This window comes from Streptomyces sp. UF-297 (assembly GCF_058245575.1).
Map to the genome: position 1 here is coordinate 1 of NZ_JBSIBZ010000039.1, position 57,671 is coordinate 57,671.

Consider the following 57,671-nt stretch of genomic DNA (forward strand, 5'->3'; position numbering starts at 1 on the left):
CCCCCCCCCCCCCCCCCCCCCGCGCGTGATCAAGCCGGTGTGCTGTCGGGGGCCGCGTGGCCGCGGGCCGTCGTCGCCCCCTGGACCTCACCGCCCGTTGAAAGCGTCCTTCAGCCGGGAGAACAGCCCCTGCTGCCCGGGCTGGAACTGCCCGGTGGGCCGCTCCTCACCGCGCAGCTTCGCCAGCCTCCGCAGCAGCTCCTCCTGCTCCGGGTCCAGCTTCGAGGGCGTCTGCACCTCGACGTGCACGATCAGGTCGCCGCGCCCGCCGCCGCGCAGATGTGTGACACCGCGCTGGTGCAGCGGAATGGACTGCCCCGACTGGGTGCCGGGCCGGATGTCGACCTCCTCCAGCCCGTCCAGCGTCTCCAGCGGGCACTTCGTGCCCAGCGCCGCCGCCGTCATCGGGATGGTGACCGTGCAGTGCAGGTCGTCGCCGCGCCGCTGGAAGACCGGGTGCGGCAGCTCGTGGATCTCGACGTAGAGGTCGCCCGCCGGGCCACCGCCCGGGCCGACCTCGCCCTCACCGGCGAGCTGGATGCGCGTCCCGTTGTCGACACCGGCCGGGATCTTGACCGTGAGCGTACGGCGGGAGCGCACCCGGCCGTCGCCCGCGCACTCCGGGCACGGGGTGGGGACCACGGTCCCGAAGCCCTGGCACTGCGGGCACGGGCGCGAGGTCATGACCTGGCCCAGGAAGGACCGCGTCACCTGCGAGACCTCACCGCGGCCGCGGCACATGTCACAGGTCTGCGCGGACGTACCGGGCGCGGCGCCCTCACCGCTGCAGGTCGTGCACACCACGGCGGTGTCGACCTGGATGTCCTTGGTCGTGCCGAAGGCGGCCTCGTCCAGCTCCACGTCCAGCCGGATCATGGCGTCCTGGCCGCGGCGCGTACGCGAGCGGGGCCCGCGCTGCGACGCCGTACCGAAGAACGCGTCCATGATGTCGGAGAAGTTGCCGAAGCCCGCGCCGAAGCCGCCCGCGCCACCGGCGCCGCCGGACTGCGAGAGCGGGTCCCCGCCGAGGTCGTAGACCTGCTTCTTCTGCGGGTCCGACAGCACCTCGTAAGCGGCGTTGATCTCCTTGAACCGCTCCTGGGTCTTCGGATCCGGATTCACGTCCGGGTGCAGCTCGCGCGCCAGCCGCCGGAAAGCCTTCTTGATCTCGTCCTGCGAGGCATCGCGGCGAACGCCCAGGACCGCGTAGTAATCCGTGGCCACTTACGACTCCGCCAGGATCTGTCCGACGTAACGTGCCACTGCGCGTACCGCTCCCATCGTTCCGGGGTAGTCCATGCGGGTCGGTCCGACCACGCCGAGTTTGGCGACTGCCTCGTCGCCCGAACCGTAGCCGACCGCGACGACCGATGTGGAAGTCAGGCCCTCGTGAGCGTTCTCGTGCCCGATGCGTACGGTCATGCCCGAGTCCTTGGCCTCCCCGAGCAGCTTGAGGAGCACCACCTGCTCTTCCAGCGCTTCCAGCACCGGCCGGATGGTCAGCGGGAAGTCGTGCCCGAAGCGCGTGAGATTGGCGGTACCGCCGATCATCAGCCGCTCCTCGGTCTCCTCCACCAAAGTCTCCAGCAAGACCGACAGCACTGTCGAGACCGTGCCGCGGTCCTCCTGCTCGAAGGAGTCGGGCAGGTCCTGCACCAGCTGCGGCACGTCCGTGAACCGCCGCCCCACGACACGGCTGTTGAGCCGCGCCCGCAGGTCCGCCAGCGAACTCTCGCCGAACGGCGCCGGGCAGTCGATCATGCGCTGCTCGACCCGCCCGGTGTCCGTGATCAGTACGAGCATCAGCCGGGCCGGGGCCAGCGACAAGAGCTCCACGTGCCGCACGGTGGACCGCGTCAACGACGGGTACTGCACCACCGCGACCTGCCGGGTCAGCTGCGCCAGCAGCCGGACCGTGCGCCCCACCACATCGTCGAGGTCGACCGCGCCGTCCAGGAAATTCTGGATGGCCCGCCGCTCCGGCGACGACAGGGGTTTGACGCCCGCCAGCTTGTCGACGAACAGGCGGTAGCCCTTGTCGGTCGGGATGCGCCCGGCGCTCGTATGAGGCTGGGCGATGAAGCCCTCGTCCTCCAGCGCCGCCATGTCGTTACGGACCGTGGCGGGTGAGACACCGAGGCGATGCCGCTCGGTCAGGGCCTTGGACCCGACCGGCTCCTCCGTCCCGACATAGTCCTGGACGATGGCGCGCAGCACTTCAAGCCTGCGTTCACTGAGCATCGCGCACACCTCCAGTCCGGCCGTTCTCCGGGTCGTTCTTCCTGGGCCGTCTTTGGCACTCACCATGTCCGAGTGCCAAGCCCTGAGCCAGTGTACGGCCGGGTCGCACAAGCAGGGCAAGGGCGGCCGTCACGTAACCGCCGATCCGGCGGGCAACGCTATCGCGACACGGCTAGCGTCTCGGTATGCACACGACTTGGGAAGAGGCCGGCTGGGAACGTCTCGGTGCGGGCGTGGGCCGCCGCCGCATGCCGGGCTGGGACGAGACGATCGGCGTGGTCGCGGGCTCGGCGGGCGTCCTGCTCGTCGACACCGGCGCCACGCTGCGCGACGGCGCCGAGCTGCGCTGCCAGGCGCGCGACATCCTGGGCCGGGAAGTGACGCATATCGCGCTGACGCACCCCCACTTCGACCATGTACTGGGCACCGCAGCCTTCGCGGGCGTGGAGGTCTTCGGCGCCGCGGGCGTGGACGACCTCCTGCTGCACGGCAAAGACGAGCTGCGCGCGGCCGCGGTGCACCACGGCGTCGACGCGGACGCCGCGGCGGAGGCCGCCGACCTCCTCGTACGCCCCCACCACCTGGTCTCCGGCGAGCGCACCCTGGACCTGGGCGACCGCCAGGTGCTGCTGGCCAACGTCGGCCCCGGCCACACCGCGCACGACCTGGCGGTGCTGGTCCCCGGCGGGCACGGCTCCCCCGAGATCGTCTTCTGCGGCGACCTCGTCGAGGAGTCCGGTACGCCCCAGGCCGGTTCGGACGCCATCCCCACCCAGTGGCCCGCCGCCCTGGACCGCCTGCTCGCCCTCGGCGGCGAAAACGCGCTCTACGTCCCGGGCCACGGCGCGGTGGTAGATGCCCGATTCGTCCGTGACCAGCGCGACCAGCTGGCCCGCCGCTTCGGCGTGTCGCCTTCCTGACCTGCGTCTCTTCCTTATCGTCCGTACGGTCCCAGCGTCGTCCGTACGGCCCGGCCGGTCTCCGTACGGCCCTGCCCCCACCCGTACGGACCGGCCACCGTCCCTGCGGTCCCGCCCGCGCAGAACCCCGCACAGATCAAGGCAGCAGCCGCCATGCAGAGCAAGCGCTACGACCTCACCCCTCCCTGGAAGAAGCAGCGCCCCGCGCCCGAGGTCCCGGCCGACCCCGATCTGGTCGTCGAGGAGCTCACCACCGGCTTCTGCGGCGCCGTGATCCGCTGCGAGAAGACGGCGGAGGGGCCGACGGTCACCCTGGAGGACCGCTTCGGCAAGCACCGCGTCTTCCCCATGACGCCGCGCGGTTTCCTCCTGGAGGGCCAGGTCGTCACCCTCGTACGGCCCCGGGCGCGGCCCGCCGCCCGCGGCCCGGCCCGTACCGCCTCCGGGTCGCTGGCCGTGCCCGGCGCCCGCGCCCGGGTGGCCAGGGCCGGCCGCATCTACGTCGAGGGGCGCCACGACGCGGAGCTGGTCGAACGCGTCTGGGGCGACGACCTGCGCATCGAGGGCGTGGTCGTCGAATACCTGGAAGGCATCGACGACCTGCCCGCCATCGTCGCGGACTTCTCCCCCGGCCCCGACGCGCGGCTGGGCGTCCTGGTGGACCACCTCGTCCCCGGCTCCAAGGAGTCCCGGATCGCGGCGCAGGTCACCGACGCCCACACCCTGGTCGTCGGGCACCCCTACATCGACGTCTGGGAAGCGGTGAAGCCGTCCTCGGTGGGCATCGCCGCCTGGCCGTCCGTGCCGCGCGGCCAGGACTGGAAGACCGGGGTGTGCCGCGCCCTGGGCTGGCCGGAGAACACCGGCGCCGCCTGGCAGCACATCCTCTCCTCGGTCCGCTCCTACAAGGACCTGGAGCCGCAACTCCTGGGCCGCGTCGAGGAGTTGATCGACTTCGTCACGGCGCCGCCCGAGTAGCGCCGGGGTCAGTCCACCAGGTCCCGGACCACCGCGTCGGCCAGCAGCCGCCCGCGCAGCGTCAGCACGGCCCGGCCCGCCTCGTAGGGGGCGGGCTCCAGCAGGCCGTCGGACAGGGCGCGCGCCGCCGCCCGCGCGCCCTGCGGCGCCAGGAGGGACAGCGGGCAGCCGTCCGCGAGGCGCAGTTCGAGCAGGATGCGCTCGACGCGGCGGTCCTCCTCGGCGAGCACCTCGCGGCCCGCGCCCGGCGAGCGCCCGTCCTGGAGCGCCTGGGCGTACGCCCCCGGGTGCTTGACGTTCCACCAGCGCACCCCGCCCACGTGGCTGTGCGCGCCGGGCCCGGCGCCCCACCAGTCGGCGCCGGTCCAGTACAGCTCGTTGTGGCGGCAGCGGCCGGCCTTGGAGGTCGCCCAGTTGGAGACCTCGTACCAGGAGAAACCGGCCGCGGTCAGCCGCTCCTCGGCGATCAGGTAGCGGTCGGCGTGCACATCGTCGTCCGTCATCGGGACCTCGCCGCGCCGGATGCGGCGCGCGAGCTGGGTGCCCTCCTCCACGATCAGCGCGTAGGCCGAGACGTGGTCGGGGCCCGCCGCGATCGCCGCGTCCAGCGAGGCCCGCCAGTCGTCGTCGCTCTCACCGGGGGTTCCGTAGATCAGATCGAGGTTGACGTGGTCGAAGCCGGCCGCGCGCGCCTCGGCGACACAGGCCTCGGGCCGCCCTGGCGTGTGCGTGCGGTCAAGGATCTTCAGGACGTGCTGCCGGGCGCTCTGCATACCGAAGGAGACCCGGTCGAAGCCGCCCGCCCGCAGCTCTTCGAGGTAGCGCGGGTCCACCGACTCCGGGTTGGCCTCGGTGGTGATCTCCGCGTCCGGCGCGAGGCCGAACTCGTCCCGGATCGCGGCCAGCATCCGGACCAGGTCCGCCGCGGGCAGCAGGGTGGGCGTACCGCCTCCGACGAAGACCGTCTCGACGGACCGCGGGTCCTCGCCCAGGACCTTGCGCGCCAGGCGCACCTCCTCGACGAGCGTGGCGGCGTAGTTGTCGCGCGAGGCCAGCGCGCCGCCGGAGCCGCGCAGCTCACCGGCGGTGTAGGTGTTGAAGTCGCAGTAGCCGCAGCGGGTGGCGCAGTACGGGACGTGCAGATAGAACCCGAGGGGACGCTCAGTGGCCCCGTCCAGGGCACGGCGGGGCAGCACCCCGTCGTCGGGCATGGGCTCACCATCGGGCAGTGCGGAAGGCATTCCCCCATTGTCCGCCATAAAGCCGCGGCCCCTTCCGTGCCCCGTTCAAGGGCGCGGGGCCGTGCCGATACGCGGCTCCGCCACGTGGGCGCGCCCAGCCACAACCGGCCCGCAGCCGACAGGCCTCAGGGCCTGTCGTCAACGTCCCGTCGTTCGCCCGGAGGGCGGGCCTGGCGGCGTCTGGCGCACTCCGCTCGCTTCGCGAGCTGCCTCTCGGCTCTTTGCGTCGTTCTACGGATGCCGAGCGCTCTCGCAAGGCGGAGGGGCGCCCCGGTACTGGTACCGGGGCGAGCCCGGCAACGCGGCGAGCGTGCGTGCCAGGCGTCGCCAGGCAGGCGGGACTGTGACGACGGGCCCTAGCGGAGCGCATGCAGCACCAGCAGCGCCAGATCGTCATCCGGCGGCGTCGGCCCGAAGGCGTGCACCGCCTCGCGGATCCGGCCCGCGACCCCGTCTGCCCCCAGCCCCGCGCACTGCGCCAGCGCCGCCGCCAGGCCGTCCTCGTCGTCGAAGAGCCGCGGGCCCGAGCGCCGCTCGGTCACCCCGTCGGTGACGCACAGCAGCGTCTCGCCCGGGGCCAGGTCGAAGGACTGGGAGACGTACGCGGACTCCTCCAGCACCCCCAGCAGCATCTGCGGGTCCGCCACGACCCGTACCGTGCCGTCCGCGCCCAGCACCAGCGGCAGCGGGTGCCCGGCGCTGGCGAGGGTGCAGCGCGCGCCGCCCGCCTCTTCGGGGTTCGGCACGATCTCGCCGTACAGGAGCGACAGGAAGCGCCCCTGCTCGCCCTCCTCCAGGAGCCCCTCGGCCGCGGGGAGGCCGTCGACGGGCCCGCCGCTCACTCCCCCGGCGGCCGCGACCGCCGCCGTCACCGCGATGACGGAGTCGGCGGCCTCCCGCGCGACGGTCTTGTTGAGCCGGTCCAGGACCTCGTCCACACCGAAGCCGTCGCGCGCCAGCATGCGCAGTACGGGCCGGGCCAGGCCGGTCACCGCGGCCGCCTCGGGTCCGCTGCCGCACACATCGCCGAGGGCGAAGCACCAGCGCCCGCCGCCGGCGTCGAACAGGTCCCAGAAGTCGCCGCCCGCCCAGGCGCCCTCGCGCGGCTCGTAGACCACCGCCGACTCCACCCCGGGCACCGGCGCCCGCCCGCGCGGCAGCAGCCTGCGCTGGAGGACCTGGCTGATCCGCGCCTGCCTGCCGTAGGCGCGGGCCGCCGCGATGGCGCGGCCCGCCCGGCGGGCCAGGTCCTCGATGAGGCCGACGACCTCGTCGGGGAAGCGCATCAGCCCGGCCCGCCCCAGCAGCAGCGTGCCGTACCTGCGGCCGCCCGCCACCAGGGGGCAGGCCAGCGCCGCGCCGACCGGCCCGCACCCGGTGCCTTCGCCGGGCCACAGCCAGGGGACCGCGCTCCCCGCGGTCCCGCGCGGGCCGCCGTACCCCGCCGCGAGGGGCGGGTCCTTCTCCAGGACCATGCGCAGGGCGTCGATCCGCGCCTCGCTGGAGTGCCAGACGCGGGCCAGCCGCGGCACCTCGTCCTCGCCGTCGGCCCGCAGGGAACCGTGGGCGCCGTAGCCGTCGTCGGGAGCCGGGCCCGCGCCGCCGCCTCCCGTACCGCCGTCGTGCACCCACACCGCGCACCAGTCGGCCAGCCGGGGTACGACCAGCTGGGCGGCGAGCGAGGCGATCTGGTCGACGTCCAGCTGTCCGGCCAGCAGGTCGGAGGCCTCGGCCAGGAAGGAGAGCGCGCCGTGGTGGATCCAGTCCGGTTCGGCCCGGCGCAGCCCGGACCGCTGGGGCGCGGGGGCCAGCAACTCCGCTGCTCGCAGCCCCCGTTGGAGGGCCACGTCGCCGTGCGAGAGGTCAGGGGACGGCCCGTAGCCCTCCCCCGGATCGCCGGTGAGCAGCCGGAACCAGACGGTCTTCAGGGCGCGCCGGTAGGTGATGCCCCAGGACTCGGCGACCGCGTTGACCAGTTGCAGGCCGTGGCCGCCGCTGTCGGACGGCGAGGTCTGCTGGCGCCCGCGCACGGCGCGCGCCGGGTGGTGGTCGGAGACCTCCACCACGACCGCGGCCCGGCACGGGGAGGCCGCCGCCCCCAGGGCCGCGCCCGCCGCGCCGCTGCCGGACCCGTGCGCCTCCGCGCCGCACGGGTCCAGCCGGCACAGCAGTTCCACGGTCGTTCCCGCGTGCACCACCGCGTTGGTGACCAACTCGCTGACCAGCAGCACCGCTTCGTCGGCGAGCCGGTCGGTGATGCCCTCGGCTCCCGGCAGCGCCTGGGCGGTCCAGTCGGCGAGGGCGGCGCGTACGAACTGCCGTGCGGCGGCAGCGGCGCGCGGGTTGCCCGGCAGGCTGCCCCGGTGGCACCGCGCGTGCTCCTGCGCACATCCCGTATCAGCACACTCGCCTGCCCCTACGGCCCCTCTGTCACCACCCGTGACCCCGGCGGCAGCCACGCCGACGGGCGCCGCAGCGCCCGGCCCGACGCCCTCGCCGCCGGCCCCGCGGGCCTCGGCACCAGGGCGGACGCCCTCGGAGCGGTCCGCCGCCCGCATCCGCACGACGTCCCTTTTTGATGAAGTTGGCGTCCTCATTGAGCAACTCCCGAGCAGTTCCGCAATAGCGCCAAACACGCCACCGCCAGAGTGACAGACTGAGCGCGCGTATAAGCACCGAGTTACTGAAGTGGACAGCCATGGCGGTCGATTCGGCAGGGCCCCGCGTTCCGGGGGATCCGGGGGAGAAAACTCCCCCGGACAGGCGCGGCTCCAAGGAGAACCCCCGTCGCACCGCCCGTGCGGCTCCCCGGCGGGCCGCAGGGGAGAAGGCGCCCCGCTCCGGCGCGGGCGCGGAGTATGTCCGCGCGGCCGATCTGCGCCCCCTCGTGACGGCCCTGACCACCATGTCGGCGGGCGACTTCCGCACCCGCCTCCCCGTGGCCCACGAGGGCGTACTGGCCGAACTGGCCGTTGCCTTCAACGACATCGCGGCCCGTAACCAGCACCTGTCCAACGAACTGCTGCGGCTGCGCAGCGAGGTCGTACGCCAGGGCCGGCTGGACGAGCGGATGTCGGCGAGCCCGGGCTCCGGCACCTGGGCGACCTCCGTCCAGGCCACCAACACCATCATCGACGCCCTGGTCATCCCGGCGTCCCAGGCCACCCAGGTGCTGGACGCGGTCGCGGGCGGCGACCTGTCCCAGCGGGTGGATCTGCACGACGGCAACCGCCCGCTGCGCGGCGACCGCCGCCGGCTGGGCCGCGCGGTCAACAGGATGGTCGACCAGCTCTCCCTGTTCACCGGCGAGGTCACCCGCGTCGCCCGCGAGTCCGGCACGGAAGGCCGCCTCGGCGGCCGCGCCAAGGTGGCGGGCCTGTCGGGGAGTTGGCGCGATGTGACCGAAGCCGTCAACACCATGGCGGCCCGCCTGACGGCCCAGGTGCGCGACATCGCCCTGGTGACCACCGCGGTGGCGCGCGGCGATCTGACGCGTCAGGTCACGGTCGAGGCGGCGGGCGAGCTGCTGGAGCTGAAGATGACCGTCAACACCATGGTCGACCAGCTCTCCGCCTTCGCCGACGAAGTCACCCGCGTCGCCCGCGAGGTCGGCACCGAAGGCCAGTTGGGCGGCCGCGCCCAGGTCCGCGGCGTGTCGGGGGTGTGGAAGGACCTGACCGACAACGTCAACTTCATGGCCTCCAACCTCACCTCCCAGGTCCGCAACATCGCCCAGGTCACCACCGCGGTGGCCAACGGCGATCTGAGCCAGAAGATCACCGTCGATGCGCGCGGCGAGATCCTCCAGCTGAAGCTGACCGTCAACACGATGGTCGACCAGCTCTCCGCCTTCGCCGACGAAGTCACCCGCGTCGCCCGCGAGGTCGGCACGGAGGGCCGGCTCGGCGGCCGGGCGCATGTGCGCGGCGTGTCGGGCGTCTGGAAGGACCTGACCGACAACGTCAACTTCATGGCCGACAACCTCACCTCCCAGGTGCGCAACATCGCCCTGGTGGCGACGGCCGTGGCGGAGGGCGACCTCGGGAAGAAGATCACGGTCGAGGCCAAGGGCGAGATCCTGGAGGTGAAGTCGACGATCAACACGATGGTCGACCAGCTCTCCGCCTTCGCCGACGAAGTCACCCGCGTCGCCCGCGAGGTCGGCACCGAAGGCAACCTCGGCGGTCAGGCCCAGGTCCGCGGCGCCTCCGGTGTCTGGAAGGACCTCACCGACAACGTCAACTTCATGGCCTCCAACCTCACCTCCCAGGTCCGCAACATCGCCCAGGTCACCACGGCCGTGGCCGACGGCGACCTCTCCAAGAAGATCACGGTCGATGCGCGCGGCGAGATCCTGGAGCTGAAGGACACCGTCAACTCCATGGTGGAGCAGCTGCGCGCGTTCGCCGACGAGGTCACCCGCGTCGCCCGCGAGGTCGGCACCGAAGGCAACCTCGGCGGCCGGGCCCAGGTCCGCGGCGCCTCCGGCGTCTGGAAGGACCTCACCGACAACGTCAACTTCATGGCCTCCAACCTCACCACCCAGGTCCGCAACATCGCCCTGGTGGCCACCGCGGTCGCCAAGGGAGACCTCTCCAAGAAGATCGACGTGGACGCCCGCGGCGAGATCCTGGAGCTGAAGACCACCCTGAACACCATGGTCGACACCCTCTCCTCCTTCGCCTCGGAGGTGACCCGGGTGGCCCGCGAGGTGGGCAGCGAGGGGCAGTTGGGCGGCCAGGCCCGGGTCGAGGGCGTCTACGGCACCTGGAAGCGCCTGACGACGAACGTGAACGAGCTCGCCTCCAACCTCACCACCCAGGTCCGCGCCATCGCCGAGGTCGCCTCCGCGGTGGCCGCCGGCGACATGACCCGTAACGTCACCGTAGAGACCCAGGGCGAGGTCGCCGAGCTGAAGGACAACATCAACCTGATGGTGTCCAACCTCCGCGAGACCACCCGCGCCAAGGACTGGCTGGAGTCCAACCTGGCCCGCCTGGCGGGTCTGATGCAGGGCCACCGCGACCTGGTGGAGGTCGCCGATCTGATCCTGCGCGAGCTGACCCCGCTGGTCAACGCCCAGTACGGCGCCTTCTTCCTGGCCGACACCAACGTCACCGACGTCACCGACCCGACCGACCCCAGCGGTCTGCATCTGGCGTTCATCGCGGGCTACGGCTCCGCGCAGGACACCAGCATCGACACACCGGGCTCGGTGGGCCACGGTCTGGTGCGCCAGGCCGCCCTGGAGAAGAAGCGCATCCTGGTCGAGGACGCCCCGCCCGACTACATCAAGGTCAACTCCGGTCTGGGCGAGGCCACTCCGGCCACCGTAGTGATCATCCCGGTCCTGTTCGAGGACCAGACCCTCGGCGTGATCGAGCTGGCGTCCTTCTCCCGCTTCTCCGATGTCCACCTGGCCTTCTTCGACCAGTTCGTGAACACCATCGGCGTCGCCATCAACACCATCGTCGCCAACTCCCGTACGGAATCCCTGCTCGGCGAGTCCCAGCGGCTGGCCCGCCAGCTCCAGGAGCGCACGGACGAGCTCCAGCGCCGGCAGGCCGAGCTGCAGCGCTCCAACGCCGAGCTGGAGGAGAAGGCGGCGCTGCTGGCCAGCTCCTCGCAGTACAAGTCCGAGTTCCTGGCCAATATGTCGCACGAGCTGCGCAACCCGCTCAACTCCCTGCTCATCCTGGCCCGGCTGCTCGCCGACAACCCCGACGCCCATCTCACCGAGCAGGAGGTGCAGTTCGCGGCGACCATCCACCGCTCGGGCTCGGACCTCCTCCAGCTGATCAACGACATCCTCGACCTGTCCAAGATCGAGGCAGGCCGGATGGACGTACGCCCCAAGCGCCTGCCGCTGATCAAGCTGCTCAACTACGTCCACGACACCTTCCGCCCCATGACCCTGGACCGCGGACTGGCCTTCGAGGTCTCGGTGAGCGAGGGCGTACCCAAAGAGCTCTTCTCCGACGAACAGCGCCTGCAGCAGGTGCTGCGCAACCTGCTGACCAACGCCGTCAAGTTCACCTCGGCCGGCAAGATCGACCTGCGGGTGGACCGCGCCCCCGACAACTCCATCGCCTTCACCGTCACCGACACCGGCATCGGCATCGCCCCGGAGAAACTCCCCGTCATCTTCGAGGCGTTCCAGCAGGCGGACGGCACGACCAACCGCAAATACGGCGGCACGGGCCTGGGCCTGTCCATCAGCCGGGAGATCGCCGGGCTGCTGGGCGGCAGGATCACCGCCAGCAGCGAGCCGGGCGTCGGCAGCATCTTCACCCTGTACGTCCCCGTCGAGTGCCCCGGCTTCGCCGATGTGCCCGACTCCGTCCCCGACCCCGGCCTGCTGCCCGCCTCCACCCAGTACCTCCCCCTGCCCGACAAACCGGGGCACCCCTCGCAGGCGGGCCGCCACCAGCCCCGTACCAGCCCTCCCATGCCCCGCGACGAACCGGCCTGGCCGACCACCACCCGCCTGGAGGACTGGGTGGCGGGACCGGCCGGCTCACTGCTCGCCGGCTGCGAGGTCCTGGTCGTGGACGACGACATCCGCAACGTCTTCGCCCTCACCAACGTCCTGAGCCGGGTCGGCATGCGCGTCATCTACGCCGAACACGGCCGGGAGGGCATCGAGATGCTCGGCAAGAACCCCGGCATCAGGCTCGTCCTGATGGACGTGATGATGCCGGAGATGGACGGCTACGAAACCATCCGCGCCATCCGCCGCACCCCCCGCTTCGCCGACCTGCCCGTCATCGTGCTGACCGCGAAAGCCATGCCCGGCGACCGCGAGAAGTCCCTGGAGAGCGGAGCCAACGAGTACGTCCCCAAGCCCGTGGACGTGGATCGCCTGCTGACCGTGACCGTGGATCTGCTGTCCCGGCACAGCGCCGCGCCTCCGTCCCCCGACGGCGACCACGACCCCCCCGGCTGCGGAACGATCGCCCCACAGATCGGCCCCGCCGTCATCGATCCCGAAGCAACCTCCTAGAGGCAAGGCTCAAGGCTCATCATGACTCCACCAAGCGGCACGACAACCGCCGAGGGCCAGGCAGGCATCCTGCTCGTCGACGACATGGAGGACAACCTCGCCGCTCTCGAAGCCGTCCTGGTCTCGCTCGGCGAGCCACTCGTCCGTGCCCGCTCCGGTGAGGAGGCGATGAAGGCGCTGCTGCGCCAGGACTTCGCGGTGGTCCTGCTGGACATCCTCATGCCCGGCATGGACGGCTTCGAGACCGCCACCAACATCAAACGTCTCGACCAGACCAAAGACATCCCGATCATTTTCCTGACCGGCACCGACAGCGACTCCGGCTTCGCCTTCCGCGGCTATTCCACCGGCGCCGCCGACTATCTGACCAAGCCCTTCGACCCCTGGGTGCTGCGCGCCAAGGTCAATGTCTTCCTCGACCTGCACCGCAAGAACCGCCAGCTCAGCCGCCTCCTGGCCCAGGACCGGGAAAGAATCGGAGAGTTGGCGGATCGTATCGGCGAGATCGAGAACCTCTTCGCCGGCAGCCCCGATCCGGCCGTCAGGGAACTGCGCGACAGCGTCAACCGGATGGAGGAGACGGTCCGAGCACTGCGCTGCGGCCACCGGTAGCCCTACCGGCGGCCGCAGCGCGGCGCCGCGCGCTAGGCCTCCCGCGCGCCCTGGTACATCTCCTCCAGCAGATCCTTGAAGGCCCGCTCCACCACCGGCCGCTTCACCTTGAGGCTGGGCGTCACCTCGCCGTGCTCGATGTCCAGGTCGCGCGGCAGCACCCGGAACTTACGGATCTGCTGCCAGCGCTGCAGCCCCTCGTTGACCCGCTCCACATAGCCGTCCATCAGCTCGCGCACCGCCTCGGAGCCCACGACCTCGGCGTAGCTCTTGCCCTCCAGCCCGTGGTCCTTGGCCCATGCCATGATCGTCGGCTCGTCGAGGGCGATCAGCGCGGTGCAGAAGTTCCGGTTGGCGCCGTGCACCAGCACGTTGGAGATGAAGGGGCAGACCGCCTTGAAGCGGCCCTCGACCTCGGCGGGCGCGATGTACTTCCCGCCCGAGGTCTTGATCAGGTCCTTCTTGCGGTCGGTGATGCGCAGATAGCCGTCCGCCGACAGCTCGCCGATGTCCCCGGTGTGGAACCAGCCGTCCGCCTCCAGCACTTCGGCGGTCTTCTCCGGCAGCCCGTGGTAGCCCTGCATGATGCCGGGGCTGCGCAGCAGGACCTCGCCGTCCTCGGCGATCCGCACCTCCGTGCCCGGCAGCGGCTTGCCGACCGTGCCCGTACGGTAGGCCTCGCCCGGGTTCACAAAGCTCGCCGCGCTGGACTCGGTGAGCCCGTAGCCCTCCAGGATGTGGATCCCGGCGCCGGCGAAGAAGTACCCGATCTCGGGCGCCAGCGCCGCCGATCCGGACACCGCGGCGCGCAGCTTCCCGCCGAAGGCCGCTCTGAGCTTGGCGAACACCAGCGCGTCGGCGACCTTGTGCTTGGCGCCGAGGGCGAAGGGCACCGAAGCGTTGCCCGTACGGCGGAAGTTGTCCTGCGAGACCTTGGCGTACTCGCGCGCGACACCGGCCGCCCACTGGAAGATCTTGTACTTGGCGGGCCCGCCCGCGCGCGCCTTGGACGCGACGCCGTTGTAGACCTTCTCGAAGATCCGCGGCACGGCCGCCATGTACGTGGGCTGCACGGCCGGCAGATTCTCGATGATCTTGTCGACCCGCCCGTCCACCGCGATGACGTGCCCCAGCGCGATCTGCCCCGTGGTCAGCACCTTCCCGAAGACATGCGCCAGCGGCAGCCACAGGTACTGCACATCGGACTCGAAGACCAGCCCGGTCGCCTCGATGGCCCGCGCCATGTAGGACCAGCTGTCGTGCGCGAGCCGTACGCCCTTGGGCTGCCCGGTGGTGCCCGAGGTGTAGATCAGCGTCGCCAACTGCTCGGCGCGCAGCGACTTGACGCGCTCCTCGACGCAGTCGGGGTTCTTCTCCAGCCGCGCCGCACCGCGCCGCTCCAGCTCGGCGAGCGAGAGCACCCAGCCCTCCGGGTCGCCCTCCGCCTCCTTGGCGTCCGCCTCCTCGATGACGATGACATGCGCCAGCTCAGGCAGAGCGGAGCGCTTCTCCCGCGCCTTGGCCAGCTGGGCCGCGTCCTCCGCGACCAGCACCCGGCTCTCGGAGTCGGCGAGGATGTACGCCGTCTCCTCGGCGTTGGTGCTGGGGTAGACGGTCGTGGTGGCCGCGCCCGCGCACATCACGCCGAGGTCGGCGAGCAGCCACTCGATACGGGTGTTGCAGGCCAGCGCCACCCGCTCCTCGGGCCGCAGCCCCAGATCGATCAGCCCCGCCGCGATCGCGTACACCCGCCGTGCGGACTGCGCCCAGGTCAGCGACTTCCAGTCGTCGGGCCCCTGGCCGGAAGCGGGCGGCACCGGATAGCGGAAGGCCTCGGTATCGGGGGTCGCCGCGACGCGCTCCAGGAAGAGGGTCGCCACCGAAGGTGGCCGGTTCTCGAGCAAGGTCTGGGTGTCCGTCACGGCATCCTCCGGGGCCCGCTTCTTTGCTGGTGACTCGCGAGTAACCTTCAAGCAGTGATCAGACTAGAACGCGTCGGGCCGCCATGTAAGAGGCTGGGACGGACCGGTTCAGGGATGTGACCAGTGCGGTAGGTGCGCGGTACATGCGTCGGGTCCGTGACGCCTGTGACGTCACGGACCCGGGGTAGGACAAGCGCCGGAATCAGCCAAGCGAGGCCAGGACGCTGGCAACGAGGTCGATGTCGACGTCAGCATCGGTGTCGAGGTTGACGCCGGCCGTGCTGACCTTGGTGTCCGCCTTGGAACCAAGGCCCGTGGTCTCGGACTTGGCGCCCGCGTCCAGCAGGCCGAGGATGTTGACGCCCGCCTGTTGCTTGGACTTCACCAGCGGACCGCCGTCAGCCGCGGCGGCTCCTGCCGCCCCGCCCACGAGCAGGAAAGCCGCGAGCACCGTACCGATCCACCGAAGAGCAGTGTGTGCGTTCATTGGATTTTGCCTCCTTCTTGCCTCGACAGGACCGGTATCCCGAATTCAATGGCCGCAATCCCCCGTTTTTCCACTGCCGAATAAAGCACCCGAAGAGAGCAACACGGAACGCAATTAATATTCAGAACACAACGCGGGCCCGGCGCAGAACGCCGGGCCCGCGAATCCCTTATGCCATCGCTCGATGAGACGGCACAGCGGGAGGCGAAGTGTTTCAGCCGATCGGCACGCCGGCCGGGAGACCACCGATCATCTGCGCCGGAGCCGGCATGCCGGCAGCCTTGGCGGCGTCGCCCACCTTGGTCTTGGCGTTGGTGGCGTTGTCCGTCTTCAGCTTGTCGGCAACCTTGTCCAAGGAGCCGACGACGGCCTTGACGTCGATGTCGTGAAGCGGGTTCTTCAGGTCCTGCTTGGTCTTGGTGTCCGAGTCGAGCAGCTGCTTCTCCTGCTCCTGCGCCGCCTGCGGGGCGTTGTCCACGTCGTCGGCGAAGGCGGGCGAGGCGACCCCCATGGCCATGACGGAACCGGCAACAACCGCAGCAGCCTTCGTGTACTTCACTTCAGCATCCCTTTCTGTAGCGGCGTTCTTCACGGTCACGACCGTCGTGCCGCCCGAGCGTCTTGCTGGCCGCTCGGAACGCCGCTGCCATCATTCGTAACGGGGACACCACCCTTGCGGAAACTCTCAACTTTCCACTTTTTTCCCGACCACCCGAATGCCGCACGACTATTGCAATTCTCATATCAACAAGCCGTCCGGGCACGATGAAGGGCGCCCGTCCGAACAGGGACGGGCGCCCTTCACTCTGCAGTCAACCCGCAATGGGAGAGCGGGAGTTGCGCAACGAACCGTTATCGCACCTGGGTGTTGTTGCCGACCTTGGTCTTGGCGCTGGTGTCGTTGTTCGTCTTCAGCTTGTCGGCCACCTTGTCCAGGGAGCCGAGCCACGCCACGACGTCGATGTTACCGAACGGGTTCTTCAGGTCCTGCTTGGTCTTGGTGTCCGAGTCCAGCAGCTTCTTCTCGGAGCCCTTGGCGGTGGCAGTCACGTCACCCGGCTTGTTGTCGGCGTCGGCGGCGAGCGCGGGGGCGGCGCCGCCCAGGGCCATGACACAACCGGCAACGACCGCAGCAGCCTTGGTGTACTTCACTTCAGCATCCCTTTCCGAAGCGGCGCAGTGTGCGGTCACGACCGTCGTGCCGCCCGAGCGTCTTGCTGGCCGCTCGGAACGCCGCTGCCGACACCCGTAACGCGGGCATCTGCCCCGGGGAAACCGCAAAGATGCGGATTACTTGGGCAACCACCTGTTTGCCGCAGCACGATTGCCGTCCATCGGATCTTCTCGGAGCCGAAAGAGGGGCGCCCGCCCTTTACGGACGGACGCCCCTCACAGCGGCCCAACTCGCCCTTTACGGGCGGGAGTCACCCGGGCGAAGTCACTTCTTGGACTTGCTCTCGCCGTCGGAGTCGGAGGACAGCACGGCGATGAAGGCCTCCTGCGGAACCTCCACGCTGCCGACCATCTTCATCCGCTTCTTGCCTTCCTTCTGCTTCTCCAGCAGCTTGCGCTTACGGGAGATGTCGCCGCCGTAGCACTTGGCGAGGACGTCCTTGCGGATGGCGCGGACGGTCTCACGGGCGATGACCCGGGAGCCGATGGCGGCCTGGATCGGCACCTCGAAGCCCTGCCGGGGGATCAGCTCGCGCAGCTTGGCCACCAGGCGCACGCCGTACGCGTACGCCTTGTCCTTGTGCGTGATCGCGGAGAACGCGTCGACCTTGTCGCCGTGCAGCAGGATGTCGACCTTGACCAGGTCGGAGATCTGCTCGCCGGTGGGCTCGTAGTCCAGCGAGGCATAGCCGCGGGTCTTGGACTTGAGCTGGTCGAAGAAGTCGAAGACGACCTCCGCGAGCGGGAGGGTGTAGCGGATCTCGACGCGGTCCTCGGAGAGGTAGTCCATGCCGAGCAGGGTGCCGCGGCGGGTCTGGCACAGCTCCATGATCGCGCCGATGAACTCGCTGGGCGCCAGGATCGTGGCCCGTACGACCGGCTCGTGCACCTCGTCGATCTTGCCGACCGGGAACTCGCTGGGGTTGGTGACCTCGTGCTCCGTACCGTCCTCCATGATCACGCGGTAGATCACGTTGGGGGCGGTGGCGATCAGGTCGAGGCCGAACTCGCGCTCCAGGCGCTCGCGGATGACCTCCAGGTGCAGCAGGCCCAGGAAGCCGACGCGGAAGCCGAAGCCGAGCGCGGCGGAGGTCTCCGGCTCGTACACCAGGGCGGCGTCGTTGAGCTGGAGCTTGTCCAGGGCCTCGCGCAGCTCGGGGTAGTCCGAGCCGTCCAGCGGATACAGGCCCGAGAAGACCATGGGCTTGGGGTCCTTGTAGCCGCCCAGCGGCTCCGTGGCGCCCTTGCTGAGCTGGGTGATGGTGTCACCCACCTTGGACTGGCGGACGTCCTTCACACCGGTGATCAGGTAGCCGACCTCACCGACGGAGAGACCGTCGGCGGGCGTCATCTCCGGGGAGTTCGTGCCGATCTCCAGCAGCTCGTGGGCCGCGCCGGTCGACATCATCTTGATGCGCTCGCGCTTGCTGAGCGTGCCGTCGACGACCTTCACGTACGTCACGACGCCGCGGTAGGAGTCGTAGACCGAGTCGAAGATCATCGCGCGGGCCGGGGCGTCCTTCGTGCCCACCGGGGGCGGGACCTCACGGACCACCTTGTCCAGCAGCTCGGGGACGCCCACGCCGGTCTTGGCGGAGACCCTCAGCACGTCGGACGGGTCACAGCCCACGAGGTTCGCCAGCTCCAGGGCGAACTTCTCGGGCTGGGCTGCCGGCAGATCGATCTTGTTGAGGACCGGGATGATCGTGAGGTCGTTCTCCATCGCCAGGTAGAGGTTGGCGAGGGTCTGGGCCTCGATGCCCTGGGCGGCGTCCACCAGGAGGATGCAGGCCTCGCACGCGGCCAGCGAGCGGGACACCTCGTAGGTGAAGTCGACGTGACCAGGGGTGTCGATCATGTTGAGGATGTGGGTCGGGCCACCGTCCTCGTCCGTACGGGCCCAGGGCAGTCGGACCGCCTGGGACTTGATCGTGATGCCGCGCTCGCGCTCGATGTCCATGCGGTCGAGGTACTGCGCGCGCATCTGCCGCTGGTCGACGACGCCGGTGATCTGGAGCATCCGGTCGGCGAGGGTCGACTTGCCGTGGTCGATGTGCGCGATGATGCAGAAGTTACGGATGAGAGCCGGGTCGGTACGGCTCGGCTCCGGCACGTTCGTAGGGGTCGCGGGCACGCAGGGTCCATTCAGTGAACGCGGGTCGGCGGGACTTGGTTGTGTATGTCTCCCCCCATGGTCCCACGAGCGGCGGCATCGGTCCGGTTTGGGAGGCCATAGACCCTGCTGGTAGCCTGGTCCACTGCGCTTCGTGCCCTCTCTGTACGAGGCGCATCTCGAAATCCAACGAACCTGAAAAGGCTCTTTCGTGGCGAACATCAAGTCCCAGATGAAGCGGATCAAGACCAACGAGAAGGCTCGTCAGCGCAACAAGGCTGTCAAGTCGGCTCTGAAGACCTCGATCCGTCGTACCCGTGAGGCCATCGAGGCCGGCGACGCGCAGAAGGCCACCGAGGCCTTCGCGGTTGCGGGCAAGAAGCTCGACAAGGCCGTCAGCAAGGGTGTCATCCACAAGAACGCCGCCGCCAACAAGAAGTCGGCGCTGGCCAAGAAGGTCTTCGCCCTCAAGGGCTGACCCTTCGATCCACCGCTGCCGGCGGGGACCCAGCGGACCCTCTCACCGCTCCCCACCAGTGCAGCACCACGCATGACATGCGTCACAGCGCCGCACGCGGCCTGCGTTCGCCACGCGGGTGCGGCGCCCCGGCCGAAATACGCCGGAACAGCGCGAATCGCGCGAACAGCTTGAAACAGAAGGCCTCGCGGCTTCCCTTCCCCAGGGGGCTGCGGGGTCTTTTGCGTTGTGGGGGGGGGTGGGTGGGGGCTGGGCGCGGGGTACGGGGCCCGGCCGCGGCTCGTAGGGCGGCCTTGTCGAAGCCCGGTGCGGCTCGGCCGCGTCCCAAAGGGGCGCGGGGAACTGCGCGACCGGCCACGACGCCCCCGCAGGCGACTCACCGCACATCCAGCGGAGCGCTCAGCCGCGCAAGCGGGCTCGTGGGCGTATCGGCGAGGGCGTGGGCGTACGGGCCGAGAACGCGGGCGTACGGGCGGGAGCGCGGGCGTACGGGCGGAAGCCACGGGCGTACGGGTGGGGGCGCGGCGGTTCCGGCCGGGGCGTGCCGTCCAGGGCGCACTGCTCGGGACGTAGCGCTCGGGGCGGGCGGCGGGGCCGTACCGTTCCGGGTGTGCGGCGGGTCAGCGGGAGCGGGCCGCGCGGGCGATGGTGACCACGGCCTTTTCCAGGGCGTACTCGGGGTCGTCGCCGCCGCCCTTGACGCCGGCGTCGGCCTCGGCGACGGCGCGCAGCGCCACCGCTACGCCGTCCGCCGACCAGCCGCGCATCTGCTGCCGTACCCGGTCGATCTTCCAGGGCGGCATGCCCAGCTCGCGAGCGAGATCACCGGGGCGGGCGCCGCGCGGGGCGGAGGCCAGCTTGCCGATGGCGCGGACGCCCTGGGCCAGCGCGCTGGTGATCATGACGGGTGCGACCCCGGTCGAGACGGCCCAGCGCAGCGCCTCCAGGGCCTCGGCGGCCCGGCCCTCCACGGCGCGGTCGGCGACGGTGAAGCTGGAGGCCTCGGCGCGGCCGGTGTAGTAGCGGGCGACCACGGCCTCGTCGATGGTGCCCTCGATGTCGGCGGCGAGCTGGGAGCAGGCCGAGGCCAGCTCGCGCAGATCGCTGCCGATGGAGTCGACGAGCGCCTGGCAGGCCTCCGGGGTGGCCGAGCGGCCGACGGAGCGGAACTCGGCGCGGACGAAGGCCAGGCGGTCCGCGGGCTTGGTCATCTTGGGGCAGGCGACCTCACGGGCACCGGCCTTGCGGGCGGCGTCCAGCAGGCCCTTGCCCTTGGCGCCGCCGGCGTGCAGGAGGACGAGCGTGATCTCTTCGGCGGGCATGCCGAGATAGCTCTTGACGTCCTTGATCGTGTCCGCGGACAGGTCCTGCGCATTGCGGACCACCACGACCTTGCGCTCGGAGAAGAGCGAAGGGCTGGTCAGCTCGGCGAGGGTGCCGGGCTGGAGCTGGTCGGGGGTGAGGTCCCGCACATCGGTGTCCGCGTCGGCGGCCCGGGCGGCCGCCGTCACCTGCTGCACGGCACGGTCGAGGAGCAGGTCCTCCTGCCCCACGGCGATCGTGACGGGGGCGAGCGGGTCGTCGTTTGCTGTCTTCCTGGCCATCGCGCTCCAGCATCCCATGCCCCACTGACAGCGGGGCGCCGGTCATGGGCCCGGACCCGTTACCGGTGACAGGCGTATCGGACAATGGCGCCGTGAGCGATGTTCGACATGTACTGGTGCTGCCCGACCGCGACGCGGCAGAGGAGGTCGCCGAGGCCCTGACGGAACGCTTCGGCGTCACACAGGAACCCCAGCTCGTACGCGACGCCCTGGCCGGCGAGGACGACGCCGAGGACGCCCAGTGGCTGGTCGTCCTCGAAGACCCCACCGCCTCCCAGGACCCCGCCGCACTCGACGAACTGGCAGCGGAGCACGAGGGCTGGCTGGAGGCCGAGTAACGGGCACGGCCGGGCAGCGGGCCAGGCGCGGTGCCGGGCCGGTGCAGTTCGGTGCCGGGCTGGTGCCGTTCGGTCCCGGGCCGGTGCAGTTCGGTGCCGGGCTGGTGCCGTTCGGTCCCGGGCCGGTGCAGTTCGGTGCCGTGCGGTGGGCCAGGCGCCGGTCGGAGCGGGGATACACCGGCCGGAGAGGACGTGCAGCGGTGGAGGGGGCGTACGGCGGAGAAGGCGTACAGCGGCCGGTGGGCAGGCGTCGGGCCGGTCTGCGGGGCCGGGTGCCGTGCAGCCGGTCAGATACGGGCCGAAGGGCAGGCAGCGGGCCGGGCTCGGCCTGATTCGGGTGCGCCGTATGCCGGCCGGAAACCAGCGGAAGCCGGTGGACCGGCCGGAGGACGAACTCCCGTCGGGTGCGGGCACCGGCAGAAGGGCTGGCGGCTGGCGGCTGGCGGGGTTGTCGGACGAGGGCTGCTGGGCAACCGCGGCGCGGACGTCGGTCGCAGGGCGGTGGAGGTCAGGTGGGGGTTGGGGTGTTGGCGAACCAGCGGCGGGTGCGGGTCACGGCTGACTGAGGGGTCTGGGCGACGATGTCGGCCACGGTCTGGGCGGCCAGTTCGCGGCGCCAGGCCAGTTCGGCGCGGCGCATGGCGGTGGAGATGCCGCAGGGGTGGCGGTACTCGCGCTCCGGGGCCTCGGCGCCGGCTCCCTTGCGGCGGATCTCGGCGCAGCGGAAGGCCTCGTCAGGGCCTTCGATGGCGGCGACGACGTCCATGAGCGTGATCTTCTCCGGGGGCCTGGCCAGCCGGAAACCGCCCCGGACGCCGGGAGTGGAGGAGAGGATTCCGGCGCGTACGAGGGACTGCAGCCGCTTGTTGAGGTAGGCCGGGGGCAGCTCGAAGGAGGCGGCCAGCCGCGCCGTCGGCACCGGCTTCTCGTCACCGAGCCAGGCCAGCGTCACACAACAGTGCAGGCCCCATTCGACACCCTCGCTCATCCTCATATTCCGGAGTCTACTGGTCCGGATTCATGGTCGGCCGGGACAGCCGCCGCCGCCCGAAGGGGACAGCGGATGAACCTCTGATGACGGGTCGCCGAAGCGGCGTTCGGAGCGCGGCCGGGTCTCTACATTGCAGGCATCCGTCTTTTCGATCTCCTGTGCGGGGGTGTCGTGGCGCTGCCGGATACCGAGACGATTCTGGCCGCGGCCGGACTCGTGGCGACGGCCGTGGTATGGGCCGTGGAGCGCTTTCTGCCGGGCCGTAAGCGCATCGGCTACCGGGTGCAGATGGACACGGCGATCGGGATGAACCCCCAAGACGCGCACACTCTCGTGCAGTTGAGGCTGCTGCGAGAGGAGCAGGAGGTCAGCGAGGCGACGCTGGTGCTGTTGCGGTTCGAGAACGACGGCGGCAAGGACATCGTGCGCCAGGACTACCAGGAGCCGCTGACGGTCGAGTTCGCGGAGCGTACGGTCGTCGGCGTCGAGGTCCCGGATGCCAACCCGCCCGATCTGGTGGGGATGCTGACGCGCAACGGCGGCGGGCTGCGGCACAGCGGCGGCCGCCTGGTCGTCCCGAAGGTCCCGTTGAACAAACGCGATCACTTCAAGCTGCTCGTGCTGCTCTCGGGGAGCGGCGCAGGCAGCGCGGGTGGCGGCTCCGCGGTGGCCGTCGGGGGGTTCGTCAGCGGCGGCCGGATCCGGCGCAATGCGCAGCGCTGGGGGCCGCGCAAACCCAGCCTCGCCCTGGGTGGGGTGTTCATCGTGCTGGTCGGACTGCTGGGCGGGCTGTTGCTGAGCGCCCAGGCGGCTCCCGCGCGCGGCGAGTGCGCCTCGGGGCGGCTGACCGTGGACGGGTCCACCGCCTTCGCGCCGCCGATGCGGGAGATCGCCCGGCAGTACGAGGCGCGCTGCCCGGGCGCCGAGATCGCCGTGTCCGAGAGCGGGAGCCTGGCGGGGCTGGGGCGGCTGAGCCGGGCCGGGCGGTCCGCGCCGTCGGGCGGGCCGGGGTTCATCGCCGTGTCGGACGTGGCGGCGCCGTCCATCTACCGGCGGCTGGAGGGACGGCGGATCGGTGTGGTGCTGCTCGGCCTGGTGGTCAACGAGAAGACCGGCGTCAACGACCTCACGCTCGCCCAGGTACGCGGGATCTACGACGGCACGTACACCAACTGGAAGCAGCTGCGCGGCCATGACCTGCCGATCCATCTCGTCGGCCGGGACGCGGCGTCCGGCACCCGCCGGGCGTTCGAGACGACCGTGCTGCGCGGCTCGGAGCCGGGGGTGGTCTCCTCCTTCGACTGCAGCGGCAAGGACCGCGACGAGAAGGCCCGCATCGTGCGCTGCGAGCTCAACAGCACCGCAGCGCTGCTCGACGCGGTCAACCGCGTGCCGGGCGCGATCGGTTACGCCGAGGTGTACGCGGCGGGCCGGCGCCCGCATCTGGTGAGTGTGCGGCTCAACGGGCACGAGCCCGACATCGAGTGGGGCAAGCAACGCGCCTATCCCTTCTGGACGGTGGAGTACCTCTACACGTACGGGCGGCCGGAAGACGGCACCCTGGCCGCGAAGTTCCTGTCGTTCATGAACTCCGACACCGCGAAGAACATCATGCGGATGTTCAAGCACGTGCCCTGCGCCGACCACGAGAGCGTGCCGGACTCCGTCTGCCGCCCCTGACGGCGGTGGCGAGCCGCGCCGAGGTGCCCAGCACCGCCAGCGCGCCGTCCGTATCCGTACGCAACACCGCGGCTCCGTGCGCGCGCAGGGCGGCGAGGGTGCCGGGGGCCGGGTGCCCGTACGGGTTGCCGGCGCCGCACGAGATCAGCGCCAGCCGCGGCGCCAGCCGCCGTATGAGCTGGGGGTCTTGGTAGGCGGAGCCGTGGTGCGCGACCTTGACGACATCGACGGGCCCCAGGGCGGGGTGAGTGCCCAACAGGGCCTGCTGGGAGGGTGGTTCGAGGTCGCCGAGGAGCAGCAGCGTCAGCCCGCCGGTGCGGACGAGGAGGGTGACGCTCGCGTCGTTGGGGCCTGAGGTGGCGACGTCGGGCGTGGCGCCGTTGGATGGGGCGCCGTTGGGTGGGACGCCGTTGGGTGGGGCGGGCCACAGCACTTCCCAGGTCAGGGGGCCGAGTCGGCGCCGCTCCCCCGGTGCGGCCTGGATCACGGGCACGCGGGCGGCCGCGGCCTGGCGGCGGACGAACTCCGCCTGGTCCCAAGGCTCTTGGAGGGTGGTCGTCTCGATGGCGCCTACGGAGCGGCCGCGCAGCGCGCCGGGGAGGCCGTCCACGTGGTCGGCGTGAAAGTGCGTGAGTACGAGCAAGGGGATGCGGTGGATGCCGAGGTCGGTGAGGCAGCGGTCCATGGCGCGTGGCTCGGGGCCGGTGTCCACGACCACGGCCGTACCGTCGCCCGCCGCCAGGACCAGGCCGTCTCCCTGGCCCACGTCGCAGACCACCGCTCGCCAGCCCGGAGGCGGCCAGCCGGTGAGGACGCGGGTGAGCGGAGCCGGGCGCAGCACGGCCAGCAGCAGGACGAGCGCCAGGAGAGCGGCGAGCCAGCGGCGGCGCAGGAATCTGCGGCCGAGGAGGGCGGCGGCGACAGTGGCGGCGGCCAGCAACAGGCCTCCCGTCCAGCCGCCGGGCCAGGCCAACTCCGCTCCGGGCAGCGCGGCGCCCGTACGGGCGACACCCGCGATCCACTCGGTGGGCCAGCCGGCGCACCACGCGAGGGCCCCGGCGACGGGCGGGGCGAGCGGGGCCGCGGCGAGGGCGGCGAAGCCCAGGACCGTCGCGGGGGCGACGGCGAGTTCGGCCAGCAGGTTGCAGGGGACGGCGACCAGGCCCACGCGGGCGGCGAGTACGGCGATGACCGGCGCGCAGACCGCCTGGGCCGCGGCCGCGGCGGCGAGCACCTCGGCGAGCCGGGGCCGTACGCCACGGCGCTGGAGCGCGGCGCTCCAGCGCGGGGCGAGGGTGAGCAGCGCGCCAGTGGCCAGGACGGAGAGCAGGAAGCCGTAACTGCGGGCCAGCCAGGGGTCGTAGAGGACCAGCAGGAGTACGGCGGCGGACAGCGCGGGAAGGAGGGAGCGGCGGCGGCCCGTGCCGATGGCGAGCAGGGTGATCAGCCCGCAGGCGGCGGCGCGCAGCACGCTGGGGTCGGGGCGGCACACGAGGACGAAGGCGAGCGCGACCGAGCCGCCGATGAGGGCGGTGGTGCGCAGGGAGAGCCCCAGGCGGGGCGCGAGACCGCGGCGCTCGGCGCGTACGGCCAGGTGGGGCGGGCCGATCAGCAGCACGAGCACGATCGTGAGGTTGCTTCCCGACACCGCCAGGAGGTGGGTCAGGTCGGTGGACCTGAAGGCCTCGTCCAGGTCGGGCGGGACGCGGGAGGTGTCCCCGACGACCAGGCCGGGGAGCAGGGCACGGGCATCGGGCGTGAGGCCGTCGGTGGCCTCCCTGAGCCCGGCCCGCAGGCCGCCCGCCATGCGCTGGAGGCCGTTCGGGGGCGCGGTGCGCCGCGGGCCGGTGTCAGTGGTGACCCGCAGTACGGCGGCGACCTTGTCGGCCGGGCCGAGCGGCGGGGCCGCGCGCGCCCGGACCAGAATCCGGGTGGAGGGCAGCAGGGCCCGCCAGGAACGCCCCTCCGGCGGCATCTTCCGTGGATGCACGACGACGAGGACGGGCGTACGGGCGGCCGTGACCGCGCCGTCAGGGGCGGTCACCCGGCGGGCCTCGGCGGTGAACACGACCGCCGCGGGCGTCCGCTGTGCCCCGCGCACCCGCGGCCGCGTCAGCCGCGGGTCGCCCGTCACCTCCACCTCCGCGGTGACGTGCGCGTATTGACGGGCGAGCGACGGGAGCGGGCCGCGCCGCAGGTCCGCTGCGTGCAACACGGCGGACATCGCCCCGGCCACCGCGCACAGCAGTACGGCAGCACAGGCGACCAGCGTGCCCGGGGTCCAGGCCGCCCGGCGGCGGTGGACGGGACCGGGACGCGCGGGCTCCTGCGTGCGCCGACGCGACGTATCCGCGGAGGCCGCGGACGGCATGGCATCACCGTCGGCAGATGGCACGGCGCCACCGTCGGCACTCCTACCGTCGGAAGAGCTGGAACCGGCCCTCAAACCACGGCCGATGCTGATGCCGCTACCGGCGCGAGCTCTCGTGCTGGGCCGCTGCTCGGCGGTGGCCGGGCGGGCTGTGTGCTGCGTAACGGCCGGGACAGGTCCGTAAGGTCCCGCCTCCCGCCCGAAGCGCGGACCGCGCGGCGCCTGACGTGGCGCATCACAAGACGGAGGGTCGCCCCGCGAGGCGCACCCAGGGGCGGTCTCGGCCGCACCGGGCTCAGGAGAGGCGTTCGGCCGGGCAGGGCCGGGGCCAGGATGGAATGAGGGCGGTCCAGGGGCGGGCTCGTCGGGTGTGGGGGCGGGGGCAGGCTCGGGGACAGGGACGGGGCCGGGGGCAGCGCCAGGGACGAGGCCGGAGCTGTGGCCAGGGCCAAGGCCGTGGACGTGGTCAGGGCCGTGGACAGGGTCAGGGCCGTGGACAGGGTCAGGGCCGTCGCCAGGGACGGAGCCGTGGCCAGGGCCAAGGCCGTCGCCAGGAACGGGGCCGGAGCCGTGGCCAGGTCCAGGGCCGTGGCCAAGACCGTGGCCAAGGCCGGAGCCAGGGACAGGGACAGGGCGGGAGTCGGAGCCGGGCTCGGGCTCGGGCTCGGGCTCGGGCTCGGGCTCGGGCTCGACGGAGTCTTGGGTGCGGTGGCGTAGGGACGCGTGGAGGGCGAGAGCGGCGAGGGCGGCTGCCAGGGTGCAGGTAATGGCCGCCTTGGTGGGTGAGGTGCCGAGGGCGAGGGCGGCCGCGCCCCATGCCGCGAGGGCGGGCAGCATCAGGCGGAGGTCGACCGGGCCTTCCTGGCGGGGCTCCGAGGCGCCGTACGGCGATGCCGCGGCGGCGTGCACCTCCCTGCGCTGCTCGGTCATGGCTGAACCAGGGGGCGCAGGTCGGCGAAGCGGCGATCGCCGATGCCGTTGACGTCGCGGAGCTGGTCCACGGAGGTGAACCCGCCGCGCTGAGTGCGGAATTCGATGATGTGCCGGGCCAGGACGGGGCCGACGCCGGGGAGGGTGTCGAGCTGCTCCGCGGTCGCGGAGTTGAGGCTCACCGGGCCGGCCGCCGCCCCGGCACCGCCTCCGGGCGCCGCGCCACCGCCCGTACCGCCCACGCCCGTTCCGGGCCCCGCGGCCTGACCCGCGCCCGGCGCACCGACCACGATCTGTTCCCCGTCGGCCAGCAGCCGGGCGCGGTTCAGCCCTTGGGTGTCCGCGCCGCGCAGGACGCCGCCCGCCGCCTCCAGGGCGTCGGTGACCCGCGACCCGGGCGGGAGGCGGTGGATGCCGGGGCGGCGCACCTTGCCCGCGACATCGACGACGATGCGCTTGCCGCCGACAGCCGCGGAGCCGGTCGTGTTCCGCGCCCCGTCCTGCGGCGCGTCCGGCTGTCCGCGCGGCGGGGCCGCCACGATGGGCGCGGGGGCGGGTGCGCGTACCGGCTGGGGACGCGCACTCCAGAAGTGGTGGGCCGCGAAGGCGATCGCCACGAGGAGGACGACGCCCAGCGCGGCGAGCGCCTTGGGGTCGATGCCGCACCTCAACTGCACCCATAGCGGCAGCCGTTCACGCAGCGCGAGCCGGGACCGGCTCCATCTACCGTTCTGTGAAGGGGAATCGGAGGAGGGAGGCGACGCCGCACCCGATGGGGCGGGCGGCGGAGAGTGGGGCGCGGGGACAGGGGCGGGAGGGGCAGGGGCGGGAGGAGCGGGGGTGGGAGGGGCAGGGCCGTTGACGCGAACGGAGGGCCCGTCGTCCCGCTCGGCCCGCCGCTCCCCCTCGGGCAGGCGGTCCGGGAAGAGAACTTCGGCGCGGGCCCGTACCGCTGCCGCGGTCTCGGCGCGGCGGGCGGCCGTGCGCCCCAGCCGCCCTCGGCGGGCCTCGCGGTGCGGGTGGCGGGAGCGGACGTCGGAGCCGGGGGCCCGCCCTGGCCCGGCGGTTGCGGAGAGTGATCGGTATCCCATGCCGATCGACGGTAGAGCCCGCCCGCCGATCGCGCTGAGTCACCTCAATTTCCGTGGATAACCGGCCAGTTGTGGAAAACTCCGTCACTCGAACGGCGAGTCGGACGGCGACACGGACCACGACTTGAGCAGCAGCTCAGACAGCGGCCCGGGCACCGGCTCACACCACCGCGGCCAGCAGACAGCCGCCCACCAGGAACACCCCACCCCCATCCCCACCTAGCGCGGCGAAACCACCACGCCCAGCAGCCCCGGCCCCGTATGCGCCCCGATCACCGCGCCCACCTCGCTGACGTGCAGTTCCTCCAGGCCGGGGACCCGCTCCCGCAGCCGCTGCGCCAGCGCCTGCGCCCGCTCCTCCGCCGCGAGATGGTGCACGGCGACATCCACCTGCGCCGCGCCCGCCCGCTCGGCGGCGATCTCCTCCAGCCGCGCGATCGCCTTGGAGGCCGTACGGACCTTCTCCAGGAGTTCGACGCGCCCGTCGGCCAGCTGCAGCAGCGGCTTGACCGCCAGCGCCGAGCCGAGCAGGGCCTGGGCGGCCCCTATCCGGCCGCCGCGCCGCAGGTAGTCCAGCGTGTCGACGTAGAAGTAGGCGGCGGTGCCCTCCGCGCGCTTCTGCGCCGCGGCGACCGCCTCGTCGATGTCCCCGCCGCCCTCCGCGGTCTCGGCGGCGGCCAGCGCGCAAAAGCCCAGCGCCATCGCGACCATGCCGGTGTCCACGACCCTTACGGGGACGGGTGCCTCGCGGGCCGCCAGCACCGCAGCGTCGTAGGTCCCGGAGATCTCCGAGGACAGGTGCAGCGAGACGATGCCCTCGGCGCCCGCCTCGGCGACCGACCGGTACGTGGCGGCGAAGGTCTCCGGACTGGGCCGTGAGGTCGTCACGGGCCTGCGTTTGTGCAGGGCCTGTGCCACCGATCTGGCCGAGATCTCGGTGCCCTCTTCCAGGGCCTCGTCCCCCAGGACGACGGTCAGCGGCACCACGGTGATGTGGTGGCGAGCCAGTGCCGCCCGCGGCAGGTAGGCCGTTGAATCGGTGACGATCGTGACATGGCGGGACATGACTTGGAGGTTATCCGGGGATCCCGGCGCCCGACAGTGCGGGCCCGCATCAAGATCCTCCAGGAATCACCAAGCTTGCGCCAAGCGCCCCGGCGCACCCCGCCGCACGGCCAAGGAGTCCGCCCGCGCCCTCAGGTCGTACCTTCCTTGCGCGGCGCCTTCTGCCAGGGGTAACCGGCCTGTGCCCGCGGGTCCTTGGCGGTGATCGCGGCCGGCTCCTCGGCCACCGGACCCCACTCCCGCGCACCCGTCGAGCCCCCGGAAGACGCGGTACCGGAAGCCGCAGCGCCGGAAGACGCGCCCCCGGAAGCACCGGCACCAGAAGCCGCGGCCCCCGCCCCCGGCTCCGCTCCCGTCATCGGCCCCTGCGTCCAGTGCCGCAGCGCCCCGGTCTCCACATCGATCTGCTCGCCCAGCGCCGCCAGGTCGTCCTCGGCGAACTTGCGGGCCCGGTCCCGGGCCGCCCACCGCAGCGAGTCCGCGGAGTGCGTGATCTGCTCCGTACGCTCGCGCAGCTCGGGCATACGGGCGGCGATGGTCGCCCGGTCGGGCTCCCGCTCCAGCCGCTTGAGCTCGTCGTCCAGCTCGTGGCCGTGTGCGCTGAGCCGCTCGAAGAGGCCCAACGCCTCACTCAGGGAGGCGTCTTCGGACGCGCCGGCCCGCAGCGCCTCCTGGGTGGCCCGCATGCTCGTACGCAGCTTCACGCGCAGCTGCGCCAGCTCGCCGACCACACCGGGCTGGGCGAACTGCCGCGCCTTGAGGGTGGTGTCCTCGACGGTCCTGCGGGCCTGCGCGACCGTACGGTCCACGCCTCGCTTGGCCGCCTTGACGGCCTTGACCGTCACGAAGACCCCGGCCGCCACGAACAGCAGGAAGAGGAGCGCCACAATCACGGCGAAGGGTTCCACGGACTCTCCTCGGAGGTGTCAGGGCAGGTCACGACGGTCGGGACGGGCGGCGAACCCCATATGCACACAGAGTGGGCAGAGGGCCCGCACAAGGTACGGACAGTGCTCGCACAGCCCGTGACGGCGCCGTGCCCGCACCCTCCACGGTAAACGCCGAAGGCAGGCCGGGGGTTCCATCGGAACCCCCAACCTGCCCGTAGTGGACAACCCCTAGCCGCCTACGCAGGGACGATGTTCACCAGCTTCGGCGCGCGGACGATCACCTTGCGGATGCCCGCACCGCCCAGCGCCGCCACGACCGCCGGGTCGGCCAGCGCCGTGGCCTCCAGGTCGGCGTCCGAGATCGAAGGGGAGATCTCCAGGCGGGCCTTGACCTTGCCCTTGACCTGCACGACGCAGGTCACGGTCTCGTCCACGACGTACGCCGGGTCGGCCACCGGGAAGTCCTGGTGCACGACCGAGGCGGAGTGCCCCAGCTTGTGCCACAGCTCCTCCGCGATGTGCGGCGCCAGCGGCGCGACCAGCAGCACCAGCTGCTCGGCGACCGAGCGCGGCACGGCGCCGCCGGCCTTGGTCAGGTGGTTGTTCAGCTCCGTCACCTTGGCGATGGCGGTGTTGAAGCGCAGCCCCGTCATGTCGGAGGTGACGCCGTCGATCGCCTTGTGCAGCGCGCGCAGCGTGTCCTCGTCCGGCTCCGTGTCCACGACGGTGACCTCGCCGGTGGCCTCGTCGACCACGTTGCGCCACAGTCGCTGCAGCAGGCGGTACTGGCCCACTACGGCGCGGGTGTCCCAGGGGCGCGAGACGTCCAGCGGGCCCATCGCCATCTCGTACAGGCGCAGGGTGTCCGCGCCGTACTCCTGGCAGATCTCGTCGGGCGTGACGGCGTTCTTCAGGGACTTGCCCATCTTGCCCAGGACGCGGCTGACCTTCTCGCCCTCGTGGAAGAACGCGCCGTCGCGCTCCTCGACCTCGGCGGCCGGGACCGCGATACCGCGGCTGTCGCGGTAGACGAAGGCCTGGATCATGCCCTGGTTGTACAGCTTGTGGAACGGCTCGCGGGAGGAGATGTGCCCCAGGTCGTGCAGCACCTTGGACCAGAAACGGGCGTACAGCAGGTGCAGTACGGCGTGCTCCTGGCCGCCCACGTACAGGTCCACGCCGCCGTGCGGCTGGCCCTCGCGCGGCCCCATCCAGTACTCCTCGACGGCCGGGTCGACCAGCGCGGAGTCGTTGTTCGGGTCCAGGTAGCGCAGCTCGTACCAGCACGAACCGGCCCAGTTGGGCATGGTGTTGGTCTCGCGGCGGTAGCGCTTGACGCCGTTGCCGTCGCCCAGGTCCAGATCGACGTACACCCAGTCCTCGTTGCGGGACAGCGGGGTCTCGGGCTGGGTGTCGGCGTCGTCCGGGTCGAAGGTGCGCGGCGAGTAGTCGTCCACCTCCGGCAGTTCCAGCGGCAGCATCGACTCGGGCAGCGAGTGCGCGACGCCGTCCTCGTCGTAGACGATCGGGAAGGGCTCGCCCCAGTAGCGCTGGCGGCTGAACAGCCAGTCGCGCAGCCGGAAGTTGACGGTGCCCTCGCCGATGCCGCGCTCGCTCAGCCACTCGGTGATCTTCGCCTTGGCGTCGGCGACCAGCAGGCCGTCCAGCGAGATCTCCGCGCTCGCGGAGTTCACGATGGGCGCTTCATACGAGGCGAAGGCGTCGTCCCAGGTGGCGGGGTCCTGGCCACGGCCGTCGGACGGCTCGACGACGCAGCGCATCGGCAGCTCGAAGGCGCGCGCGAAGGCGAAGTCACGGCTGTCGTGCGCCGGGACGGCCATGATCGCGCCGGTGCCGTAGCCCATCAGCACGTAGTCGGCGATGAAGACCGGGACCTGCTCGCCGCTGACCGGGTTGGTGGCGTACACGCCGGTGAAGACACCGGTCTTGTCCTTGGCCTCGGCCTGCCGCTCCACGTCCGACTTGGCGGCGGCCTGCTTGCGGTACGCGGCCACGGCCTCGGCCGGGGTGGCGTACCCGCCGGTCCACACCTCGTGGGTGCCCTCGGGCCAGGCCGCCGGGACGATGGAGTCCTCGCCGGAGATCAGGTCGTGCTCGGGCGCCAGCACCATGTAGGTCGCGCCGAACAGGGTGTCCTGGCGGGTGGTGAAGACCGTGATCTTCCGGTCGCCGACGGGGAAGTCGACGCGCGCGCCCTCGGAGCGGCCGATCCAGTTGCGCTGCTGCAGCTTGATCGCGTCGGGCCAGTCCAGCCCGTCCAGGTCCTCCAGCAGGCGGTCCGCGTAGGCGGTGATGCGCATGTTCCACTGGCGCAGCTTGGACTTGAAGACCGGGTAGTTGCCGCGCTCGGAGCGGCCGTCGGCGGTGACCTCTTCGTTGGCCAGTACGGTGCCCAGGCCCGGGCACCAGTTCACCGGCGCGTCCGAGGCGTACGCCAGGCGGTACTCGCCCAGGACGTTCGCGCGCTCCAGCGGGCTCAGCGCGCTCCAGGCACGCCCGTCGGGGGTGGGGCGCTCGCCCGCCTCGAACTGGGCGACCAGCTCACCGATCGGCCGGGCCTTCTTCGCCTCGGCGTCGTACCAGGAGTTGAAGATCTGCAGGAAGATCCACTGGGTCCACTTGTAGTAGGCCGGGTCGATCGTCTCGATGGAGCGGCGCTGGTCGTGGCCCAGGCCCAGGCGGCGCAGCTGGCGCCGCATGTTGACGATGTTGGCCTCGGTGGAGACCCGCGGGTGCGTGCCGGTCTGGACGGCGTACTGCTCGGCGGGCAGGCCGAAGGCGTCGAAGCCCAGGGTGTGCAGGACGTTGTGGCCGGTCATCCGCAGATGGCGGGCGAAGACGTCGGTGGCGATGAAGCCCAGCGGGTGGCCGACGTGCAGGCCCGCACCCGAGGGGTACGGGAACATGTCCATGATGAACTTCTTGGGCCTGGCCAGCTGCGCGGGGTCCCCGGCCAGGTCACCGGTGGGGTTGGGCGCCTCGTAGGTACCCTCCGCCTCCCAGGCGTCCTGCCAGCGTGCCTCGATGTCGGCGGCCAGCGCGGCCGTATAGCGGTGCGGCGCTGCCACCTCGGCAGCGGCAGCTGAAGTCGTCTCGCTCATCGTCCTCAAAGCTCCATCGATCGTCTCTGCCTGCGAATTCTCAGCCCGCTCAGTGGGCGGAAACAAAAAGACCCCTCGCACAGGAGGGGACGCCGCGCCGATGCCGACCGTTTCGGTGGTCGGCCCTGATCAGCGCGGCCCGCTAAGCAGAAGGCGTACGGCACGCATGGCGCCAGGGTACCGCAGGGCGCTCGGGCCCCGCTCCGAGGTTTGCCCGGCAGGGGCCGGTGACCGGCCACGGCAGCTCCCCGCCGCCGGAGCCGGAGATTGCGTCGTACGGCGAACGGACCGACGTTAGCAGCGCCCCGCAGCGCCCCGCCCGGCTTACCGAAACCCCGTCCCGTGCCTCGGCCGCCGCGCCTAGCTTTCGGGCATGCAACCGCACCACCGCAAGGGCCGCGCGACGGCCGGGTCCCTGCGCTCCGGCTTACCCCGCCCGGCGCTCGCCGCCGGGACCGCCCTCGCCCTCGTCGTCCTCGTAGCGCTCCTGGCCTCCCTCCTCTCCCTCACCCCGCTGGCCTCTCCCGGCCCCCTCGGCGACTTCCTGGACACCACGGTCGGAGTGCTGACCCTGGTCTCGCTGACCGCCTCCGTCGTCTGGGGCCTGATCGCCTCGGCCCGTACGTTCCTGGCGCCCCGCAGCAGGCTGCTCTCCCAGGCCGTGCACCGGGCCATGGGCACCGCCTCGCTCGCCTTCCTGGTGCTGCACATCGCCGTCAAGACGGCCAGGGGCCACGCCGGGCTGCGCGACACCCTCTTCCCCTTCAGTCCTTTGAGCACCTCTGTCCTGATCAGCCTCGGCGCGCTGGCCGGCCAGCTGATGGTGCAGGCGGCCGCGACCGGCGTGCTGCGCAGCGCCTTCGCCGGCCGCGCCCGCGCCGCCCACCGATGGCGCAAACTGCACGCCTGCGCCTACCCGGCCTGGTGCCTGGCCATCGTGCACGGGCTCAAGTCCGGCCGGGCCCCGGCGCCCTGGGTCACCACCGGTTACGTGCTGTGCCTGGCCGCCGTCGCCTGTGCGCTGGTCGCCCGCGTCCTGCTCCTCAGGCGGCGGGCCCGCACCCCCGCCCGCCACGCCTGCGGCCCGCCCGCCGATCGCCACCGCCCTCCGGTGCCACCGCGCCCGCCCCTGCCCGATGTCCAACTCCCCGCCGCCGAGCGGCCGTCCACCCCCCTGGACGCGCGGGCCGCGCTCCTGGACGAGGCGCCCTCGGCCGCCCCTCAAGGGGGCACCCCCTTGTCCGTACCGCCGCTGCCCGCCTCGCCCCCCGCCCCGTACACCTACGACCGGCCCTGACCCCCGCGCGAGGGCCCGCCCCGGTCGCCCGAGGACCCCATGACCAGCACGCTGCCCGACACCCCGCCCGTCCACTGCCTGGGCCTGCCCCGCCTGACCGCGGGGCTCCAGGACACCGAACGCCTCGACCGCAAGGCCCACCTCCTGGTCCACGGCGCGCTCCCCGCCCTCTCCCAGGACCGGCTGGCCGAACTCGCCGCCGCCATCACCCTGCGCGGCCGCGGCGGCGCCGGCTTCCCCCTGGTACGGAAACTGACCGCGGTGGCCGACAGCGCCCGCCGCCGCGGCACCCGCCCCGCCGTCGTCGTCAACGGCTGCGAGGGCGAGCCCGCCTGCCGCAAGGACACCGTCCTGCTGTGCCGCGCGCCCCATCTGGTCCTGGACGGCGCGCTGCTGGCCGCCGAGGCGCTGGGCGCGCGCCTGCTGGTGATCGGCGTCACGCGGGACAGGGCCGAGAGCTCCGTACGGGCCGCGCTGGCCGAGCGCGGGCTCAGTGAGCGACGGCGCGGCCGGGCACTGCGCGCGCGGGTGGTGCGCGCCCCCGAACGGTTCGTCTCCGGCGAGGCATCGGCGCTGATCCGCGCCGCCGAGGGCGGGCCCGCGCTGCCCCCCGGACGCCGCGGCCGGTCCGCCGAGTCGGGTCTGGGCGGCGCCCCCACCCTCTTCTCCAATGCGGAGACCTTCGCCCAACTCGCCGTCGCCGCACGCCTGGGCGCCCCCCGCTATACGGCCACCGGCGCCCCCGACGAGCCCGGCACCCTGCTGCTGACCGTCTCCGGCGCGGTGCCCTACCCCACCGTCGTCGAGGCGCCGAGCGGGGTGCCGCTGCCGTACCTGCTGCGGATGTGCGGCGCCGATCCCGCCCCGGGCGGCGTCCTGGTCGGCGGCTATCACGGCGCCTGGCTGGACGCCGCGACCGCGGGCGGAGCGTCCGTCGCGCGCTCCGCGCTGGCGGCGTGCGGCGGGGCGCTGGGCGCGGGCGCGGTCCTGCCGCTGCCCGCCGCCACCTGCCCCCTGGGCGAGACGCTGCGCGTCGCGCACTGGCTGGCGGCGGAGTCCACCGGGCAGTGCGGGCCGTGCCGCCTGGGGCTGCCCACGCTGGCGGGGGCGCTGTCGGACACGCTGGCCGGCGGCGGCCCCGAGGCGCTGGAGGCGGTACGGCGGGCGGCGCAGGGCGTGCGCGGGCGCGGTGCGTGCAAACACCCCGACGGGGCAGCGCGGTTCGTGCTCTCCGCGCTCGCGGTCTTCACCGACGATCTGGCCGCGCATGTGCTGGGCGGCGGCTGCGGCCGGGAGACGGCGGGGGCGCTGCCGCTGCCGTCGGCACACGAGGGCGCGGCGGGCGGCGGGCGGCTGAACGTGGACTGGACGCTGTGCGAGGGGCACGGCCTGTGCGCGGGGCTGCTCCCCGAGGTCGTACGGCTGGACGCGCACGGCTTTCCGGTGCTCGCCGACACCACGCTGCCCGACCGGATGCGCGGGCGCGCCCAGCGGGCCGTACGCCGCTGCCCGGCGCTCGCCCTGCGGCTGGAGAAGCCCTGAGGCGGTCGCCGGGCGCGAAGGGGCCGCGGCACACGCAGGGGCACACGAAAGAGCGGGCCGCCCGATCCGGACGACCCGCTCTGATCACTGTGGAGCTAAGGAGAATTGAACTCCTGACCTCCTGCATGCCATGCAGGCGCTCTACCAACTGAGCTATAGCCCCTTGTTCTTTTGTCGTCTCCGCTTCGGTGTTTCCCTTGCGGGGTTTCCCTCGCGGCGACATAGAGAACATTACACGGTCCTCCCCCCGTTCCGCCAAATCGCTTCCTGGAGGGCCCCTGGACAGGGTGACGGGTACTGTCGGCGTTCGTGCCCGTTTCGTCCCTGGGGAGCCGTACACCGTGACCGCGCTGGATCTGGAGCAGTCCGCCGATGCCCGCGGCGCCTCCCCCCTGAAGGCCTTCGTCCGCCGCCGGGCGACCGTGCTGGCGGCGCTTGCCTGCGCCCTGTCCTTCACGGCCTTCTGGATCGCGCAGCGGCTGGCGCGGGTGACCATGGTCGACCTCATGGTCTACCGGGCCGAGGGCTGGACGGCCCGTAACGGCGAGAGCCTTTACGACATGGTGGCGACCTACGCCCACCTGCCCAACACCTACCCGCCCTTCGCCTCCCTGCTGTTCACCCCGCTCACGCTGGTGGACGTACCGACGATGCGCACCCTGGCTACGCTCGGCAATCTCCTGCTGCTGATCGCCCTGGTCCATCTCGGCCTGCGCCTGGTGGGACGGCCGCGGCAGCTGCCCCGCCTCGCCGCCACGCTGGCGCTGTCCGCGCTGCTGGTGTGGTGCGAGCCGGTGTGGACGACGCTGCGCTACGGACAGATCAACCTCCTCCTTGCCGTGCTGGTGCTGTGGGACCTGACCCGCAAGGACTCCAACCGCTGGGCGGGCATCGGCATCGGCATCGCGGCCGGCATCAAGCTGACCCCGGCGCTGTTCGCGGTCTTCCTGGCGCTGGCCGGTCTCGTACGGGCCTGGCAGCACCTGCGTACGGACGCGGGCGACCGGGGCCCGGCCGCGGGCGGCGGACGGCGGCTGCGCACGGCCTGGAATCCCTGGCTGCGGCAGGCCGCCGTGGCCACCGCGACCTTCCTGGCCACCGCCCTGCTGTCCGCGGCCGTGCTCCCCACGGACTCGCGCCGCTTCTGGACGGAGGTGGTCTTCGCCGCCGACCGGGTCGGCGAAGTGGAGATCACCGCCAATCAGTCGCTGCGCGGCGCGCTGGCCCGGCTGCTGCACACCCACGACCCCGGCGCGGCCTGGCTGGTGGTGGCGGTGCCGGTCGCCGCCTTCGGACTGGCCGTGGCCGTCGCCTCGCTGCTGCGCGGCGAGCGGGCCTGGGCGGCCCTGTCCTGCGCCGCGACCGCGCTGCTGGTGAGCCCCATCTCCTGGTCGCACCACTGGGTGTGGGGCGTGCCGATGCTGATCGTGCTGGGCGCCGAGGCGCTGCGGCACGGCGGGCTCGCCGGCCCGGGCGGCCGCCGCTGGTGGGCGGCGACCGCCGGGACGGGACTGCTCTTCTTCTCCTTCGCGCTGTGGTACGTGCCACACCGCTGGCACCACCACGAGGAACTTCACCAAAGCCCCGGCCAGATGCTGCTCTCCGGCGTCTATCCGATCGCCGGGCTGGCCTTCCTGGCGCTGGCGGCCCTGCGGCTGCGGCGGGTCAGTGGTCTCCGTGACCCCCGCCCGGGGCGTGGTGATGGAACTCCAGCACCTCGCGGGGCATGACGACCAAGGGGCGCATCATGCCCATGTCCTCGTGCTCCAGGATGTGGCAGTGGTACATGTAGCGGCCCGTGGCTCCCTTGAAGCGGGCTATGACGTTGACCATCTGGCCCTCGGGGACCTGGACAGTGTCCTTCCAGCCCTGGTCGCCCGGTGAGACCGGCTCCGTGCCCAAGAACTCCAACGGCGAGCGCGTACCGCCCAGTTCGAGGTCGTAGGGGCTGTCGGGGACCTTGGGGTAGACGTCCCGCCCCAGGACCTGGAAGTCCACGAGGTGGATGTGCATGGGGTGGGTGCCGGCGCCGCCCAGGTTCAGAAAGCTCCACTGCTCCCAGTCGTCGTACTTGACCGTGTAGCCCAGGGCGTCGTCGAACATCCGGGCCCCGCGGCGGTAGGTGCGCACCTTCCCGTCCCGCCCCTTGATCTGGATGATCCCCTCGCCCGGGACCGGCACGTCCTGCGGCCTGACCGGGTGCATCTCCCACATCTCCGCCATGGTGGAGACGTTCGGCCCCGGCGGGGTCAGCACGACCAGGCGGTGCTCGTGGGCGGGCACGTTGTCGTGGGTCAGCCGCTCGAAGGACGCGGAGATCACCTCGGGCAGTACGAACGGGTCGGCCACCTTCGAGGCGCCCACCCGGAACTGCATCACCTGCGGGTTGACGGCGTCCGAGGCGGTGTTGACCAGCCGGATCCGGCGGCCGCGCAGCACGCGGAAGTCCACCAGGAGATCCATCCGCTCGGCGGGCGCGACGGAGAGCGTGCCGTCCACCGGGACCGGGCGGGGCAGCAGCCCGCCGTCCGAACCGATCTGGTAAACCGCTCCGGTGACCGGCTGCCCGCTCTCCTCGTCGGTGAACCGCAGGTCGTAGATACGGCCGTTGGAGCCGTTGAGCAGCCGGAAGCGGTACCAGCGCGCCTCGACGTCCAGATGCGGCCAGATCGTGCCGTTGACGAGGGTGTACGGGCCTTGGAAGTGGGCGGTGACGTTCTTCTTGTCCTTGGTGTGGCCCACGATCTGGACCTTGTGGAGCAGCCGGCCGGTGAGCCGCCCGTCCTCGTCGGTGTCCAGATTGCGGTCCTGGATGATCAGCGGTATCTCCCGCTCGCCGCGCGGGAGTCGCAGGGCGTCCTCCTCCTCGTCGCGGATCAGATACATCCCGGCCAGGCCCGCGAAGACGTTCCAGCGCGTGATGTCCATGGCATGGTCGTGGTACCACCAGGCCACCGCGGGATGGTCGTTGGGATACTCCGCCAGCTGGGAGTCGCCGGGCGAGACGGCGTTCTCCGTCCAGCCGTCGTTGCCGCCGCCGGTACGCGCGCCGTGCAGATGCGTCACCACCCACGGCGGGAGCTGGGAGACGCCCTTGACGGGTGCGACGCCGCCGCGCCCCGGCCGGTCGCCCGGCGAGGGGTCCTCGGCAGTGGCCTCCACCTCGACGGCGGTGACGGGATACCCGCCGGTCAGGCGGTTGGTCCAGGTGACCCGCAGCCGCTGGCCGCGGCGCACCTCGATGGTCGGTCCCGGGAGGTGGCCCTCGTACGTCCACACCTTGGTCGGCGGGAGTTCGGAGTGCAGCCGCACCCAGGTGGTCCTCAGGTCGATGCCGATGCCCCGCAGGGCTTCCTTGCGGCCGGGCCGCAGGGTCGGCGGAATGCGTAACGCGTCGATGAACGGCGTCAGTTCGGCTACGGCTTCACGCTTGACGGCCTGACCCGCGCCGTCTCCTGCTTCCCGGGCAGGGCTGATCGTGTCGGTCATGATGCGACCCCCGTGTCGCTTCCCCCGTGCCGCCGGCCGTCTCCGACGGCAGCTTCAACCACATCAACGCCCCACGCGGCACCGGCAGTTCCCGCCGCGCCCACATTTCTCGGATTCACCCTCGGGGCCGCCGCGCCCCCCGCGGCCCGCCCGTGCGCGTACGCCCGGCGCGACCAGACGGTGAGAAGCGCCGTCAGGCAGCGGCGAGCGCGGTCAGGGGGTGGTGAACGCCGTCACGCGGTCGCGAAGGAGTAGAACCGCTTCAGCGTGCAGTGCTCGTCCAGCAGCCGCCCGTAGATCGGCTCCCCGTCGAGTTCGCGGTACGTCTCGATGGGATCGCCTTTTATGATCAGCGCCCGCGCGCACTCCTCGCACCAGTACTGGTAGTCCGAGTTGAGCGGTTCCATGTCACGCACGATCGGCGTGCCACTGCCGCACCAGTCGCACTTCCGGCTGTGAGCCCCCATCAGTTCAGCTCCAACTGTGGCCGCAGGCCGTGCAGACGAAGGAAATGCCACCGTTGTCGCCCAGCATCTGCGCCACGTGGGAGGAGCCGCAGGAGGGGCAGTGCAGTACGGAGCCGGCGTCGGCGCAGCACGGGGCCCAGGCCGCCGCACCCCCGACGGGGCAGGTGAAGCGGAGAGCGTACTCGGGCAGCCAGTCGTAACCTTGCGCCTCGGCAACGTCGAGAAGGTCGTTGACCTCCTCCAGGATGCTCGTGGGCATCGCCTCGTCTCCTCCCCTGCCGGCGCCGTCCGAATTCTGCCACGGACCGCCGCCCAGGTCAGGCCCGCCGCCGCAGGACGCCCGCGAGGCCGCCGAGTGCCGCACCCGTGTACGTCTGCCGAATCGGCCGCGCTGGGGAGGCAGGGCTTCGCGTACCGAAGGCTGGACAACGCAGTGATCCCGCCGCCTCTTAGAGGCGGCGGGATCATCCGGGCTGTGGAGCTAAGGAGAATTGAACTCCTGACCTCCTGCATGCCATGCAGGCGCTCTACCAACTGAGCTATAGCCCCGGGTCTTGTTCCGGTCCCCCCGGGGTTTCCCCCGCGTTTCCCGCGAACAAGAAGAACTTTAGCCTGCGACCTGCCCAGATGTGAAATCCGGTCCTGGCCGGGCCCCGGGAAGGGCCCCGCAGGCCGTCAGTCGTCGTCGCCGAGGACCGGCTCCGGCAGGGTGCCGGCGTTGTGCTCCATCAGGCGCCAGCCGCGCGCGCCCTCGCCCAGCACCGACCAGCAGCAGTTCGACAGGCCGCCCAGGCTCTCCCAGTGGTGGGACTCCAGGCCCAGCAGCCGCCCGATGGTGGTGCGGATCGTGCCGCCGTGGCTGACCACGACGAGCGTGCCGTCCTGCGGCAGCTTGTCGGCGTGCCGCAGGACGACGGGGGCGGCCCGGTCGGCGACCTCCGTCTCCAGCTCGCCGCCGCCGCGCCGCACCGGCTCACCGCGCTTCCACGCGGCGTACTGCTCGCCGAAGCGCTCGACGATCTCCTCGTGGGTCAGCCCCTGCCAGGCGCCCGCGTAGGTCTCGCGCAGCTCTTCGTAGTGCGTGACGGGCAGGCGGGTTATGGCGGCCAGCTCACCGGCCGTGGCCGCGGCCCGCTTCAGGTCGGAGGCGATGACCGCGTCCGGCTTGAGGGCGGCCAGCAGCCGGGCCGCGCGCCGCGCCTGCCCCAGGCCCGTCTCCGTCAGCTCGATGTCGGTCGAGCCCTGGAAGCGGCGCTCCAGGTTCCAGGCGGTCTGGCCGTGGCGCCACAGGACGATGCGGCGGCCCCGGCCCCCCTTGCCGCTGTTGCTGCTGTTGCTGCCGTTCAGCTCAGGTCTCCGTCCTGCTCGGCGGCGGTCTCCTCGGCGTGCGCCGCCGCCTTGCCGCGGGTGGCCTTGGCGTCCTCGGGGAGCTCCAGCTCGGGGCAGTCCTTCCAGAGGCGCTCAAGGGCGTAGAAGACGCGCTCCTCGCTGTGCTGGACGTGGACGACGATGTCGACGTAGTCCAGCAGCACCCAGCGGGCCTCGCGGTCGCCCTCGCGGCGCACCGGCTTGGCGCCCAGCTCCTTGCTGAGCCGTTCCTCGATCTCGTCGACGATGGACTTGACCTGGCGGTCGTTGGGCGCCGAGGCCAGCAGGAAGGCGTCGGTGATCGAGAGCACATCGCTGACGTCGTACGCGATGATGTCGTGCGCGAGCTTGTCGGCGGCCGCCTGTGCGGCGGCGTTGATGAGCTCGATGGAGCGGTCCGTGGCGGTCACAAGCCAAGCTTTCGTCTATGCGGTCAGGTACCTATCAAGGGTCTCACGTACCGCTGACACGCTCGCTCGACTTGTCGACCGCCCCGAATTCTCCCTGGTCAGCCCTTGTAGTCCTGGCCCAGCACGACCGTGACATCGGCGTTCGCGGCGCCCTTGCCCTGCTTGACCGCGCTCGTGGGCAGCCCCAGGGTCTTGGCGACCTCCTCGGCCCTGGCCTTGCCGCCCGCGTCCGCGTACGTCACCTCGGAGGCGGGCCGCGCCGCCGTGGCCGCGCCGCCGTCGACGACGGTGTAGCCGCCGTTGACCAGGGCGATCCGCGCCTTGTCCACGGCGCCCTTGCCGCCGGTGGCGTCCTGCACGCCGACCCGCGCGCTCCCGTTCGGGGCGGGCTTCTTGACCGTGCCGCCGAGCACGTCCTTGACCACGCTCTCGGAGGTCTGCCGGCTGAGCGTGCCGTCCGGCTGCACCGGCAGCACCGAGGTGGCGTACGCGCCCGTCTTGGCCAGCTCGGCGCGCTGGGCGAGCGAGCTGCCCAGCTGCGACTCGGTCAGCGGCGGGTCCAGCACCTGCGCCAGCGACTTCACGGTGGCCGTGGCGCCGCCCGCGTCGCTGGACAGCTTCTTCAGCGTGGCCTGCATGACCTGCCCGAAGCGCACCAGCTGCTTGGTCTGCGCCTCGCCCGACGCCTTGTACGTGGCGTAGGCGACGGCCGCCTGCCCGTTGAGCTCCTGCCCCTTGCCGGGCTTGACCAGCGGGTCCTCGCCCTTCTTGGTGCCGGGGACGGTGGTGTCGGTGTCCAGCGTGATGCCGCCGACCGTCTCGACGAGATTCTCCAGGTAGGGGGTGCCCAGCCGCCAGCTCGCCTTGATGTCGGCGCCGAGCAGGACGTTGAGGGAGTCGCGGGTGGCGTCCACACCGGCGTCGTGCACGGACTTGCCGAGCGTGGTGGTGGTGCCGTCGTCGGTGGCGACGGTGAGGCTGTTGGGCAGGAGGAGGGTGGTGCCCTTGTGGGTGGTCTCGTTGTCCACCAGGAGCGCCGTGGAGCTGTTGCCGCTCTTGGTCTCCTTGAGGTGGACGACGAGCACATCGCGCTTCTGCGCCCCGCCGGCGGCCTCGCCGCCCTCGTCCGCACCGGTCCCCGGCAGCTTGCCCGCCCACCACAGATAGCCGACGCCGCCCACGACCAGCAGGGCCAGCACGACGCCGAGCGCGACGACGCGGCTGCGGCCGCGCCGCTTGGCCTCCTCGCGCCGCTCGGTGCGGCTCTCGGTGAACTTCAGCCAGTCGATGACGTCTTCGGAGTCCTCGTCCGGCTCCTCGATGAAGGAGAACTGCTCGGTGCGGTAGTCGGGGGCGTCCGCCCGGTCCGCGCGCGAGGACGCGGCGGCGCGCGCCGAGGCCTCGGCCTCCTCCCGGCGCTCCGGCCGCAGCTCCTCATAGGGGGAGGACTGCTGCTCGTAGGACGGCTGGGCGGCCTGCTGCGGGATCCACCCCTGCTGCTGGGTCTGCTGCGCCTGCTGCTCTTGTTGCGGCTGCTGGCTCTGCTGAGGCTGCGCGTACGGGTCGTACTGCTGCGGGTACGACGGCTGCTGCCCGTACGGGTCGTACCCGTACGTCTGCTGACCGTGCTGACCCTGCTCGGCCTGCTGGCCCAGCTGGCCCTGCGTCTCCGACGGATACCCCTGCTGCCCGCCCGGCGCATACCCCTGCTGCGCGCCGTACGGGTCGTAGGAGGCGGCGTAGGGATCGTAGGAGGCCTGCCCGCCGGGCTGCCCCTGGTCCGTGTGCTGCCCCTGCTGCTGCCCGTAGGGGTCGTAGGAGGCCTGCTGCGGCACGTCCTGCTGGTACACCGGCTGCCCGTAGGCGTCGTAGGTGTACCCGGGCTGCACCGGCTGCTGCCCCGACTGCTCCTGGGCATACGGGTCCTGCGGACCGTACGGCTCCCGCGGCGCGTACGGATCCTGTCGGTCGCTCACCGGCGCCCCTTTCCGTCAGCCCCGTCAGCGGTCGTTGCGGTACAGCTCTTTTTTGTCGATGTAGCGCACCACACCGTCCGGCACCAAGTACCAGACCGGATCCCCCTGGGCGACGCGCGCCCGGCAGTCGGTCGAGGAGATGGCCAGGGCCGGCACCTCGACCAGGGACACTCCGCCCTCGGGGAGCCCGGGGTCCGCGAGGACGTGTCCGGGCCTGGTCACCCCGATGAAGTGGGCGAGCGAGAACAGCTCCTCCGCGTCCTGCCAGGTCAGAATCTGGGACAGGGCGTCGGCGCCGGTGATGAAGAAGAGATCCGCGTCGCTGTGCTCGGCGCGCAGATCCCGCAGTGTGTCGATGGTGTACGTCTTGCCGCCGCGGTCGATGTCGATGCGGCTCACGGAGAACTGCGGGTTGGACGCGGTCGCGATGACCGTCATCAAGTACCGGTCCTCCGCCGGGGACACCCGTTGATGGCTCTTCTGGTACGGCTGCCCCGTCGGTACGAAGATGACCTCGTCGAGGTGGAACTGGCTGGCCACCTCGCTGGCGGCGACCAGGTGTCCGTGATGGATCGGGTCGAACGTCCCGCCCATCACTCCGAGCCGCCGCTTCACGGGCCCTGTCTGCTCTCCCATGCGTGCAGACCCTACTGGGCGCTGCGCACCGCTGGGGCCGGGAGGCCCGGCTCAGCGGTCCCGGTTGAAGCGGGTGGTGATCCAGAGCAGGAGGAGCAGGACAATCAGGGCACCGCCGCCGGTGACGTACGGGCTCAGGCTGGCGTGGCCGCCGCCCTCGTGGCCGCCGCCTTCGGCGAGCGTGGTGAGGTTGGTCGTCAGGGTCTGTGCGGTGCTGTGCAGGCTCATCGTCGGCAGGACCTATCCGGGCTGAGGGCGGGCAGAGACTTCCGCCACATCGTAAGGGCGGGCCGCCGCCGACCTCACGCCGACTCCGCCCGACAGTGGCAGGTCGGCCCGGCGAAGCGGCCGGTACGCCGGGCGGTACGGCCTCGGTCCTGCTTGCGGACGGCCTCAGTCCTGCTTGCCGTAGCCGCGCAGCAGCACCCACGCGAGCAGGACGGCGCCTATGACGCCGGCGATGAGGACGCCGCGCAGGAGCCAGCCCGGCCCGTCGTGCTTGGAGGTCTCCTGTGCCGCGGCGAGCAGCACGCTCGTGTTCAGCATGGCCGTTGTGCTCCTTGTGTGCCGGGGTGTGGCGGGTGGGCCCGCTATGCCGGGTTTCTCGGTTGTGCTCCGGACCGTACGGGCAGATCCGGGCACGTACGGGCTTGGGCGTGCCCGCCAGCGTACGCCCGGGCATCCAAATGGCTGTCAGTGGCGTCCTCTAGTCTGAAATCACGAAGTCGAACAGGGGGAGGCCCCAATGACGGAGAACCCGACCGGCAGCGAGCAAGCGCCCAGCAGGGACCGCAGGCGATTCCCCGGAATCTCCTCTCGCGCCTATGAACACCCCGCCGACCGCTCGGCGCTGGTGGCCCTGCGCAAGCTGAGCGGGTTCGACACCGTCTTCAAGGCGCTGAGCGGTCTGCTGCCCGAGCGCAGCCTGCGGCTGCTGTTCCTCTCGGACTCGGTGCGCGTGAGCGACCAGCAGTTCGCGCACCTCAACGACATGCTGCGGGACGCCTGTTACATCCTGGACCTGGAGAAGGTCCCGCCGATGTACGTGAACCAGGACCCCACCCCCAACGCCATGTGCATCGGCCTGGACGAGCCGATCATCGTGCTGACCACCGGCCTGGTCGAGCTGCTCGACGAGGAGGAGATGCGGGCGGTCATCGGCCACGAGGTCGGCCACGCCCTGTCCGGGCACGCGGTGTACCGCACGATCCTGCTGTTCCTGACCAACCTCGCGCTCAAGGTCGCCTGGATCCCGCTCGGCAACGTCGCGATCATGGCGATCGTGACGGCGCTGCGCGAGTGGTTCCGCAAGTCGGAGCTGTCCGCCGACCGCGCGGGCCTGCTGGTGGGCCAGGACCTGCGGGCCTCCATGCGCGGCCTGATGAAGCTGGCGGGCGGCAATCATCTGCACGAGATGAACGTGGACGCCTTCCTCAAGCAGGCGGAGGAGTACGAGTCCGGCGGCGATCTGCGCGACTCCGTACTGAAGATCCTCAACGTCCTGCCGCGCAGCCACCCCTTCACCACCGTGCGCGCCGCCGAGCTGAAGAAGTGGGCCGAGAGCCGCGACTACCAGCGCATCATGGACGGCCACTACCCGCGCCGCGAGGAGGACAAGGACACCTCGGTCTCCGACTCCTTCAAGGAGTCCGCCGAGCACTACGCCAACTCCGTGCGTACCAGCAAGGACCCGCTGATGGGCCTGGTGCGCGATATCGCAGGCGGCGCAGGGGACTTGGGCGGCAAGCTGCGTGACACGGTCTTCCGCGGCGGCAACCGCGGCGGTGGTTCCGGTGGCGCCGGCGGCGGCGCCAACGGCACGGGCGGCGAGGGCCCTAGCGGATCGGGTGGCTCGGGCTCGGCTGGGCAGTAGCGGCCAGCACCCCGCACAGCGACGTGTTCGCCCGGCCGCGGGAGTACGGATCGGTGCCCGCCGGTCCGTCGGTGCCGGCGTGCCGGCCCGCGCTCAGTGGTACCAGCGCGCGGGCCGGTTCGGACCCGCAGTCCAGCGGTCCCGCCTGGAGGTTGCTCTGCCGCAACTCCAGTCGTTCATCGGTCAGATCGTCCCGGTCCAGCCGGAAGTGCAGCTCGCGCCGTACGGTGAACAGCGAGGCGGCGCCTGCCTTGTCGCCCGGCTGCCGCACGACGGGCCGCACGACATAGACGAAGGTGTAGTCCGCGGTGACCTGGAGCGCCTCGGTGCTCTCCTCGACGGCCGACAGCGTGCCGTTGACCCGTATCGCGGGGTCCGCGAGGGCGGTGCGCGCCGGGTCGAAGCGGATCAGCCAGCCGGTCGCGGCATGCCGCCCGTCGTCGGCGGGCCGGGCCATGCTCCGGTCGAACTGGTCGAGTTGATCGGTGTTCAGCAGCAGGCGTACGGGCCGCACGGACCCGCGCGTCAGGGTGGCCGGATCCAGCGAGGACCGCACGAGATACTTCTTCACGATGCTCAGCGCGGTGATGACCTGGCTGTCCGAGAAGTGCTCGGTGCCGTGCGCGTCGGGGAGGTTGACCCCGGCGGCACCGACGCGGAACTGGGCCGCCGGACTGTGCGCGATCAGGTCGGCGGGGCTGCCCCCCGGCACCTCGCCGGCCGGCGCCAGCGGGATGACCGTGGAGCGCAGGGGCTCCACGGGCGGAGGTTCGGCGGGCGCCTTGTAGGGGTGACGCACCCCCATGTAGACGGCGGTGCCGAAGGCCAGCACGATCAGCAGGACCAGCAGCAGCGCCTGCCGTGAGCCGCTGCGGCGCGCCCAGGTGGGGCGGGTGCGCACGGCCCGTGCGTGATCGCCCATCCGCTCCTGCGCGGAGTACTCCTGCAGCCGCGCAGCCCGCACGAACGATTCGTCGAACACGACGGATCGGTACTCGTCCTCTCCGCCTCCCGGGGCGCTCTCGGGGGTCCCTTCGGGAGGGTCACCAGGCCCGGCCATACAACAAGAGTAGGTCTGGAAAGGCGAAGGTAAACGCCCTGGTACACGACAACTTCCGACGGAAGCTCAAGAGACCGCGCATCGGCCAGGACAGGGGCGCAAAGGCGCCAACAGGCAGCGGCCAACGGCAAGTTCACTCCCCGCCGACCACCCCGGACCGCAGGCGCACACCTGCCCGCACGGCCTTCAGTTCGTCCGCGGCACCGCGGAGGCGGGCGGCGGCTCGGAGACCGCCGACGCCGACGGCAGCGCGCCGGGCCGCACGGTCTGCACCCCGTCGACCCCGCTGGAGGCGGGCGGCGGCGCCGGGCTCTGCGTCTTGCCCGAACCGCCGCGGTACACGGCGGTGAAAGCGAGCGCGACCAGGCCGATGCCCATCACGACGGCCAGCACCCAGGCCACCGGGCGGTGCCAGCGCAGACTGCTGCGGTACGGGCGCAGCGCCCCGCCGTAAGAGCCGTAGGGGTCGTGCAGGCTCTGGCCGCCCTGGTCGGGGAACCCAGGCCGTACGGCGCCGTCCAGCGCGCCGCCGCTCTCGGAGCCCGGCTCGCCCTCGGGGCCGTACACCGGCCGGGAGCGGGCCGCCTCCGCCTGGGCGGCGGCCAGCATCCGCTCCACCGCGGTCGGTTCATGGATCGGCGCGGATCGTACGAAATCCTCGTCGAAGACCACGGAGGCGAATTCTTCATCCGCATCTCCGCGGCGCGATCGGTCGTGCTCGTCGGGCTCGTCGCCGTCCGGGAACGGCCTGCCCCCCACGTCGTCCGGCACCCGTCCAGGTTAGCCCCGGACGGCCGATTTGGGCAGGGCGAAGGGGAATTCACCGCCGCTGCCCGCCCGGCCTGGCGCGCCAGGTCAGCCGCTGCGCCGGGCGGCGTCCCTGACATGGCCGTCGCCCGTGACGATGTACTTCGTGGAGGTCAGCTCGGGCAGCCCCATGGGCCCGCGGGCGTGCAGCTTCTGGGTGGAGATGCCGATCTCGGCCCCGAAGCCGAACTGGCTGCCGTCGGTGAAGCGGGTGGAGGCGTTGACCGCGACGGTGGTGGAGTCCACGAGCTGGGTGAAGCGGCGGGCCGCGGCCTGCGAGGTGGTGACGATGGCCTCGGTGTGGCCGGAGGTCCAGCGCCGGATGTGGGCGACGGCGGCGTCCAGGTCGGGCACCACGGCCGCGGCGATGTCGTACGAGAGGTACTCCGCGGCCCAGTCCTCGTCGGTGGCCGGGGCGACCAGGCCGGGTCCCGCCTTCTGCCACGCCTCGTCGCCGTGCACGATCACCCCGGCCTGGGTGAGCGCCTCAAGGGCCCGCGGCAGGAAGGCCTCGGCGATGCCCGCGTGCACCAGCACCGTCTCGGCGGCGTTGCAGACGCTGGGCCGCTGCGCCTTGGAGTTGACCAGGATGTCCAGGGCCATCTCGATATCGGCCGCTTCGTCCACGTACACATGGCAGTTGCCGGTGCCGGTCTCGATCACCGGGACCGTGGACTCCTGGACGACCGTACGGATCAGCGAGGCGCCGCCGCGCGGGATCAGCACGTCCACCAGGCCGCGCGCCCGCATCAGCTCGCGCACCGAGTCCCGGCTCTCGCCCGGCACCAGCTGGACGGCGTCGGCGGGCAGCCCGGCGCTCTCGACCGCGTCCCGCAGGACCTTCACCAGCGCGGTGTTGGAGGCGTACGCGGAGGACGAGCCGCGCAGCAGCACGGCGTTGCCCGACTTCAGGCACAGCGCGGCGGCGTCCACCGTCACATTGGGCCGCGCCTCGTAGATGATCCCGACCACGCCCAGCGGCACCCGCACCTGGCGCAGGTCCAGGCCGTTGGGCAGCGTCGAGCCGCGCACCACCTCGCCCACCGGGTCGGGCAGCGCCACCACGTCCCGGACGTCCGCCGCGATCGCCTGGATGCGCTCGGGGGTCAGGGTGAGCCGGTCCACGATCGACTCGGCGGTGCCGGCCGCCCGCGCCCGCTGAACGTCCTGGGCGTTGGCCGCCACGATCTCGTCCGTGCGCGCCACCAGGGCGTCCGCGATGGCCAGCAGCGCACCGTCGCGCGGCACCCGCGGCAGCGGGGCGAGCGTGGCGGCCGCCTCCTTGGCGCGGCGGGCGGTCTCCAGGACGGGCGAGGTTTCGGTTGTGCTGGTCATGGCCGCAGCCTAGCCGGGCGGCGGACGGCGGCCATGCCGTATCCCACAGTGCGGGACGCCCGGTCCGGGCGCGGCGGGCACCGGGCGCCCGGCCGGGTTCGCAGCGCGGGCCGTCAGTACGGGTGGATGCCCACCGGTGAGGCCGGCGGCGGACCGTACCCCTCCGCGACGCGCTGGTGATAGGTCTCCCGGTCGATGACCTCCAGGCCGACGATCTCCCACGGCGGCAGCTTCGCCGTCGAGCGGTGCTCGCCCCACAGCCGCAGCGCCACCGCCGCCGCGTCGTGCAGGTCCCGCGCCTCCTCCCAGTAGCGGATCTCGGCGTGATCGTTGGCATAGCGGCTGGTCAGAAGAAAGGGGTGGTCGTGGGCGAGCTGTTCGAGCCCGCGCCGGACCTCTTTCAGGGGCGCCTCGGCCCCCGAGACGCTGAGCGTGATGTGCCACAGACGGGAGACCTCACGCCCGCCCGGCTGTGGCTTCTCATGCTCGGCCGCGCCCTGCTCCGCACACTCGTCGTGGTCCGTCCCGCCGGCCTGCTCGCCGGTCCCGACGCTGGTCAGTGTCCGCTCCGCCGTCCCTCGGGGCAGCGCCCCTGGGCGCCCTCGTCTCACCGGCGGCCTCCTGTTATGCGTATCGCTCCGCTCGCGCGGGGGCGGAACCGATTGGTGCTGTCTTTCCCTGGCCCGGCGCGTCTTCGCGCCGTGGACGCCGCTCCCCTGACAGCGTCCCCGCAACAAAGTTGACCAGCCCGCGGCCCGTCGCGGGGGCGTTTTCGAGAAGGTCTCCGTTGAAAGGCTGGTCTTTCCTCCGTTCTTCTGTACGTGTTTCCCCCTCGTGACGGCCGTCAGTGGTGCAGTACGACCAGATCGTCACGGTGCACGACCTCGCGCTCGTACGCCGGGCCCAGCTCGCGTGCGAGGTCCCTGGTCGAACGGCCGATCAGCCGGGGGATCTCCCGGGCGTCGAAGGTGACGAGCCCGCGGGCGACGGCCCGGCCGTGCGCATCGCGCAGCTCGACGGGGTCCCCCGCGCTGAACTCGCCCTCCACCGAGGCGATCCCGGCCGGCAGCAGCGACTTGTGGCCCTCGACCACGGCCTTCACCGCCCCGTCGTCCAGCACGATCGCGCCGCGCGGGGTGGAGGCGTGGGCGAGCCAGAGCAGCCGTCCCGCCGAGCGGCGCCCGGTGCGCAGGAAGTGGGTGCCCGTGGGGCCGCCGGCCAGCGCCTCGGCGGCGTGCACGGTGGAGGTGAGGACGACCGGGATGCCGGCCGCGGCGGCGATCCTGGCCGCCTCGACCTTGGTCACCATGCCGCCGGTGCCCACCCCGGCCTTGCCCGCGCTGCCGATCTCGATGCCCTCCAGGTCGGCGGGCCCGGCGACCTGCGCTATCCGGGAGGTGCCGGGGGTGGCGGGGTTGCCGTCGTAGAGCCCGTCCACGTCCGAGAGCAGCACCAGCAGGTCGGCCCTGACCAGGTGGGCGACCAGCGCGGCCAGCCGGTCGTTGTCGCCGAAGCGGATCTCGTCGGTGGCCACCGTGTCGTTCTCGTTGACGATCGGCACGGCGCCCATGGCCAGCAGCTGGTCCAGGGTGCGGTAGGCGTTGCGGTAGTGGGCGCGCCGGCTGGTGTCGTCGGTGGTGAGCAGGATCTGGCCCACCCGGCGGCCGTGGCGCGCGAAGGAGGCGGTGTAGCGGGCGACCAGCAGGCCCTGGCCGACGCTGGCGGCGGCCTGCTGCCGGGCCAGGTCGCGGGGCCGCTTGTCCAGGCCGAGCGGGGCGAGCCCGGCGGCGATCGCGCCGGAGGAGACCAGCACGATCTCCTTGTCCTGGTACTTGGCCAGCACGTCCACCAGGGCGTCCACGCGGTCCGCGTCCAGGCCGCCGGCCGCGGTGGTCAGCGAGGACGAGCCGACCTTGACCACGATCCTGCGGGCGCCGGTCACGTCCTGCCTGCGCTCGTGTGCCGTGTCCTGCCGTGCGCCTGCCACCTTCATACCCCTGTGCTCGCCGGTCCCGCGCGGATGCGGGCTGGAACGTACGCCTGACGCGGGCCGGACATGCCGTGCGTGCCGTAGACGCCGCCGGTGTCGTTGTACCTGCCGTAGGTGGCCGGACGCGTTCGCGTACACGCGCAATCTACGGCAGTGCGACCCGGTGGTGCCCTCGCATATCGCCTGGCGGACCGACCTGGGCCATGGCTGCCTCCCCGCTTCCCCCCGACCGTCCCGCTGCCAGGAGCCCCGCCCGTGCCTTCCGCCGGAATCGCCCCCCGCAGAGCCGTACAGCTCGCGGCCCTCCTCGCGATGTTGGTCGCCTTCGCCGCCCAGCTCGTGGGTGCCCTGTGGCCCGTCGTACCGCTGTTCGTCGCCGGATCCCTGCTCAGCCTCGGGCTGGACCTCGTACTCCAGCACACCCAGCCCGGCCTGCTCTCGCTGCTGGGCCGGATCCGCTTCGATGTCACGGTCCGGCAGCTGCTGCGCGACATGCTGGTCCTGTTCGGCCTGCTGCACATCGACGGCATCAACCCGCTGCGGGAACAGGCACCGCTGACCATCGGGCTGCTCTGCTTCTACCTGGCCCATTACGCGTGCCAGGCCACCGCCGTCCTGGTCCGCAGGTCCCGTTCGCTGCCCTTCCTCACCCGCAACATCGACGCCTCGGCGCTCGGCCTGTGCGCCGCGCCGCCGCGGCTGCTCAGCCGCCAGGCGGGCCGCCGGCTGCTGCGCTTCTCGGTGCCCACCACGCTCGGCCTGATGATCACAGCCCTGACCACCGATGCGGGCTGGGGTGTGATCGGTCTCTCGCTCTCGCTGGCCCTGTCCGTCGGCGGGACGCTCCACCTGGCCTCCTGGCTGCTGCCCGCCAAGCGCGTGGCCGACGAGGCGCGCGCCCTGGACTGGCTGGACACCTGGCTGGCGGACTACCGGCCGACGGTGGGCATGTACTTCTCCGGCGGCACCACCTCCGCCTACCAGGCCAACATGTGGCTGAGCACCCTGGCCGCGCTGGACGGCAGGCCCATCATCGTGCTCCGCGAGCGCTTCATGATGCAGAAGATCGAGGCGACGGACATCCCGATCGTGTGCATCCCCAAGGTCGCCAACCTGATGCGCCTGGAGCACTCCACGCTCAAGCTGCTGCTGCACCCCGCCAACTCCGGCAAGACCTCGCAGATCCTGCGGGTGCCCTCCATCAAGCACGCCTTCACCAACCACGGCGAGAGCGACAAGCTCTCCTCCTGCAACCCGTACGCGAAGGCGTATGACGAGGTGTGGGTCGCGGGCCCGGCCGCGCGCGAGCGCTACCGGCTCGCCGACATCGGCGTGGAGGACAAGGACGTCGTGGAGGTCGGCCGCCCGCAGCTCGCGCCGATCCGGCCCTACGAAGGCGCCCCGCGGGGCCGCTTCACCACCGTGCTGTACGCGCCGACCTGGGAGGGCTGGGACGGCAACCCCGGCAACACCTCGGTGATCCTGGCCGGCGAGAACATCGTCCGCGCGCTGCTGGCCGACCCGCAGGTGCGCCTGCTGTACAAGCCGCACCCGATGACCGGTTCGGTGGACCCGCGCGCCGGGGCCGCCGACTCCCGTATCCAGGCGATGATCGCCGAGGCCAACGCCCGGCGCGCCGGGGCGCCCGCCGACCCGTCGGCCGCCGGTGAACTGGCGCTGCGCACCGCCGAGTTGGACCGGGTGACCACCACCGCCTTCCGCAAGAGCGCGGACGACATCGAGCGGATGCTGCTGCAGAGCACGCCCGAGCGGGGCCGGGCCGCCGCCGTCGAGGCCGCCACCACGGCCTGGGAGCGCGCCTATTGGGACTCCTTCCCGCAGTGGGAGCACCAGGTGATCACCACGGCCCGGCCCTCCATCTTCAGCTGCTTCAACCAGGCCGATGTCCTCATCAGCGATGTCTCCAGCGTCGTGTCGGACTACCTCAGCAGCCAGAAGCCGTACGCGGTGGCCAACACCTCCGGCATGAGCGAGGCGGAGTTCCGGGCCAACTTCCCGACCGTACGCGCCGCCACGGTCCTGACCCCGGCCGCCGACGGGGTGCCCGCACTGCTGGAGGCGGTCCGCGACCCCGGCAAGGACACCCTGGCCCCGGCCCGTATGCAGCTCAAGGAGCACCTGCTGGGCCCCGCCGACCCGCCGTCCCTGGCCCGGTTCAACCAGGCCGCGCTGGCGCTGTGCGGCAAGGCGGACGAGCGCCGGGCCCGTATCGAGCACCGGCTCACCCAGATCCCCGGCCAGCGCTCCCAGGAGCCGCAGAAGGACGCGGCGCACACCCCCGCCTGAGGACCCCGCACAGCCCGAGGGCCCCGGAGACCGCTGTGGTCTCCGGGGCCCTCGGGCTTGAGCGCGTACGCCCTAGAACGGGCTGAAGCCCTTGTACTCCTCTTCGGCGTCGTCCCGGGCCAGGTCGCGGTCCTTGCGGCGCTGGGCGGCCGGGCGGGGCGCCTCCATGCGGTGGTCCTCGCCACGCCGGCCCAGCATCTCCGCGCCGGCCGCCATCATCGGCTCCCAGTCGAAGACGACGGCGTTGTCCTCGGGGCCGATGGCGATGCCGTCGCCCGCGTGGGCGCCCGCCTTGCGCAGCGCGTCCTCCACGCCCAGGCGGTTGAGGCGGTCGGCGAGGTAGCCGACGGCCTCGTCGTTGTTGAAGTCGGTCTGGCGGATCCAGCGCTCGGGCTTCTCGCCGCGTACGCGGAAGAAGTTCTCGCCCTCGGCGGTGACCGTGAAGCCCGCGTCGTCCACGGCCTTGGGCCGGATGACGATCCGGGTGGCTTCCTGGACGGGCTTGGCGGCGCGCGCCTCGGCGACGATGCCGGCCAGGGCGTAGGACAGCTCCTTCAGGCCCGTACGGGAGACGGCCGAGACCTCGAAGACGCGGTAGCCGCGCGCCTCCAGGTCCGGGCGGATCATGTCGGCGAGGTCCTGCCCGTCCGGGATGTCGATCTTGTTGAGGACGACGACGCGGGGCCGGTTGTCCAGCCCGCCGTACTGGGCGAGCTCTTCCTCGATGGTGTCCAGGTCGGAAACCGGGTCGCGGTCGGACTCCAGGGTCGCGGTGTCCAGGACGTGCACGAGCACCTCGCAGCGCTCCACGTGCCGCAGGAACTCCAGGCCCAGGCCCTTGCCCTGGCTGGCGCCGGGGATCAGACCGGGCACGTCCGCGATGGTGTAGACGGTCGAACCGGCCGTCACCACACCGAGGTTGGGGACCAGGGTCGTGAACGGGTAGTCCGCGATCTTGGGCTTGGCGGCGGACAGGACGGAGATCAGCGAGGACTTGCCGGCGCTCGGGTAGCCGACCAGCGCGACGTCCGCGACGGTCTTCAGCTCCAGGACGATGTCCCGCGTCTCGCCGGGCTCGCCCAGCAGCGCGAAGCCGGGGGCCTTGCGGCGGGCGGAGGCCAGCGCCGCGTTGCCCAGGCCGCCGCGGCCGCCCTGGCCCGCGACGAAGGTGGTGCCCTGGCCGACGAGGTCGGCGAGCACATTGCCCTGCTTGTCCATGACGACGGTGCCGTCGGGCACCGGCAGGACCAGGTCCTGGCCGTTCTTGCCGGAGCGGTTGTCACCGGCGCCGGGCTGGCCGTTGGTGGCCTTGCGGTGCGGGTGGTGGTGGTATTCCAGGAGCGTGGTGACGTCCTGGTCGACGACCAGGATCACATCGCCGCCGCGGCCGCCGTTGCCGCCGTCGGGGCCGCCCAGCGGCTTGAACTTCTCCCGCATGACGGAGGCCACGCCGTGGCCTCCGTTACCCGCGGCGACGTGCAGCTCGACGCGGTCCACGAAGGTGGTCATGGTGGGGTGCCTCCAGAAAAGTACGGGTATGTCTCTGTACTAACACGCCAAGGGCGGACCGGCCTTCCCGCTACGGCGAGAAAAGGCGGTCCGCCCTCGGAGTGGTGCTACTGCGTTGTCGCGCGGGAGCTGATTACTCAGCGACCGGGACGATGTTCACGACCTTGCGGCCACGGTGGGTGCCGAACTGCACCGCGCCGGCCTCAAGGGCGAACAGGGTGTCGTCGCCGCCGCGGCCGACGCCCGTGCCCGGGTGGAAGTGGGTGCCGCGCTGGCGGACCAGGATCTCACCGGCGAGGACGGCCTGACCGCCGAAGCGCTTCACGCCGAGCCGCTGAGCGTTGGAGTCGCGACCGTTCCGAGTGGACGATGCGCCCTTCTTGTGTGCCATGTCTCGTCAGTCCCTTACTTCGCCGGAGCGTCGATGCCGGTGATCTTCAGCGCGGTGTGCAGCTGACGGTGGCCGATCCGCTTCTTGTAGCCGGTCTTGTTCTTGTACTTCTGGATCCGGATCTTGTCGCCCTTGTGGTGGTCGACAACCTCGGCCTGAACCTTCACGCCGGCCAGGACCCACGGGTCGCTGGTGACCGAGTCACCATCGACGACCAGCAGCGTCGAGAGCTCGACGGTGTCGCCGACCTTGCTGGTGGAAATGCGGTCTACCTCGATGACGTCGCCGACAGCAACCTTCTGCTGGCGGCCGCCGGTGCGCACGATTGCGTACACGCGGAGCTCTCTCTCGCTAGAAACGGGACCTCTGATGCCAGCCGCTCACACGGGCTCTTGCGGGCCCGTGACAATCCGAGTGGACGAGCGGCCTCCCCCGGCGGACCGGGAGGTGTTTGCTCAGGGGTGTGGTGTTCAGACACCGACGGTCAAGGTTACGGGGCCTTGACCAGCGGGTCAAACCGGCCCCGGGCCACTGAGGGCCCGGGGCACGGCCTCGGCGCTCAGGCCTCCGTCGAAGCCGACACCGAAGGCAGCGTCTGCTGCTCGGCGGCAGCGGTCTTCTTGACCGCCTTCGCCGTCTTCTTCGCCGTCGTCTTCTTGGCCGTTGTCTTCTTCGTGGCCGTCTTCGCCGCGGTCTTCTTGGCCGTGGTCTTCTTCGCCGCCGTCTTCTTGGCGGTGGTCTTCTTCGCGGCCGTCTTCTTGGCCGCCGTCTTGCGGACCGCCTTCTTGGCGGTCTTCTTGGCCGGCGCCTCCTCGGCACCGTCCTCGACAGCGGTCCCGGCCTCGGGCGCCACCGGCTCGGGCTCGTCGGCCTGCGCCGCGGGCTCCGGCTCGGCAGGCACCTCGGCGGGCGCCTCGGCGACCGGCTCGGCGGCCGCCGGGGCGGACACCTCACGGGTCACCCGGCGGCGCGTACGGGCCGCCTTGGGGCGCTCGACGGGCTGCGGCTCGGGCTCCGCCGCATCCTGCGGCTCCTCGGCGGCCTCGGCCGTCTCGGGGGCCGCCGGCTCGGCCGGCACCACGATCGCCGCGGCTTCCTCGGTGGCCTTGGGCGAACCCGCCGGTGCGGACGCCTTGCGGCTCACCCGACGGCGGCCCCGGCCCCGCGGCACACCCGCCGCGGCCTCGGCCTCGGCCGGGCTGCCGAACCACTCGTCGGCGTCGGCCACGGCGGGCTGCAGCTCCGCCTCGGTGACGGCGACCGGCTCCAGCTCGGGCGCCGACTGGTCCTGCTCGGGCTCGGCGGCGGCCGCCGCGACCTCGGGCTGCTGGTGGTCGTGCTGCGCGGAGCCGCCCTTGCCCTTCTTCTTGCGCTTGCCGCCACCGCCGCCGACCGAGGTCGGCTGGTCCATGTGGACGATCACGCCGCGGCCGTTGCAGTGCACACACGGCTCGGAGAAGGACTCCAGCAGGCCCTGGCCGACCCGCTTACGGGTCATCTGGACCAGACCCAGCGAGGTCACCTCGGCGACCTGGTGCTTGGTGCGGTCCCGGCCCAGGCACTCCAGCATCCGCCGCAGCACCAGGTCCCGGTTGGACTCCAGGACCATGTCGATGAAGTCGATGACGACGATGCCGCCCAGGTCGCGCAGCCGCAGCTGGCGCACGATCTCCTCGGCCGCCTCCAGGTTGTTCCTGGTGACGGTCTCCTCGAGGTTGCCGCCCTGGCCGGTGAACTTGCCGGTGTTGACATCGATCACGACCATGGCCTCGGTCTTGTCGATCACCAGCGAGCCGCCGCTGGGCAGCCAGACCTTGCGGTCCAGCGCCTTCATCAGCTGCTCGTCGATCCGGTACGTCGCGAAGACGTCGACGTCCGAGGTCCACTTCTGCAGGCGGTCGGCCAGGTCGGGCGCGACGTGCGCGACATAGCCGTGGATGGTCTGCCAGGCGTCCTCGCCGCTG

47 protein-coding genes and 2 tRNA genes (1 of these 49 running past the window's edge) are annotated in these 57,671 nt (G+C 71.8%); 13 read left to right on the top strand and 36 right to left on the bottom strand.

The annotated features are described in order from the left end of the window. Window positions 1-87: 87 nt before the first annotated feature. Both dnaJ and hrcA read right to left on the bottom strand, forming a co-directional pair. Window positions 88-1,224 carry a molecular chaperone DnaJ gene (gene dnaJ / locus AC4IJH_RS22085; protein WP_490853539.1) on the bottom strand — a complete coding sequence of 379 codons (1,137 nt, stop codon included), beginning with the start codon at window positions 1,222-1,224 and terminating at the stop codon, window positions 88-90. After that, window positions 1,225-2,241, bottom strand: a complete 1,017-nt coding sequence (gene hrcA, locus AC4IJH_RS22090; protein WP_490853540.1) for a heat-inducible transcriptional repressor HrcA — start codon at window positions 2,239-2,241, stop codon at window positions 1,225-1,227. 185 nt (window positions 2,242-2,426) lie between these two features. Here hrcA and AC4IJH_RS22095 point away from each other — a divergent pair, with 185 nt between their 5' ends. Both AC4IJH_RS22095 and AC4IJH_RS22100 read left to right on the top strand, forming a co-directional pair. After that, a complete protein-coding gene (locus tag AC4IJH_RS22095; RefSeq protein WP_490853541.1) occupies window positions 2,427-3,161 on the top strand; it encodes an MBL fold metallo-hydrolase in 735 nt (244 codons plus the stop codon). Window positions 3,162-3,314: 153 nt separating this feature from the next. Beyond that, window positions 3,315-4,139: a DUF3097 domain-containing protein gene (locus AC4IJH_RS22100; protein ID WP_490853542.1), complete on the top strand. Its 825-nt coding sequence runs from the start codon at window positions 3,315-3,317 to the stop codon at window positions 4,137-4,139. Between the two features lie 8 nt (window positions 4,140-4,147). Here AC4IJH_RS22100 and hemW read toward each other — a convergent pair whose 3' ends face one another. Together hemW and AC4IJH_RS22110 are read right to left on the bottom strand one after the other, a co-directional pair. After that, window positions 4,148-5,380: a radical SAM family heme chaperone HemW gene (gene hemW, locus AC4IJH_RS22105; protein ID WP_490853543.1), complete on the bottom strand. Its 1,233-nt coding sequence runs from the start codon at window positions 5,378-5,380 to the stop codon at window positions 4,148-4,150. Window positions 5,381-5,736: 356 nt separating this feature from the next. Further along, complete coding sequence (locus AC4IJH_RS22110; RefSeq protein WP_490853544.1) at window positions 5,737-7,938, bottom strand: SpoIIE family protein phosphatase; 2,202 nt, start codon at window positions 7,936-7,938, stop codon at window positions 5,737-5,739. A 347-nt stretch (window positions 7,939-8,285) separates the two neighbouring features. On the opposite strand from AC4IJH_RS22110, the gene AC4IJH_RS22115 reads away from it, so the two are divergent. Both AC4IJH_RS22115 and AC4IJH_RS22120 read left to right on the top strand, forming a co-directional pair. Then, window positions 8,286-12,383: a HAMP domain-containing protein gene (locus AC4IJH_RS22115; RefSeq protein ID WP_490853597.1), complete on the top strand. Its 4,098-nt coding sequence runs from the start codon at window positions 8,286-8,288 to the stop codon at window positions 12,381-12,383. A gap of 21 nt (window positions 12,384-12,404) precedes the next feature. Next, entirely contained in the window at window positions 12,405-12,995 is a 591-nt protein-coding gene (locus tag AC4IJH_RS22120) for a response regulator (protein ID WP_490853545.1), read from the top strand. A gap of 32 nt (window positions 12,996-13,027) precedes the next feature. Here AC4IJH_RS22120 and AC4IJH_RS22125 read toward each other — a convergent pair whose 3' ends face one another. From AC4IJH_RS22125 to lepA, 5 genes are all read right to left on the bottom strand, one after another. Further along, window positions 13,028-14,917: an AMP-dependent synthetase/ligase gene (locus tag AC4IJH_RS22125; protein WP_490853546.1), complete on the bottom strand. Its 1,890-nt coding sequence runs from the start codon at window positions 14,915-14,917 to the stop codon at window positions 13,028-13,030. A gap of 202 nt (window positions 14,918-15,119) precedes the next feature. Continuing rightward, window positions 15,120-15,404, bottom strand: a complete 285-nt coding sequence (locus AC4IJH_RS22130; protein ID WP_490853547.1) for a hypothetical protein — start codon at window positions 15,402-15,404, stop codon at window positions 15,120-15,122. Window positions 15,405-15,618: 214 nt separating this feature from the next. Continuing rightward, on the bottom strand, window positions 15,619-15,996 hold the full coding sequence (locus AC4IJH_RS22135; protein WP_490853548.1) for a hypothetical protein: 378 nt from the start codon (window positions 15,994-15,996) through the stop codon (window positions 15,619-15,621). Between the two features lie 260 nt (window positions 15,997-16,256). After that, the gene (locus AC4IJH_RS22140) at window positions 16,257-16,556 is read right to left on the bottom strand and encodes a hypothetical protein (protein WP_490853549.1); all 300 of its coding nucleotides are present in this window, start codon (window positions 16,554-16,556) and stop codon (window positions 16,257-16,259) included. 286 nt (window positions 16,557-16,842) lie between these two features. Further along, complete coding sequence (gene lepA / locus AC4IJH_RS22145) at window positions 16,843-18,711, bottom strand: translation elongation factor 4 (RefSeq protein WP_490853550.1); 1,869 nt, start codon at window positions 18,709-18,711, stop codon at window positions 16,843-16,845. A 190-nt stretch (window positions 18,712-18,901) separates the two neighbouring features. Between lepA and rpsT the strand changes: the two genes are divergently transcribed. Beyond that, a complete protein-coding gene (gene rpsT, locus AC4IJH_RS22150; RefSeq protein WP_490853551.1) occupies window positions 18,902-19,168 on the top strand; it encodes a 30S ribosomal protein S20 in 267 nt (88 codons plus the stop codon). 620 nt (window positions 19,169-19,788) lie between these two features. Here the strand turns inward: rpsT and holA are convergent. Then, a complete protein-coding gene (gene holA, locus AC4IJH_RS22155) occupies window positions 19,789-20,772 on the bottom strand; it encodes a DNA polymerase III subunit delta (RefSeq protein WP_490853552.1) in 984 nt (327 codons plus the stop codon). 92 nt (window positions 20,773-20,864) lie between these two features. Between holA and AC4IJH_RS22160 the strand changes: the two genes are divergently transcribed. After that, entirely contained in the window at window positions 20,865-21,110 is a 246-nt protein-coding gene (locus AC4IJH_RS22160; RefSeq protein WP_490853553.1) for a hypothetical protein, read from the top strand. A 508-nt stretch (window positions 21,111-21,618) separates the two neighbouring features. Here AC4IJH_RS22160 and AC4IJH_RS22165 read toward each other — a convergent pair. Beyond that, window positions 21,619-22,104, bottom strand: a complete 486-nt coding sequence (locus tag AC4IJH_RS22165) for an RrF2 family transcriptional regulator (protein WP_490853554.1) — start codon at window positions 22,102-22,104, stop codon at window positions 21,619-21,621. 168 nt (window positions 22,105-22,272) lie between these two features. Between AC4IJH_RS22165 and AC4IJH_RS22170 the strand changes: the two genes are divergently transcribed. Next, window positions 22,273-23,781 carry a substrate-binding domain-containing protein gene (locus tag AC4IJH_RS22170; protein ID WP_490853555.1) on the top strand — a complete coding sequence of 503 codons (1,509 nt, stop codon included), beginning with the start codon at window positions 22,273-22,275 and terminating at the stop codon, window positions 23,779-23,781. On the opposite strand, the gene AC4IJH_RS22175 is transcribed toward AC4IJH_RS22170, so the two are convergent. Further along, complete coding sequence (locus AC4IJH_RS22175; protein ID WP_490853556.1) at window positions 23,723-26,152, bottom strand: ComEC/Rec2 family competence protein; 2,430 nt, start codon at window positions 26,150-26,152, stop codon at window positions 23,723-23,725. The two genes, AC4IJH_RS22170 and AC4IJH_RS22175, sit on opposite strands and share 59 nt — an antisense overlap. A 438-nt stretch (window positions 26,153-26,590) precedes the next feature. On the opposite strand from AC4IJH_RS22175, the gene AC4IJH_RS22180 reads away from it, so the two are divergent. Next, window positions 26,591-26,869, top strand: a complete 279-nt coding sequence (locus AC4IJH_RS22180; RefSeq protein WP_490853557.1) for a hypothetical protein — start codon at window positions 26,591-26,593, stop codon at window positions 26,867-26,869. A gap of 209 nt (window positions 26,870-27,078) precedes the next feature. On the opposite strand, the gene AC4IJH_RS22185 is transcribed toward AC4IJH_RS22180, so the two are convergent. The 4 genes from AC4IJH_RS22185 to leuS all read right to left on the bottom strand — a co-directional run bounded on the left by AC4IJH_RS22185 (window position 27,079) and on the right by leuS (window position 33,250). Continuing rightward, window positions 27,079-27,759: a ComEA family DNA-binding protein gene (locus AC4IJH_RS22185; protein WP_490853558.1), complete on the bottom strand. Its 681-nt coding sequence runs from the start codon at window positions 27,757-27,759 to the stop codon at window positions 27,079-27,081. A gap of 633 nt (window positions 27,760-28,392) precedes the next feature. After that, a complete protein-coding gene (locus tag AC4IJH_RS22190) occupies window positions 28,393-29,238 on the bottom strand; it encodes a DegV family protein (protein WP_490853559.1) in 846 nt (281 codons plus the stop codon). Between the two features lie 131 nt (window positions 29,239-29,369). Continuing rightward, window positions 29,370-30,146 (bottom strand): hypothetical protein, encoded by a 777-nt coding sequence (locus AC4IJH_RS22195; protein WP_490853560.1) that lies wholly within the window; start codon window positions 30,144-30,146, stop codon window positions 29,370-29,372. Window positions 30,147-30,364: 218 nt separating this feature from the next. Continuing rightward, window positions 30,365-33,250 (bottom strand): leucine--tRNA ligase, encoded by a 2,886-nt coding sequence (gene leuS / locus AC4IJH_RS22200; protein WP_490853561.1) that lies wholly within the window; start codon window positions 33,248-33,250, stop codon window positions 30,365-30,367. Between the two features lie 373 nt (window positions 33,251-33,623). Between leuS and AC4IJH_RS22205 the strand changes: the two genes are divergently transcribed. After that, window positions 33,624-34,547 (top strand): hypothetical protein, encoded by a 924-nt coding sequence (locus tag AC4IJH_RS22205; RefSeq protein ID WP_490853562.1) that lies wholly within the window; start codon window positions 33,624-33,626, stop codon window positions 34,545-34,547. 39 nt (window positions 34,548-34,586) lie between these two features. Then, window positions 34,587-36,089, top strand: a complete 1,503-nt coding sequence (locus AC4IJH_RS22210; RefSeq protein ID WP_490853563.1) for an NADH-ubiquinone oxidoreductase-F iron-sulfur binding region domain-containing protein — start codon at window positions 34,587-34,589, stop codon at window positions 36,087-36,089. A gap of 90 nt (window positions 36,090-36,179) precedes the next feature. Here the strand turns inward: AC4IJH_RS22210 and AC4IJH_RS22215 are convergent. Next, window positions 36,180-36,252, bottom strand: a tRNA-Ala gene (locus AC4IJH_RS22215). 178 nt (window positions 36,253-36,430) lie between these two features. Here AC4IJH_RS22215 and AC4IJH_RS22220 point away from each other — a divergent pair. Then, entirely contained in the window at window positions 36,431-37,819 is a 1,389-nt protein-coding gene (locus tag AC4IJH_RS22220; RefSeq protein WP_490853564.1) for a glycosyltransferase 87 family protein, read from the top strand. Here AC4IJH_RS22220 and phsA read toward each other — a convergent pair. The 10 genes from phsA to AC4IJH_RS22270 form a co-directional block, all read right to left on the bottom strand. Further along, complete coding sequence (gene phsA, locus AC4IJH_RS22225; protein WP_490853565.1) at window positions 37,755-39,578, bottom strand: O-aminophenol oxidase PhsA; 1,824 nt, start codon at window positions 39,576-39,578, stop codon at window positions 37,755-37,757. The genes AC4IJH_RS22220 and phsA overlap by 65 nt on opposite strands. 233 nt (window positions 39,579-39,811) lie before the next feature. Beyond that, window positions 39,812-39,985 (bottom strand): hypothetical protein, encoded by a 174-nt coding sequence (locus AC4IJH_RS22230; protein WP_490853566.1) that lies wholly within the window; start codon window positions 39,983-39,985, stop codon window positions 39,812-39,814. Window positions 39,986-40,049: 64 nt separating this feature from the next. Beyond that, window positions 40,050-40,304: a hypothetical protein gene (locus tag AC4IJH_RS22235; protein ID WP_490853567.1), complete on the bottom strand. Its 255-nt coding sequence runs from the start codon at window positions 40,302-40,304 to the stop codon at window positions 40,050-40,052. A 217-nt stretch (window positions 40,305-40,521) separates the two neighbouring features. Next, a tRNA-Ala gene (locus tag AC4IJH_RS22240) sits at window positions 40,522-40,594 on the bottom strand. A 126-nt stretch (window positions 40,595-40,720) separates the two neighbouring features. Further along, window positions 40,721-41,392, bottom strand: coding sequence for a histidine phosphatase family protein (locus tag AC4IJH_RS22245; RefSeq protein WP_490853598.1), 672 nt, complete (start codon window positions 41,390-41,392; stop codon window positions 40,721-40,723). Then, window positions 41,389-41,823, bottom strand: a complete 435-nt coding sequence (gene rsfS / locus AC4IJH_RS22250) for a ribosome silencing factor (RefSeq protein ID WP_490853568.1) — start codon at window positions 41,821-41,823, stop codon at window positions 41,389-41,391. Before rsfS ends, AC4IJH_RS22245 begins: the two co-directional genes overlap by 4 nt. A 98-nt stretch (window positions 41,824-41,921) precedes the next feature. Then, window positions 41,922-43,799, bottom strand: coding sequence for an LCP family protein (locus tag AC4IJH_RS22255; protein ID WP_490853569.1), 1,878 nt, complete (start codon window positions 43,797-43,799; stop codon window positions 41,922-41,924). Between the two features lie 24 nt (window positions 43,800-43,823). Then, entirely contained in the window at window positions 43,824-44,435 is a 612-nt protein-coding gene (nadD, locus tag AC4IJH_RS22260; protein WP_490853570.1) for a nicotinate-nucleotide adenylyltransferase, read from the bottom strand. Between the two features lie 51 nt (window positions 44,436-44,486). Beyond that, window positions 44,487-44,663, bottom strand: a complete 177-nt coding sequence (locus tag AC4IJH_RS22265) for a hypothetical protein (protein WP_490853571.1) — start codon at window positions 44,661-44,663, stop codon at window positions 44,487-44,489. A gap of 165 nt (window positions 44,664-44,828) precedes the next feature. Further along, window positions 44,829-44,981 carry a hypothetical protein gene (locus AC4IJH_RS22270; protein WP_490853572.1) on the bottom strand — a complete coding sequence of 51 codons (153 nt, stop codon included), beginning with the start codon at window positions 44,979-44,981 and terminating at the stop codon, window positions 44,829-44,831. A 199-nt stretch (window positions 44,982-45,180) separates the two neighbouring features. On the opposite strand from AC4IJH_RS22270, the gene AC4IJH_RS22275 reads away from it, so the two are divergent. Next, window positions 45,181-46,308, top strand: coding sequence for a M48 family metallopeptidase (locus AC4IJH_RS22275; RefSeq protein WP_490853573.1), 1,128 nt, complete (start codon window positions 45,181-45,183; stop codon window positions 46,306-46,308). On the opposite strand, the gene AC4IJH_RS22280 is transcribed toward AC4IJH_RS22275, so the two are convergent. The 5 genes from AC4IJH_RS22280 to proB form a co-directional block, all read right to left on the bottom strand. Further along, entirely contained in the window at window positions 46,271-47,368 is a 1,098-nt protein-coding gene (locus AC4IJH_RS22280; RefSeq protein WP_490853574.1) for an SCO2583 family membrane protein, read from the bottom strand. The genes AC4IJH_RS22275 and AC4IJH_RS22280 overlap by 38 nt on opposite strands. A gap of 186 nt (window positions 47,369-47,554) precedes the next feature. Continuing rightward, window positions 47,555-48,139, bottom strand: a complete 585-nt coding sequence (locus AC4IJH_RS22285) for an SCO2584 family spore wall biosynthesis protein (protein ID WP_490853575.1) — start codon at window positions 48,137-48,139, stop codon at window positions 47,555-47,557. A gap of 84 nt (window positions 48,140-48,223) precedes the next feature. Next, window positions 48,224-49,510 (bottom strand): glutamate-5-semialdehyde dehydrogenase, encoded by a 1,287-nt coding sequence (locus AC4IJH_RS22290; RefSeq protein ID WP_490853576.1) that lies wholly within the window; start codon window positions 49,508-49,510, stop codon window positions 48,224-48,226. Window positions 49,511-49,623: 113 nt separating this feature from the next. Then, window positions 49,624-50,121, bottom strand: a complete 498-nt coding sequence (locus AC4IJH_RS22295) for a DUF8830 family protein (RefSeq protein ID WP_490853577.1) — start codon at window positions 50,119-50,121, stop codon at window positions 49,624-49,626. Window positions 50,122-50,354: 233 nt separating this feature from the next. Next, entirely contained in the window at window positions 50,355-51,503 is a 1,149-nt protein-coding gene (gene proB / locus AC4IJH_RS22300) for a glutamate 5-kinase (RefSeq protein WP_490853578.1), read from the bottom strand. Window positions 51,504-51,755: 252 nt separating this feature from the next. On the opposite strand from proB, the gene AC4IJH_RS22305 reads away from it, so the two are divergent. Beyond that, entirely contained in the window at window positions 51,756-53,807 is a 2,052-nt protein-coding gene (locus AC4IJH_RS22305; RefSeq protein ID WP_490853579.1) for a hypothetical protein, read from the top strand. Between the two features lie 72 nt (window positions 53,808-53,879). Here the strand turns inward: AC4IJH_RS22305 and obgE are convergent, their stop codons facing one another. From obgE to AC4IJH_RS22325, 4 genes are all read right to left on the bottom strand, one after another. After that, window positions 53,880-55,316, bottom strand: coding sequence for a GTPase ObgE (gene obgE / locus AC4IJH_RS22310; RefSeq protein WP_490853580.1), 1,437 nt, complete (start codon window positions 55,314-55,316; stop codon window positions 53,880-53,882). A 133-nt stretch (window positions 55,317-55,449) separates the two neighbouring features. Next, on the bottom strand, window positions 55,450-55,707 hold the full coding sequence (gene rpmA / locus AC4IJH_RS22315) for a 50S ribosomal protein L27 (RefSeq protein WP_046928041.1): 258 nt from the start codon (window positions 55,705-55,707) through the stop codon (window positions 55,450-55,452). Between the two features lie 14 nt (window positions 55,708-55,721). After that, window positions 55,722-56,042 (bottom strand): 50S ribosomal protein L21, encoded by a 321-nt coding sequence (rplU, locus tag AC4IJH_RS22320; RefSeq protein ID WP_490853581.1) that lies wholly within the window; start codon window positions 56,040-56,042, stop codon window positions 55,722-55,724. A 224-nt stretch (window positions 56,043-56,266) separates the two neighbouring features. Next, window positions 56,267-57,671: the 3' portion of an Rne/Rng family ribonuclease gene (locus AC4IJH_RS22325; RefSeq protein ID WP_490853582.1), read on the bottom strand. Its footprint extends 2,546 nt past the window's final position; 1,405 of the gene's 3,951 nt are visible here — the last part of the coding sequence; its start codon lies off the right edge, out of view; it ends in the stop codon at window positions 56,267-56,269.

Excerpts from the sequence above, each read along its gene's own strand:
- AC4IJH_RS22210 (WP_490853563.1), top strand. The coding sequence starts at position 34,587 with ATGACCAGCACGCTGCCCGACACCCCGCCCGTCCACTGCCTGGGCCTG.
- AC4IJH_RS22235 (WP_490853567.1), bottom strand. The coding sequence starts at position 40,304 with ATGCCCACGAGCATCCTGGAGGAGGTCAACGACCTTCTCGACGTTGCC.
- hemW (WP_490853543.1), bottom strand. The coding sequence starts at position 5,380 with ATGCCTTCCGCACTGCCCGATGGTGAGCCCATGCCCGACGACGGGGTG.
- obgE (WP_490853580.1), bottom strand. The coding sequence starts at position 55,316 with ATGACCACCTTCGTGGACCGCGTCGAGCTGCACGTCGCCGCGGGTAAC.
- hrcA (WP_490853540.1), bottom strand. The coding sequence starts at position 2,241 with ATGCTCAGTGAACGCAGGCTTGAAGTGCTGCGCGCCATCGTCCAGGAC.
- AC4IJH_RS22265 (WP_490853571.1), bottom strand. The coding sequence starts at position 44,663 with ATGAGCCTGCACAGCACCGCACAGACCCTGACGACCAACCTCACCACG.
- AC4IJH_RS22290 (WP_490853576.1), bottom strand. The coding sequence starts at position 49,510 with ATGACCAGCACAACCGAAACCTCGCCCGTCCTGGAGACCGCCCGCCGC.
- AC4IJH_RS22270 (WP_490853572.1), bottom strand. The coding sequence starts at position 44,981 with ATGCTGAACACGAGCGTGCTGCTCGCCGCGGCACAGGAGACCTCCAAG.
- AC4IJH_RS22130 (WP_490853547.1), bottom strand. The coding sequence starts at position 15,404 with ATGAACGCACACACTGCTCTTCGGTGGATCGGTACGGTGCTCGCGGCT.
- AC4IJH_RS22120 (WP_490853545.1), top strand. The coding sequence starts at position 12,405 with ATGACTCCACCAAGCGGCACGACAACCGCCGAGGGCCAGGCAGGCATC.
- AC4IJH_RS22230 (WP_490853566.1), bottom strand. The coding sequence starts at position 39,985 with ATGGAACCGCTCAACTCGGACTACCAGTACTGGTGCGAGGAGTGCGCG.
- AC4IJH_RS22175 (WP_490853556.1), bottom strand. The coding sequence starts at position 26,152 with ATGCCGTCCGCGGCCTCCGCGGATACGTCGCGTCGGCGCACGCAGGAG.
- AC4IJH_RS22190 (WP_490853559.1), bottom strand. The coding sequence starts at position 29,238 with ATGTCCCGCCATGTCACGATCGTCACCGATTCAACGGCCTACCTGCCG.
- AC4IJH_RS22165 (WP_490853554.1), bottom strand. The coding sequence starts at position 22,104 with ATGAGGATGAGCGAGGGTGTCGAATGGGGCCTGCACTGTTGTGTGACG.
- AC4IJH_RS22110 (WP_490853544.1), bottom strand. The coding sequence starts at position 7,938 with ATGCGGGCGGCGGACCGCTCCGAGGGCGTCCGCCCTGGTGCCGAGGCC.
- AC4IJH_RS22095 (WP_490853541.1), top strand. The coding sequence starts at position 2,427 with ATGCACACGACTTGGGAAGAGGCCGGCTGGGAACGTCTCGGTGCGGGC.
- leuS (WP_490853561.1), bottom strand. The coding sequence starts at position 33,250 with ATGAGCGAGACGACTTCAGCTGCCGCTGCCGAGGTGGCAGCGCCGCAC.
- rpmA (WP_046928041.1), bottom strand. The coding sequence starts at position 55,707 with ATGGCACACAAGAAGGGCGCATCGTCCACTCGGAACGGTCGCGACTCC.
- AC4IJH_RS22280 (WP_490853574.1), bottom strand. The coding sequence starts at position 47,368 with ATGGCCGGGCCTGGTGACCCTCCCGAAGGGACCCCCGAGAGCGCCCCG.
- phsA (WP_490853565.1), bottom strand. The coding sequence starts at position 39,578 with ATGACCGACACGATCAGCCCTGCCCGGGAAGCAGGAGACGGCGCGGGT.
- AC4IJH_RS22100 (WP_490853542.1), top strand. The coding sequence starts at position 3,315 with ATGCAGAGCAAGCGCTACGACCTCACCCCTCCCTGGAAGAAGCAGCGC.
- AC4IJH_RS22205 (WP_490853562.1), top strand. The coding sequence starts at position 33,624 with ATGCAACCGCACCACCGCAAGGGCCGCGCGACGGCCGGGTCCCTGCGC.
- AC4IJH_RS22115 (WP_490853597.1), top strand. The coding sequence starts at position 8,286 with ATGTCGGCGGGCGACTTCCGCACCCGCCTCCCCGTGGCCCACGAGGGC.
- nadD (WP_490853570.1), bottom strand. The coding sequence starts at position 44,435 with ATGGGAGAGCAGACAGGGCCCGTGAAGCGGCGGCTCGGAGTGATGGGC.
- proB (WP_490853578.1), bottom strand. The coding sequence starts at position 51,503 with ATGAAGGTGGCAGGCGCACGGCAGGACACGGCACACGAGCGCAGGCAG.
- AC4IJH_RS22275 (WP_490853573.1), top strand. The coding sequence starts at position 45,181 with ATGACGGAGAACCCGACCGGCAGCGAGCAAGCGCCCAGCAGGGACCGC.
- holA (WP_490853552.1), bottom strand. The coding sequence starts at position 20,772 with ATGGCCAGGAAGACAGCAAACGACGACCCGCTCGCCCCCGTCACGATC.